General features: G+C 62.9%; 56 protein-coding genes, 1 tRNA gene, 1 pseudogene and 1 riboswitch (1 of these 59 cut by a window edge). Of the genes and pseudogenes, 29 read left to right on the top strand and 29 right to left on the bottom strand.

What is annotated here, in order from left to right:
- Both hpt and NKI99_RS27165 read right to left on the bottom strand, forming a co-directional pair.
- Positions 1 to 502 carry the 5' portion of a hypoxanthine phosphoribosyltransferase gene (hpt, locus tag NKI99_RS27170; RefSeq protein ID WP_352441732.1) on the bottom strand. It extends 41 nt beyond the left edge of the window, so only the first 502 of its 543 coding nucleotides appear in the window; it begins with the start codon at positions 500 to 502; its stop codon lies off the left edge, out of view.
- Positions 503 to 525: 23 nt separating this feature from the next.
- A complete protein-coding gene (locus NKI99_RS27165) occupies positions 526 to 1,170 on the bottom strand; it encodes a hypothetical protein (RefSeq protein ID WP_352612750.1) in 645 nt (214 codons plus the stop codon).
- Positions 1,171 to 1,362: 192 nt separating this feature from the next.
- On the opposite strand from NKI99_RS27165, the gene ftsE reads away from it, so the two are divergent.
- The 3 genes from ftsE to NKI99_RS27150 all read left to right on the top strand — a co-directional run bounded on the left by ftsE (position 1,363) and on the right by NKI99_RS27150 (position 3,869).
- Positions 1,363 to 2,022 carry a cell division ATP-binding protein FtsE gene (gene ftsE, locus NKI99_RS27160; protein WP_010911739.1) on the top strand — a complete coding sequence of 220 codons (660 nt, stop codon included), beginning with the start codon at positions 1,363 to 1,365 and terminating at the stop codon, positions 2,020 to 2,022.
- Entirely contained in the window at positions 2,015 to 3,010 is a 996-nt protein-coding gene (locus NKI99_RS27155) for a cell division protein FtsX (RefSeq protein ID WP_027038121.1), read from the top strand. Before ftsE ends, NKI99_RS27155 begins: the two co-directional genes overlap by 8 nt.
- A 133-nt stretch (positions 3,011 to 3,143) precedes the next feature.
- On the top strand, positions 3,144 to 3,869 hold the full coding sequence (locus NKI99_RS27150) for a YdcF family protein (RefSeq protein WP_128304658.1): 726 nt from the start codon (positions 3,144 to 3,146) through the stop codon (positions 3,867 to 3,869).
- Here NKI99_RS27150 and NKI99_RS27145 read toward each other — a convergent pair whose 3' ends face one another.
- Together NKI99_RS27145 and NKI99_RS27140 are read right to left on the bottom strand one after the other, a co-directional pair.
- Positions 3,870 to 4,502, bottom strand: a complete 633-nt coding sequence (locus NKI99_RS27145; RefSeq protein ID WP_352612748.1) for a pyridoxamine 5'-phosphate oxidase family protein — start codon at positions 4,500 to 4,502, stop codon at positions 3,870 to 3,872.
- Positions 4,503 to 4,526: 24 nt separating this feature from the next.
- Complete coding sequence (locus NKI99_RS27140) at positions 4,527 to 4,994, bottom strand: nuclear transport factor 2 family protein (RefSeq protein WP_352612747.1); 468 nt, start codon at positions 4,992 to 4,994, stop codon at positions 4,527 to 4,529.
- Positions 4,995 to 5,112: 118 nt separating this feature from the next.
- Between NKI99_RS27140 and NKI99_RS27135 the strand changes: the two genes are divergently transcribed.
- The gene (locus NKI99_RS27135; protein ID WP_352612746.1) at positions 5,113 to 6,015 is read left to right on the top strand and encodes a LysR family transcriptional regulator; all 903 of its coding nucleotides are present in this window, start codon (positions 5,113 to 5,115) and stop codon (positions 6,013 to 6,015) included.
- Positions 6,016 to 6,138: 123 nt separating this feature from the next.
- Positions 6,139 to 6,939 carry a lysophospholipid acyltransferase family protein gene (locus NKI99_RS27130; RefSeq protein ID WP_352612745.1) on the top strand — a complete coding sequence of 267 codons (801 nt, stop codon included), beginning with the start codon at positions 6,139 to 6,141 and terminating at the stop codon, positions 6,937 to 6,939.
- A 25-nt stretch (positions 6,940 to 6,964) separates the two neighbouring features.
- Here the strand turns inward: NKI99_RS27130 and NKI99_RS27125 are convergent, their stop codons facing one another.
- From NKI99_RS27125 to NKI99_RS27115, 3 genes are all read right to left on the bottom strand, one after another.
- On the bottom strand, positions 6,965 to 7,591 hold the full coding sequence (locus NKI99_RS27125; protein WP_352612743.1) for a LysE family translocator: 627 nt from the start codon (positions 7,589 to 7,591) through the stop codon (positions 6,965 to 6,967).
- Positions 7,592 to 7,681: 90 nt separating this feature from the next.
- Positions 7,682 to 8,629 carry an aldo/keto reductase gene (locus tag NKI99_RS27120; RefSeq protein WP_023811096.1) on the bottom strand — a complete coding sequence of 316 codons (948 nt, stop codon included), beginning with the start codon at positions 8,627 to 8,629 and terminating at the stop codon, positions 7,682 to 7,684.
- Between the two features lie 121 nt (positions 8,630 to 8,750).
- Complete coding sequence (locus NKI99_RS27115) at positions 8,751 to 9,272, bottom strand: gamma-glutamylcyclotransferase (protein ID WP_352612741.1); 522 nt, start codon at positions 9,270 to 9,272, stop codon at positions 8,751 to 8,753.
- 141 nt (positions 9,273 to 9,413) lie between these two features.
- On the opposite strand from NKI99_RS27115, the gene NKI99_RS27110 reads away from it, so the two are divergent.
- Both NKI99_RS27110 and NKI99_RS27105 read left to right on the top strand, forming a co-directional pair.
- Positions 9,414 to 10,412 (top strand): DUF2125 domain-containing protein, encoded by a 999-nt coding sequence (locus NKI99_RS27110; protein WP_352441739.1) that lies wholly within the window; start codon positions 9,414 to 9,416, stop codon positions 10,410 to 10,412.
- A 7-nt stretch (positions 10,413 to 10,419) separates the two neighbouring features.
- Positions 10,420 to 11,343 carry a sugar kinase gene (locus NKI99_RS27105; RefSeq protein WP_023811093.1) on the top strand — a complete coding sequence of 308 codons (924 nt, stop codon included), beginning with the start codon at positions 10,420 to 10,422 and terminating at the stop codon, positions 11,341 to 11,343.
- Positions 11,344 to 11,350: 7 nt separating this feature from the next.
- Here the strand turns inward: NKI99_RS27105 and NKI99_RS27100 are convergent, their stop codons facing one another.
- Together NKI99_RS27100 and hisC are read right to left on the bottom strand one after the other, a co-directional pair.
- Complete coding sequence (locus NKI99_RS27100; protein ID WP_352612739.1) at positions 11,351 to 12,286, bottom strand: prephenate/arogenate dehydrogenase family protein; 936 nt, start codon at positions 12,284 to 12,286, stop codon at positions 11,351 to 11,353.
- A 6-nt stretch (positions 12,287 to 12,292) separates the two neighbouring features.
- Complete coding sequence (hisC, locus tag NKI99_RS27095) at positions 12,293 to 13,402, bottom strand: histidinol-phosphate transaminase (RefSeq protein ID WP_023811091.1); 1,110 nt, start codon at positions 13,400 to 13,402, stop codon at positions 12,293 to 12,295.
- 136 nt (positions 13,403 to 13,538) lie between these two features.
- A riboswitch (SAM riboswitch) is annotated at positions 13,539 to 13,616 on the top strand.
- A gap of 114 nt (positions 13,617 to 13,730) precedes the next feature.
- On the opposite strand from hisC, the gene metX reads away from it, so the two are divergent.
- The 4 genes and pseudogenes from metX (at position 13,731) to NKI99_RS27075 (ending at position 17,545) form a co-directional block, all read left to right on the top strand.
- Positions 13,731 to 14,900 (top strand): homoserine O-acetyltransferase MetX, encoded by a 1,170-nt coding sequence (gene metX, locus NKI99_RS27090; RefSeq protein ID WP_352612737.1) that lies wholly within the window; start codon positions 13,731 to 13,733, stop codon positions 14,898 to 14,900.
- Between the two features lie 58 nt (positions 14,901 to 14,958).
- Positions 14,959 to 15,573, top strand: coding sequence for a methionine biosynthesis protein MetW (metW, locus tag NKI99_RS27085; RefSeq protein WP_352612735.1), 615 nt, complete (start codon positions 14,959 to 14,961; stop codon positions 15,571 to 15,573).
- A gap of 11 nt (positions 15,574 to 15,584) precedes the next feature.
- Positions 15,585 to 16,374, top strand: a pseudogene (locus NKI99_RS27080) (Stf0 family sulfotransferase).
- 163 nt (positions 16,375 to 16,537) lie between these two features.
- Positions 16,538 to 17,545, top strand: coding sequence for a glycosyltransferase family 2 protein (locus NKI99_RS27075; protein ID WP_245273210.1), 1,008 nt, complete (start codon positions 16,538 to 16,540; stop codon positions 17,543 to 17,545).
- Positions 17,546 to 17,575: 30 nt separating this feature from the next.
- Here NKI99_RS27075 and NKI99_RS27070 read toward each other — a convergent pair whose 3' ends face one another.
- Positions 17,576 to 17,926 carry a DUF1330 domain-containing protein gene (locus NKI99_RS27070; RefSeq protein WP_023811086.1) on the bottom strand — a complete coding sequence of 117 codons (351 nt, stop codon included), beginning with the start codon at positions 17,924 to 17,926 and terminating at the stop codon, positions 17,576 to 17,578.
- 368 nt (positions 17,927 to 18,294) lie between these two features.
- Between NKI99_RS27070 and NKI99_RS27065 the strand changes: the two genes are divergently transcribed.
- Positions 18,295 to 19,227, top strand: coding sequence for a glycosyltransferase family 2 protein (locus NKI99_RS27065; protein WP_352612733.1), 933 nt, complete (start codon positions 18,295 to 18,297; stop codon positions 19,225 to 19,227).
- A gap of 70 nt (positions 19,228 to 19,297) precedes the next feature.
- Here the strand turns inward: NKI99_RS27065 and NKI99_RS27060 are convergent, their stop codons facing one another.
- The 3 genes from NKI99_RS27060 to NKI99_RS27050 all read right to left on the bottom strand — a co-directional run bounded on the left by NKI99_RS27060 (position 19,298) and on the right by NKI99_RS27050 (position 22,929).
- Complete coding sequence (locus tag NKI99_RS27060) at positions 19,298 to 20,101, bottom strand: DUF1194 domain-containing protein (protein WP_352441745.1); 804 nt, start codon at positions 20,099 to 20,101, stop codon at positions 19,298 to 19,300.
- Between the two features lie 86 nt (positions 20,102 to 20,187).
- Complete coding sequence (locus NKI99_RS27055; RefSeq protein WP_352612731.1) at positions 20,188 to 22,014, bottom strand: ABC transporter ATP-binding protein/permease; 1,827 nt, start codon at positions 22,012 to 22,014, stop codon at positions 20,188 to 20,190.
- Positions 22,015 to 22,146: 132 nt separating this feature from the next.
- On the bottom strand, positions 22,147 to 22,929 hold the full coding sequence (locus NKI99_RS27050; RefSeq protein WP_352441747.1) for a class I SAM-dependent methyltransferase: 783 nt from the start codon (positions 22,927 to 22,929) through the stop codon (positions 22,147 to 22,149).
- A gap of 195 nt (positions 22,930 to 23,124) precedes the next feature.
- Between NKI99_RS27050 and gloB the strand changes: the two genes are divergently transcribed.
- Positions 23,125 to 23,892: a hydroxyacylglutathione hydrolase gene (gloB, locus tag NKI99_RS27045; protein ID WP_128304700.1), complete on the top strand. Its 768-nt coding sequence runs from the start codon at positions 23,125 to 23,127 to the stop codon at positions 23,890 to 23,892.
- A 19-nt stretch (positions 23,893 to 23,911) separates the two neighbouring features.
- On the top strand, positions 23,912 to 24,352 hold the full coding sequence (locus NKI99_RS27040) for a cupin domain-containing protein (protein ID WP_128304672.1): 441 nt from the start codon (positions 23,912 to 23,914) through the stop codon (positions 24,350 to 24,352).
- Between the two features lie 13 nt (positions 24,353 to 24,365).
- On the opposite strand, the gene NKI99_RS27035 is transcribed toward NKI99_RS27040, so the two are convergent.
- From NKI99_RS27035 to NKI99_RS27025, 3 genes are read right to left on the bottom strand one after another with little or no spacing between them, the layout of a single operon-like run.
- A complete protein-coding gene (locus NKI99_RS27035) occupies positions 24,366 to 25,040 on the bottom strand; it encodes a lysoplasmalogenase family protein (protein WP_128304673.1) in 675 nt (224 codons plus the stop codon).
- Positions 25,037 to 26,035, bottom strand: a complete 999-nt coding sequence (gene yddG / locus NKI99_RS27030) for an aromatic amino acid exporter YddG (RefSeq protein WP_352612730.1) — start codon at positions 26,033 to 26,035, stop codon at positions 25,037 to 25,039. The genes NKI99_RS27035 and yddG overlap by 4 nt, the downstream gene beginning before the upstream one ends.
- 34 nt (positions 26,036 to 26,069) lie before the next feature.
- The gene (locus tag NKI99_RS27025) at positions 26,070 to 26,858 is read right to left on the bottom strand and encodes a DUF3108 domain-containing protein (RefSeq protein WP_023811078.1); all 789 of its coding nucleotides are present in this window, start codon (positions 26,856 to 26,858) and stop codon (positions 26,070 to 26,072) included.
- 272 nt (positions 26,859 to 27,130) lie between these two features.
- Between NKI99_RS27025 and rpmB the strand changes: the two genes are divergently transcribed.
- The 3 genes from rpmB (at position 27,131) to NKI99_RS27010 (ending at position 29,022) form a co-directional block, all read left to right on the top strand.
- Positions 27,131 to 27,427 carry a 50S ribosomal protein L28 gene (rpmB, locus tag NKI99_RS27020; RefSeq protein WP_013529373.1) on the top strand — a complete coding sequence of 99 codons (297 nt, stop codon included), beginning with the start codon at positions 27,131 to 27,133 and terminating at the stop codon, positions 27,425 to 27,427.
- A gap of 183 nt (positions 27,428 to 27,610) precedes the next feature.
- On the top strand, positions 27,611 to 28,291 hold the full coding sequence (locus NKI99_RS27015) for a queuosine precursor transporter (RefSeq protein ID WP_352441749.1): 681 nt from the start codon (positions 27,611 to 27,613) through the stop codon (positions 28,289 to 28,291).
- A gap of 59 nt (positions 28,292 to 28,350) precedes the next feature.
- Complete coding sequence (locus NKI99_RS27010; RefSeq protein ID WP_352441750.1) at positions 28,351 to 29,022, top strand: spermidine synthase family protein; 672 nt, start codon at positions 28,351 to 28,353, stop codon at positions 29,020 to 29,022.
- A gap of 11 nt (positions 29,023 to 29,033) precedes the next feature.
- On the opposite strand, the gene NKI99_RS27005 is transcribed toward NKI99_RS27010, so the two are convergent.
- The 4 genes from NKI99_RS27005 to NKI99_RS26990 all read right to left on the bottom strand — a co-directional run bounded on the left by NKI99_RS27005 (position 29,034) and on the right by NKI99_RS26990 (position 33,711).
- Positions 29,034 to 30,062: an esterase-like activity of phytase family protein gene (locus tag NKI99_RS27005; protein WP_352554445.1), complete on the bottom strand. Its 1,029-nt coding sequence runs from the start codon at positions 30,060 to 30,062 to the stop codon at positions 29,034 to 29,036.
- Entirely contained in the window at positions 30,059 to 31,960 is a 1,902-nt protein-coding gene (gene cobT / locus NKI99_RS27000; RefSeq protein WP_352441752.1) for a cobaltochelatase subunit CobT, read from the bottom strand. The genes NKI99_RS27005 and cobT overlap by 4 nt, the downstream gene beginning before the upstream one ends.
- An 11-nt stretch (positions 31,961 to 31,971) precedes the next feature.
- Complete coding sequence (gene cobS / locus NKI99_RS26995) at positions 31,972 to 32,958, bottom strand: cobaltochelatase subunit CobS (RefSeq protein WP_023811073.1); 987 nt, start codon at positions 32,956 to 32,958, stop codon at positions 31,972 to 31,974.
- Between the two features lie 123 nt (positions 32,959 to 33,081).
- Complete coding sequence (locus tag NKI99_RS26990) at positions 33,082 to 33,711, bottom strand: J domain-containing protein (protein ID WP_032909134.1); 630 nt, start codon at positions 33,709 to 33,711, stop codon at positions 33,082 to 33,084.
- Positions 33,712 to 33,892: 181 nt separating this feature from the next.
- Between NKI99_RS26990 and NKI99_RS26985 the strand changes: the two genes are divergently transcribed.
- Positions 33,893 to 34,195: a BolA family protein gene (locus NKI99_RS26985; protein WP_128304678.1), complete on the top strand. Its 303-nt coding sequence runs from the start codon at positions 33,893 to 33,895 to the stop codon at positions 34,193 to 34,195.
- 30 nt (positions 34,196 to 34,225) lie between these two features.
- Here the strand turns inward: NKI99_RS26985 and NKI99_RS26980 are convergent, their stop codons facing one another.
- Both NKI99_RS26980 and NKI99_RS26975 read right to left on the bottom strand, forming a co-directional pair.
- Entirely contained in the window at positions 34,226 to 35,779 is a 1,554-nt protein-coding gene (locus tag NKI99_RS26980; protein ID WP_352612727.1) for an acetolactate synthase large subunit, read from the bottom strand.
- A 100-nt stretch (positions 35,780 to 35,879) separates the two neighbouring features.
- On the bottom strand, positions 35,880 to 36,686 hold the full coding sequence (locus tag NKI99_RS26975; RefSeq protein ID WP_128304680.1) for an alpha/beta hydrolase: 807 nt from the start codon (positions 36,684 to 36,686) through the stop codon (positions 35,880 to 35,882).
- Between the two features lie 241 nt (positions 36,687 to 36,927).
- On the opposite strand from NKI99_RS26975, the gene NKI99_RS26970 reads away from it, so the two are divergent.
- From NKI99_RS26970 to NKI99_RS26960, 3 genes are read left to right on the top strand one after another with little or no spacing between them, the layout of a single operon-like run.
- Positions 36,928 to 38,877 (top strand): PrkA family serine protein kinase, encoded by a 1,950-nt coding sequence (locus NKI99_RS26970; RefSeq protein ID WP_013529362.1) that lies wholly within the window; start codon positions 36,928 to 36,930, stop codon positions 38,875 to 38,877.
- A gap of 17 nt (positions 38,878 to 38,894) precedes the next feature.
- Positions 38,895 to 40,205 carry a YeaH/YhbH family protein gene (locus NKI99_RS26965; protein ID WP_352441756.1) on the top strand — a complete coding sequence of 437 codons (1,311 nt, stop codon included), beginning with the start codon at positions 38,895 to 38,897 and terminating at the stop codon, positions 40,203 to 40,205.
- A gap of 9 nt (positions 40,206 to 40,214) precedes the next feature.
- Positions 40,215 to 41,756, top strand: a complete 1,542-nt coding sequence (locus NKI99_RS26960) for a SpoVR family protein (RefSeq protein ID WP_352612725.1) — start codon at positions 40,215 to 40,217, stop codon at positions 41,754 to 41,756.
- Positions 41,757 to 41,780: 24 nt separating this feature from the next.
- Here NKI99_RS26960 and NKI99_RS26955 read toward each other — a convergent pair whose 3' ends face one another.
- Genes NKI99_RS26955 through NKI99_RS26945 form a run of 3 tightly spaced genes read right to left on the bottom strand, consistent with a single transcriptional unit; the run spans position 41,781 to position 44,412 of the window.
- Complete coding sequence (locus tag NKI99_RS26955) at positions 41,781 to 42,674, bottom strand: HlyC/CorC family transporter (protein ID WP_352441757.1); 894 nt, start codon at positions 42,672 to 42,674, stop codon at positions 41,781 to 41,783.
- Positions 42,671 to 43,804 (bottom strand): 3-dehydroquinate synthase, encoded by a 1,134-nt coding sequence (aroB, locus tag NKI99_RS26950; RefSeq protein ID WP_352612724.1) that lies wholly within the window; start codon positions 43,802 to 43,804, stop codon positions 42,671 to 42,673. The genes NKI99_RS26955 and aroB overlap by 4 nt, the downstream gene beginning before the upstream one ends.
- Positions 43,801 to 44,412: a shikimate kinase gene (locus tag NKI99_RS26945; protein ID WP_352612723.1), complete on the bottom strand. Its 612-nt coding sequence runs from the start codon at positions 44,410 to 44,412 to the stop codon at positions 43,801 to 43,803. Before NKI99_RS26945 ends, aroB begins: the two co-directional genes overlap by 4 nt.
- A gap of 210 nt (positions 44,413 to 44,622) precedes the next feature.
- Between NKI99_RS26945 and NKI99_RS26940 the strand changes: the two genes are divergently transcribed.
- The 5 genes from NKI99_RS26940 to NKI99_RS26920 all read left to right on the top strand — a co-directional run bounded on the left by NKI99_RS26940 (position 44,623) and on the right by NKI99_RS26920 (position 48,525).
- The gene (locus NKI99_RS26940) at positions 44,623 to 44,775 is read left to right on the top strand and encodes a hypothetical protein (RefSeq protein ID WP_013529356.1); all 153 of its coding nucleotides are present in this window, start codon (positions 44,623 to 44,625) and stop codon (positions 44,773 to 44,775) included.
- 16 nt (positions 44,776 to 44,791) lie between these two features.
- Positions 44,792 to 45,709 (top strand): site-specific tyrosine recombinase XerD, encoded by a 918-nt coding sequence (locus NKI99_RS26935; RefSeq protein ID WP_352612721.1) that lies wholly within the window; start codon positions 44,792 to 44,794, stop codon positions 45,707 to 45,709.
- 99 nt (positions 45,710 to 45,808) lie between these two features.
- Complete coding sequence (locus NKI99_RS26930) at positions 45,809 to 46,759, top strand: acetyl-CoA carboxylase carboxyltransferase subunit alpha (protein WP_023811063.1); 951 nt, start codon at positions 45,809 to 45,811, stop codon at positions 46,757 to 46,759.
- 216 nt (positions 46,760 to 46,975) lie between these two features.
- Complete coding sequence (locus NKI99_RS26925) at positions 46,976 to 48,274, top strand: L,D-transpeptidase family protein (protein ID WP_127295953.1); 1,299 nt, start codon at positions 46,976 to 46,978, stop codon at positions 48,272 to 48,274.
- A gap of 8 nt (positions 48,275 to 48,282) precedes the next feature.
- Positions 48,283 to 48,525, top strand: coding sequence for a sulfurtransferase TusA family protein (locus NKI99_RS26920; RefSeq protein WP_023811061.1), 243 nt, complete (start codon positions 48,283 to 48,285; stop codon positions 48,523 to 48,525).
- Positions 48,526 to 48,528: 3 nt separating this feature from the next.
- On the opposite strand, the gene NKI99_RS26915 is transcribed toward NKI99_RS26920, so the two are convergent.
- Both NKI99_RS26915 and NKI99_RS26910 read right to left on the bottom strand, forming a co-directional pair.
- Positions 48,529 to 49,647, bottom strand: coding sequence for a CobW family GTP-binding protein (locus NKI99_RS26915; protein ID WP_352612719.1), 1,119 nt, complete (start codon positions 49,645 to 49,647; stop codon positions 48,529 to 48,531).
- A gap of 3 nt (positions 49,648 to 49,650) precedes the next feature.
- A complete protein-coding gene (locus NKI99_RS26910; RefSeq protein ID WP_352612717.1) occupies positions 49,651 to 50,814 on the bottom strand; it encodes a D-alanyl-D-alanine carboxypeptidase family protein in 1,164 nt (387 codons plus the stop codon).
- Between the two features lie 211 nt (positions 50,815 to 51,025).
- On the opposite strand from NKI99_RS26910, the gene NKI99_RS26905 reads away from it, so the two are divergent.
- The 3 genes from NKI99_RS26905 (at position 51,026) to NKI99_RS26895 (ending at position 53,018) form a co-directional block, all read left to right on the top strand.
- Positions 51,026 to 52,189 carry a M20 aminoacylase family protein gene (locus tag NKI99_RS26905; protein WP_352441763.1) on the top strand — a complete coding sequence of 388 codons (1,164 nt, stop codon included), beginning with the start codon at positions 51,026 to 51,028 and terminating at the stop codon, positions 52,187 to 52,189.
- An 83-nt stretch (positions 52,190 to 52,272) separates the two neighbouring features.
- Positions 52,273 to 52,349, top strand: a tRNA-Arg gene (locus NKI99_RS26900).
- 108 nt (positions 52,350 to 52,457) lie between these two features.
- Positions 52,458 to 53,018 (top strand): cytochrome b, encoded by a 561-nt coding sequence (locus NKI99_RS26895; RefSeq protein WP_352612715.1) that lies wholly within the window; start codon positions 52,458 to 52,460, stop codon positions 53,016 to 53,018.
- A 172-nt stretch (positions 53,019 to 53,190) separates the two neighbouring features.
- Here the strand turns inward: NKI99_RS26895 and NKI99_RS26890 are convergent, their stop codons facing one another.
- Entirely contained in the window at positions 53,191 to 53,544 is a 354-nt protein-coding gene (locus NKI99_RS26890) for a cupin domain-containing protein (protein ID WP_024503728.1), read from the bottom strand.
- Positions 53,545 to 53,883: 339 nt separating this feature from the next.
- Complete coding sequence (locus NKI99_RS26885; RefSeq protein ID WP_023811055.1) at positions 53,884 to 54,777, bottom strand: sugar phosphate isomerase/epimerase family protein; 894 nt, start codon at positions 54,775 to 54,777, stop codon at positions 53,884 to 53,886.
- Positions 54,778 to 54,943: the final 166 nt, after the last annotated feature.

Genomic DNA, 54,943 nt, shown 5'->3' with positions numbered 1-54,943 from the left:
GAAAAGCATGCGCGACATCCATGCCGTAGCCGACAACGAAATAGTCGGGGCAGTCGAAGCCGACATAGTCGGCATTGAGCTCGGTCTGGCGGCGCATGCGCTTGTCGAGCAGCACGGCGATCGAACAGCTCTTGGCGCCCCGCGACAACATCAGCTCGCGGGTAAAGCTCAGCGTCTTCCCCGATTCGAGAATGTCGTCGATCAGCAGCACGTCGCGGCCGGCGACCTCATTGTCGATTTCGCGCAGCACCCTCACCTCGCCGCTGCTGGTGCCGGCGCCATAGCTGGAGATGAAGATGAATTCGACCTCCGGCGACAGGCCGACATCATGCATGGCGCGGATGAGATCTGCGGCGAAGATGAACGAGCCCTTCAGGACCGAGATCACCAGCAGATCGTGATAGTCGTGGCCGGCAATCTCCTTGGCGAGTTCCAGATTGCGCCGCGCGATCGCCGATGCTGAAAACAGAACCTCGATGTCCTTGCCGCGTACGATGGGCATTGATGGTCTTCCCCGGTGATCGCCTATTCGGCGAAAGTGACCGACACGGTCTTCACACCGTTTCTAGGCACGTCGAGCCGGCTGGCAAAGCCGAATCTTTCGCCAGAGGCCAGCGAGCGGCCGGATGTCCCCAACGTATAGCGGGTGGTCTGCCCGTCATTGCCAGTCACCCGGATTTCAAGCGGCGGCAACTGCGTCGGTTTCGCACCGTCATTGACGGCCTCGCCATCGACGAACAGTGCGGCGTTCGGCCCGGTAGCGTCGACGCGTGACGTGACGCCCGAAATGCTGAGCGCCGACGCCTGCGCGCTGGACAGGAACGGCGCCTGGCGCACCAGCGCGTGCCCGCCGGAGACCCAGAACGCGGCCAAGGCAGCGCCGATACCAGCGACCCAGAAGATCGGTCCGCCGCGCGAGGCCGGTAGCCGCTCCGGTGAGGCTTCGGGCTTGCGCAGCATGTCCATGCCTTCGATGGGCGGCGTGACGATCGCGCGCGGCAGCGGCGAAACGCTTTCCACCGCAGGCGCAAGGCGCGGCATCACCACGTAGTCGGCATCGACGATGTCGGCGGCCGAACCACGCATGAACCTGTCCGCTGCGGCAATTGCCGCCGGATCGGTCATGATTTCGCCGGAAACCGGGCGCGCGGTTCGATCGTCAGCCATCATGGCCCCAGCATTGCAGCACGTGTTCGCTTTTCGTTTCTTTTGCGTAAACACAAATGGTTAACGCTTCCCCACCGGAGCCCTCGTGACGAGCCGAAACAGCCCAGAAATTAACCGCCGGTTAACCATGCCGGCCGATGGTCTTTATCTAGAACAGGCCGGCTCGCCGCCGTGCCGAAATTCAGGTCGTCGAAATTGATTCGTTTCGAAAATGTCGGCCTCCGCTATGGCATGGGTCCGGAAATCCTCCGCGACATCTCCCTGCACATACCGGAGCGCTCCTTCCAGTTCCTGAGCGGGCCTTCGGGCGCCGGCAAGACGACCTTGCTGCGCCTGCTGTTCATGTCGCTGAAGCCGACGCGCGGGCTGATCACCATCTTTGGCAAGGACCGTTCGCGCATCTCGCGCACCGAATTGCCGCATCTGCGCCGCCGCATCGGCGTGGTGTTCCAGGATTTTCGCCTGCTCGACCACATGACCACCTACGAGAACGTCGCGCTGCCGCTGCGCGTGCGCGGGCGCGAGGAGGCGAGCTACCGCACCGATGTCACCGAGTTGTTGAAGTGGGTCGGGCTGGGCGAGCGCATGCACGTGCTGCCGCCGGTTCTGTCCGGCGGCGAGAAGCAGCGCGCGGCGATCGCGCGGGCGCTGATCGAGCAGCCGGAAATCCTGCTCGCCGACGAACCGACCGGCAATGTCGATCCGCCGCTGGCGCGACGCCTGCTGCGGCTGTTCATCGAGCTCAACCGGCTCGGCACCGCGGTGGTGATCGCCACCCACGACCTTGGCCTGATGGAACAGGTCGACGCGCGCCGCATGATCCTGGCCGGCGGAAGGCTGGACATCTATGACTGAACTGTCCGCCGAACATTTTGTGGAACGGGAGCAGGACGCCGAGGCGACCGAGGCAAAGCCCCGCGCCCAGCGCAGGATGGCGCCGATCGTGCCGGCGCAGAACATCGCTGGCCGGGCACTGGTCCTGGTCATCGCCATCATGACCTTCCTGTCCTGCCTGACTTTCGGCGCGGTGACGCTGGTGCGCGACACAGCGTCCGTCTGGGAGAACCAGATTTCGCGCGAGGCGACCATCCAGATCAAGCCGGTCGACGGGCTCGACATGGAAGCAGCCCTTACCCAGGCCTCCCAGATCGCCGGTGAATTCCCTGGCGTCAAGACGACCCGGATCATCGACCGCGAGGCGACCGCGAGGCTCCTTGAGCCCTGGCTGGGCTCGGGGCTCAACATCGACGAATTACCCGTGCCGCGCCTGATTATCGTCACCATCGACGAGAACAGCCCGCCCGATTTCGCCGCCATGCGCGCCGCGATCACGCCGAAACTGCCGAGCGCATCGCTCGACGATCACCGCACCTGGGTCGACCGGCTGGTGGCGATGGCCCGCACGACGGTGACCATCGGCATTGCCGTGCTGGCGCTGATGCTGTCGGCGACCGTGCTGACCGTGGTGTTCGCGACGCGCGGAGCCATGGCCGGAAACGGTCACATCATCGAGGTGCTGCATTTCGTCGGCGCCGAGGCACGCTTCATCGCGCGCGAATTCCGCCGGCATTTCCTGGTCACCGGCATGAAGGGAGCAGCGGCTGGCGGTGCCGCCGCAGTGCTCGTGTTCATCGTCTTTTCCTGGTGGTCGTCGCGCAATATGGCGACGCCGCAGGCCGACCAGGCGACCGCCCTGTTCGGCAATTTCGCCATCGGTTCGGCAGGCTATCTCGGTGTCGTGTTGATGGTGCTGGTGATCGGCGGACTGACGGCTGCCACGTCCCACGCCACCGTGGTTGCCTATCTCAGCGACATCGATGTCCGCCAACCGGATGCAGGCTAATTCATGTCGCCCAAAAGTGGGAACCGGTTTTGGGACAACGCCATGGATAAAACAGGGTGATCACGGATGGAGAATTCACGTAACGCAAAGTGCGTCTTTTACCTACCCAAAGCCGCATTTCAGGATTAACCATATGGCGATGGACGCGCGGGATTCGACCGGTACGGCTGGGCAGATGCCAGTGGTGGTTGCCCGTTCGCATGACCGCCGCGCTGTGAGCCGTCTAAGAGCCGCGTTGCGCCTCTCGGCTCTGTCTCTGCTCATCCTCGCTACGTTGTTTGCCGGCGGTTTCGGCTGGTTCGCCAACAAGGTAAGCCATCTGACGACGCCCGCCAATCCGGCCAGGGCGGACGCGATCATTGTCTTGACCGGCGGCCAGTCCCGCCTCGATGCGGCGATGGATCTGCTGGCGTCCGGCAAGGGCGAACGGCTGCTGATCAGCGGCGTGCACCCTTCGGCCAGCCGTCGCCAGCTGCAGGCAGCGACCGGCGGCGACAAGAAGCTGTTTTCCTGTTGCGTCGACATCGACCGCGCCGCGCTCGATACGATCGGCAATGCGGAGGAAAGCGCCAAATGGGTCGAGAGCCACGCCTATGGCACGGTGATCCTCGTCACCAACAATTATCACATGCCCCGCAGCCTGCTGGAAATGGGCAGGCTGCTGCATGGCGCCAAGCTCGAGCCCTATCCGGTGGTCAATTCCAACCTCGACAATGGCGGCTGGCTGACCAAGCCGCGGGCATTGCGCGTGCTGTTCACCGAATACAACAAATATCTGCTGGCGCTGGCGCGCGGCATCGTGCCGGTCAAGCCGACGCCTAACGGCATCGCACTGGCCGAAACCGCGGCCGGCGGCTGATTATTCCCCTGCGGCCGCGCCCGAATTTCCCCTGAGCCGTGCGATCTCCTGCTCAAGGCGTTCGATACGCTTGTCCCGCTCTTCGAGTGCCGCCGCCACGTCGGCCGCCTCGAACCGTTGCGGGATATGCTGCGGGCAATTGGCATCCCAGGCCGAGACCGTGAACAGGATGACCTGCTCGGGGCGCGCCTTGTAGTCTTGCGGCATCAGTTTCGCCATCAACTCGGCGTCACTCTCGACGACCCGCGCCGTGCCCCAGATCTTGATGCGCTGGCGGTGCATATAGTCGATCAGGAACAGGAACGCCCTTGGATTGTCGGCCAGATTGCCCTGCGTGATGAACTGCCGGTTGCCGGCAAAATCCGCGAAGCCGATCGTGTGTTCATCCAGCACCTTGAGGAAGCCGGCGGGTCCGCCGCGATGCTGGATGTAGGGCTGGCCATCGCCATTGGCCGTCGACAGGAAAACGCTGGTCTGCATCTCGATGAAGGCGGCAAGGTCAGGGGTGATGACAGCTTGCCAGCCGCCACGCTCCTCGACGCGGGCATAGGACTGACGCGAGCCCTTGCGTGCCTGGATCGCCTTGACGGTCGGCGTGAAGGCGACGTCGCTGGTGAAAGCATGCGCGTTCATCGAAAGCCTCCTTGCGGCAAGATGCTAAAGTCCGAGCTCCGACAGTGTCGGGTGGTCGTCCGGCCGCCGGCCGAGCGGCCAGTGATACTTGCGATCGGCCTCGCCGATCGGCAGGTCGTTGATGCTGGCGATGCGCAGACGCATCAGCCCGTGTTCGTCGAATTCCCAGTTCTCGTTGCCGTAGCTGCGGAACCATGAACCGCTGTCGTCGCGCCATTCATAGGCGAAACGCACGGCGATGCGGTTGCCGTGGAAGGCCCAGACCTCCTTGATCAGCCGGTAGTCGAGCTCGCGGCTCCATTTGCGCGTCAGGAAGGCCTGGATGGCGTCGCCTTGCAGGAATTCGGCGCGGTTGCGCCAGCGGCTGTCCGTCGTATAGGCAAGCGCGACCCGTGCCGGATCGCGGGAGTTCCAGGCATCCTCGGCCATGCGCGCCTTCTGTGCTGATGTCTCGGCGGTAAATGGCGGCAACGGCGGGCGGGCTTCGGACATGGCAACTCCTTTGCGAGGCCATGCTGCAGGCAGGCCGACAGACCCAATATAAAGCCTTCCATCATTCAAATGCAGATGCCATATTCGTAACCCATCCTTCCATTTTTCGGAAGAAGCTATGGATCGTCTCGAAGCCATGTCGCTCTTTGTCGCCGCGGTGGAGGCCGGCAGCCTTTCCGCGGCCAGCCGCCGTTTCGGCATTCCGCTGGCGACGGTCAGCCGCAAGATTTCCGATCTCGAGCGCCATCTGAACACACGCCTCCTGAACCGCTCGACGCGCCACCTGACGCCGACCGATGCCGGCCAGGCCTATCTTGCCGCCTGCCGCCGCATCCTCGACGACGTCGGCGAGGCCGAACGCACGGCAGCCGGCGAATACAGTGCTCCGACCGGCGAACTGGCCATCACCGCGCCGGTCGTCTTTGGCCGCCTGCACGTGCTGCCGGTCGTCACCGGCTTTCTCGCCGCCTATCCAGACGTGGACATCCGCCTGACATTGGCAGACCGCATAACCCAGCTGGTCGAGGACCATTTCGATCTCGCCATCCGCATCGGCCAGTTGCCCGATTCGAGCCTGGTCGCCATCGGCGTCGGCGCGATCCGCCGCGTCGTCTGCGTCAGCCCGGCCTATCTGGCCGACCACGGCACGCCGACCACCCCGGAGGATCTGGAAACACACGATTGCATCACCTTCGAGGGACTTGCCTCCGCCGCCAGTTGGAGCTTCACCAAGGGCAAGGCCGAAATCCCGGTTCGGGTCCGCTCCCGGCTTCAGGTCAACACCGCCGAAGCGGCCATCGATGCGGCGATTGCCGGCGTCGGGCTGACACGCGTGCTTTCCTACCAGATCGAAGCCGCGCTGCGGTCCGGCACGCTGCGCGTCCTACTGCAGGAATTCGAGCCGGCGCCATGGCCGGTAAGCCTGGTGCATGCGGGCCACGGCCTGCTGCCGGTCAAGCTGCGCGCCTTCCTCGATTTTGCCGCTCCGCGCCTGAAAGAGCGGCTGGCGCGGCTGATGTAGCGGAACCAAGCCAGCCCCCATCGGCGGCCGTTCTTCGTCGCCAACCAAAGCGCCCTGCGGCCATTTCCTTTTTTCCCGCGCTTGGTGTAACCAACGCTCACCTCCTCACCGGGCTCCCCCCAAATGCTTTACATCAGATCGCTGACGTTCAATTTCGTCTTCTACGTCAACCTGATCGTCCAGATGATCCTCTGGACCCCCTACTATTTCCTGTCGCCCCGGCACCGCGCCTGGTTCGTGCCGAAATTCTGGTCGCGCACCTCGATGTGGCTCCATGACAAGATCGCCGGAACGAAGAACGAGATCACCGGCCAGGAAAACCTGCCCGAAGGCTCCTTCATCCTGGCGCCCAAGCACCAGTCGTTCTGGGATGCGATCGCCTTCTTCCCCTTCCTCCAAGACCCGCTCTATATCCTCAAGCGGGAACTGACCTGGATCCCGTTCTTCGGCTGGTACATCATGAAGATGCGCATGATCCCGGTTCATCGCGGCAGCCGCTCGAAAGCGCTGAAGGCAGTGGTCGCCGCGACCAAGGAGGAGATGGCGCGCAACCCCCGCCAGCTCATCATCTATCCCGAAGGTACCAGACGCGCGCCGGGCGATGAACCGGCCTACAAATACGGCATCGTCGAAATCTATGCGCAGCTTGGCGTTCCGGTGGTGCCGGTTGCCCATGTCGCCGGCCTGTACTGGCCGCGCCGGAAATTCCTGCGCTACCCCGGCACCATCAAGGCACGCTTCCTGCCGCCGATCCCGCCCGGCTTGAGCAAGGACGAATTCATGGCCCGGCTGATCGGCGAGACCGAGGCTGCCTGCGACCAATTCCTGATTGATGTGGCGCGCGGTCCGAGCCCGCCTGCCTTGCCTCCGACAGCGGTGAAAAGGCTGCAAGAGCTGGACGCGGCTGAAAGAACCAAAGCCTGAATCGGAAGTCTCCGGCCGACAGTTCTCAGCCGAACATCGCCAGCGCGGTGGTCAACGCCAGCGTCGCGGCAAAGACCAGATTGATGATCCGCGAGGCTGCCGGTCGGCGCAGGAAGCGCGCGAACCCAGCCCCCGCGACAAGCCACAGAGCGTGGATGGCAACGATCATCAGGGCGAGAGCCGTCAGCTTCAGCCATGGACCAAGCTCAGTGGCGCCCTGTTTGGACGAAGCACCGGCGAACACGGCGGCGATCGCCACATAGGCCTTTGGATTGGCGACCGCGAGAAGGAATCCAGCCAGCCATGTTGGACACGAAGCCTCGGCGCCGCGTGCTGCCATGGGCGGCGCCGTGGCGATCTTGAAGGCGAGATAGGGGATGTAGGCCGCGGAAGCGAAAGCCAGCAACGGCGCCAGCCTCGGCATCGCGGTGAGCACCGCCACGACCCCGGTCGCGACAACCAGAAGCACGGCGATCGTGCCCAGTATGATTCCCCAGGCATAACCCAGCGAGCGGCGCAAACCGAAGGCAGCGCCAACGGCGGTAACGCTTATCGTCGCCGGTCCCGGGCTGCCCATGATCACCAGGGCGGCAAGCATCAGCGCGAGAAGTTGTCCCCAAAAATCCGGCTGCGAAAGAAGCGGCTCAGCCATTTTATCCTCTGTCCTGCCTTGCGCGAAGAGACGGTATGGCAGGACCAGAGGGGCGTCTTGGACGTTCGTGCGAGGCGTCGCGACTGAGCTTCAGCCGCTCGCCTTGTCGAGTTCGGTCATGTCGGCGGCGGTCAGTTTCAGCGACGCCGCCCTGATCAGGCTGTCCATCTGTTCAGGCTTGGTGGCGCTGGCGATCGGCGCGGTGACGCCCGGCCGAGCGATAACCCAGGCAAGCGCCACTTCCGCCTGCTTGGCCGAATGCCTTGATGAAACCGCGTCGAGTGCCGCAAGGATGCGCATGCCGCGCGCATTGAGATAGTCCTTCACCCCGCCGCCACGCGGGCTTTGACCGAGATCGGCCTCGCTGCGGTATTTGCCGCTGAGGAAACCCTTGGCCAGGCTGAAATAGGTGATGACGCCGATGTCCTCGGCCACGCATAGATCGCGCAACGGCCCGTCGAAGGACGAGCGATCGTAAAGATTGTATTCCGGCTGCAGCACCTCGTAGCGCGGCAGGCTGCGCAAGCTCGCCACATCGAGTGCGGCACGCAACTGGCCGGCGTCGAGATTCGAACAGCCGGCATAGCGGATTTTGCCCTTGGCGAGCAGCTTCTCGTAGGCGCCAAGCGTTTCTTCATAGGGCGTTGCAGGGTCCGGCCAATGCGACAGATAGAGATCGATAAACTCGGTCTGCAGCCGCTTCAGCGATGCATCGACGGCCTTTTCGATGTATGCGGCGGACAGGTCCTTGTGCCCCTGCCCCATATCCGAACCGACCTTGGTGATCACCACGACTTTGTCGCGATTGCCACGGTCTTTCATCCATTTGCCGATGATGTTTTCCGATTCACCGCCTTTGTGGCCGGGAACCCAGCGCGAATAGGCATCCGCCGTATCGATGGCGTTGAGGCCGGCGCCGACGAAGCGGTCGAGCAGGTCGAACGAGGTTTTCTCGTCGGCGGTCCAGCCGAAGACGTTGCCGCCCAGAACCAGCGGCGCGATGGACAGGTCGGTGCGACCGAGACGACGTTTCTGCAAGGCGGATCTCCGGGATGATTGGGGCGGGCAAATGGCGCCCGCGGGCTGAGGGTCGGAGCCTAACCTAGGTCTTGCCTGAACGAGGTCAAAGGCCTGGCCGCCTTTTTCCGCAGAGCCAGCTTCACAAAGGCGCGACCTGCCTGGCGACATCCTCCAGCCAGTGGTCGCTTATGCCCAACGCCTCGAGATGCTCAAGCGTGCTCAGCACATAGTCCTCGTTGTTGCCGGACTGGCCGACCGCGCCGCGCACCACGGCCGCCGCATCCGCCGCGTCGAGCGCTCCGGCATATTGGTCGTGGTGGCGGTCGACAATGTAGACCACCGCGTCGACCGTACCGCCCCCGTCGAGGCGAATCTTGAGCATGCGCTCCAGATAGACATTGGTGACCAGTTCGCGCTCGCGAAGATAGGCCATGACCTCGTCGCGCAAGTCGCCGGGGACGCGGAATGCGAGGCCGACGCAGGACCCGCCGCGGTCGAGGCCGAGCACCAGCCCCGGCCGCTCGCGCGTTCCGCGATGCACGAAGGAATAGACGCAGAGCGAGCGCCGGTAGCCATGCAGGCGGGCACGCTGTGTTTCGACATGCGCGAATCCCGGCCGCCAGATCAGCGAGCCATAGCCAAACACCCAAAAATCGCCCATATCGCCGCGCCTGATTGCAAAAGATGCCAACACCGAACCGGACCGGTGTTTTTTCCGCCCGTCCCGTCTAACTATTCGTCTGTCTACCTGGCGGAATCGCCTACCCGTCCGCAACACCCATGCGTTAACGAGAGCCAAAGCATGACGTCAAGTGACGAACGCCAGCCGAACAAACGTCGCCGTGTGGTCTGGCTTGCAGCATTCATCGTCGTGCTGTTCGCCCTCTACAGCGGCGGCTGGTTCTATCTGGCTGACCGCGTCAGGAGCGAAGCCGACAAGGCGGTTGCCACGCTCAACAAGAATGGCGTCGAGGCCGGCTGCGGCAATCTCCAGGTCAGCGGCTATCCCTTGAGCTTTACCGTCTCCTGCGACAACCTCGCCTATGAGGACGATGCCAAGAACATTGCGGCTTCAGCCGGCAGTTTCAACGCAGCCGCCCAGATCATCCAGCCTCTGTCGCCGGTTGCCAATCTGCGCGGCCCGCTCAGGACCTCCGTTCCGGACATGGTGCCGCTGTGGATAGACTGGGACAATCTGCAGGCCAATTTCAAATTGTGGTGGCCGCTGCCGCAGCGGATTTCGCTGGAGGCAGAGGGCCTTTCCGGCCAGACCGACCCGGCCGACGACACCGATCCGGTGCAACTGTTCAGCGCCGGCAAGGCATCGGGTCAGTTGCAGCCCAACGGTGAGGATATCGACTATCTCGGCAGTTTCGGCGATCTCGAGATCGACCCCGACGCAATTGGCGGGCGCGTGCTTCCGGCGCTCGATGCCAGTGGCGACGTCACGCTGAAGAACGGTGTCGCGTTGATCGGCACGCAGGTGAAGAGCCTTCGTGGCCAGGCGATCGAAATCCGCAACCTCGACCTGTCGTCGGGGACGGCGCGCATCACCGTTTCGGGACCGCTCTCGGTCGATGCCGAGGGCCTGATCAACGCCGATCTGATGATCAGGCTGAAGGACCCGAAGGCGGTGGCGGCCATTCTCGGCGCCGCCATACCCGAGCAGAAAAGCCAGATCGAGCAGGGCTTTGCTGCCCTGGCGGTGCTCGGCAACGAACCGTCGATGCCGCTGAAGGTGGTCAGGGGCAAGGCCTCGCTCGGCTTCATTCCGCTGGGCAAGATCAAGCCGGTGGAATAGCGCTGCGATGGCAAGACCCGTGAAGCTGCTGAGCGTTGGCGCTTTGACGCTGGACACCATCCTGCGCGTCGAGACGCTGCCCGTGCATCAAGGCAAGTTCATTGCCTCCGACGGCGTCCAGATCGCCTCGGGCATGGCCACGAGTGCTGCCTGCGCCGCGCATCGCCTGGGGGCCGAGGTATCGCTGTGGGCGAGCGCGGGTGACGATGCCGTCGCCGACCAGCTCATCGCCGGCATCGAGGCCGAAGGCGTCGATTGCACCTTTGTGCGCCGCGTCAGAGGCGCCCGCTCGGCGCTGGCCTCGATCCTGGTCGACGCGTATGGCGAGCGCATCATCGTGCCGTTCTATGACGGGCTTGCCCAGGCCGATCCCGAAGCCTTGCCGGTCGCCGACCTCACGGCATTCGACGCCGTACTGGTCGATGTCCGCTGGCCAGGTGCGGCAGCCCTTGCCCTGAGAGCGGCGCGCGCCCTCGGCCGGCCGGCAATCCTCGATGCCGATACCGCACCGTTGCAGATCCTGGAACAGCTGTTGCCGCTCGCCACGCACATCGTCGCTTCGGAAACGGCGGCGCGCATTGTCTGCGGCCAGGCGCTCGATCCGGAAACGGCTTGCGCCGATCTCGCCAGCCGCACCGACGCTTTTGTCGCAGTGACAGGCGGCGCGGCGGGCAGTTGGTGGCACGACCGTCGCGCAGGCTGCGTGCGCCATGTCGCGGCACCGAAGATCAAGGCGATCGACACATTGGCCGCCGGCGATGTCTTTCACGGCGCCTTCGCCGTCGGGCTGGCGGAAGCCATGCCGGTCGAGCAGGCTTTGCGCTTTGCCAGTGCGGCCGCCGCGCTCAAATGCCTGCGCTTCGGCGGCAGGCTTGGTGCGCCGAACCGGGCCGAGACGCTGGCCATGGTTGCGCAGACCTGGCCAGCCTGAAACTGACTTAGCCCTTCGCGGGATGCTCGACGGCCTGGCGACCGAAATCGGGCACGTCGATGTCCTGGCCGGCCTCGATGATCGAGCGGCGCACAGCGCGGGTGCGGGTGAACAGGTCGAAGAGTTTTTCGCCGTCCCCCCAGCGGATCGCGCGTTGCAGGGACGCCAGATCTTCCGAGAACCGCGCCAGCATTTCGAGGATGGCGTCCTTGTTGTGCAGGCACACATCCCGCCACATGGTCGGATCGGAAGCGGCAAGACGCGTGAAGTCGCGGAAGCCGGAAGCCGAATATTTGATCACTTCGGACTTGGTCACCGACTGCAGATCATCGGCGGTGCCGACGATGTTGTAGGCGATGATGTGCGGCAGGTGCGAGACGATGGCCAGCGTCATGTCGTGATGCTGCGGGTCCATGGTATCGATGTTGGCGCCGCAGCGGCGCCAGAACTCCGACAGCCGCTCCAGCGCGTCCGCGTCGGTATCGGGCAGCGGCGTGAAGATGCACCAGCGATTGTCGAACAGGTCGGCGAAGCCGGCGTCGGGGCCGGATTTTTCCGTGCCCGCCAGCGGGTGGCCGGGAATGAAATGGACGCCTTCAGGGACATAAGGCTGCATCTGCGCGATGACAGACGCCTTGGTCGAGCCGACATCGGTGAGGATCGCGCCCTTCTTCAGCGCCGGCGCGATTTCCTCGGCCACCGCGCCGGATGAGCCGACCGGCACCGAAATGACGACTAGGTCGGCATCGCGGACCGCCTCTTTCGCATCGGTGGTATAGCTATCGCCGAGCCCGAGTTCCTCGGCTCGCACCAGCGTCGCCGCACTGCGCGTTGATATGGCCACGTGACGGGCCAGCCCCTCGCGGCGGATGACGCGGGCCAGCGACGAGCCGATCAGGCCGATGCCGACCAGCGCGATCTTTTCAAACATCGGTGATGTCATGGCGTTCTAGCTTTTCAGAAATGTCGTGAGAGCGGCGACAACGCCGCGATTGGCTTCTTCGGTGCCGACGGTCATGCGCAACGCGTTGGGAAAGCCATAGCCCGAAACGCGCCGCAATATATAGCCGCGCGCCGTCAGATAGTCGTCCGCCGCCGCCGCCGAATGCTTCTGATCGTCAGGAAAATGAACGAGGACGAAATTGCCGACGCTCGGCGTTACCCGCAGCCCGAGCTTTGTGAATTCCTCGCTCAGCCAGGCCAGCCAGGTCTCGTTGTGCGCCACGCTGCGCTCGACATGGGCGCGGTCGCGGATGGCTGCGATACCGGCCTCGATCGCCGTCGCATTGACGTTGAAGGGACCCCGCACGCGGTTGATGGCGTCGACGATATGCATCGGCGCATACATCCAGCCGATCCGCGCTCCGCCGAGGCCGATCTTGGAGAAGGTACGGGTCATCACCACGTTCTGGGCAGCACCGACCAGCTCGATGCCGGCCTCATAGTCGTTGCGGCGGACATATTCGGCATAGGCCGCGTCTAGCACCAGAAGCACGTGCCTGGGCAGGCCGGCATGCAGGCGGCGCACCTCCTGGAAAGGCACATAGGTGCCGGTCGGATTGTTGGGATTGGCCAGGAACACGATCTTGGTGCGCGGCGTGACGGCTGCGAGGATGGCGTCGATATCGGCGCGCTCGTCTCTTTCCTTGATCGTCACCGGAACGGCACCTGCCGACTGGATGTAGATCTTGTAGACCATGAAGGCGTGTTCGGTGATGACAGCCTCGTCGCCGGGCGCCAGATAAGTCTGCGCCAGCAGGCCGAGGATCTCGTCGGAGCCGTTGGAGCAAATGATGTTCTGCGGGTTGAGACCATGCACCTCGGCGATCGCTTCGCGCAGCCGCCTGGCGGTGCCATCTGGGTAGACGTCGAGCTTTCCGGCAATCTCGCGCGCGGCTTCGATCGCTTTCGGCGAGGGCCCTAGCGGATTCTCGTTCGAGGACAGCTTGTGAACCTTGGCGACGCCCGCGGGCGCCGTGCTCTTGCCCGGCACATAGGCGTCTATGTCCATGATGCCCGCGCGCGGGGTTGGACGTGCCTGGTCCGGTGTCTGGCTCATGTCGCAAAATCCGTCGAGAACGCTTCCTGAGGGAAGCCGCAGCGGAAATACAAGCCGTGGCCTGCAATGTCGAGAGGCGACAGCCACCGCCCAAGGCTGGCCGTTGACGCCGGCGCGCCACAGCCCTAGAAGGGGAGCGGACTTCCGTGGTGATTTGGCCGGTCGGCTTGCAGCCACGTTAAACAACTTGCTAAAGGGCCGTTTGCATCCTGTAACCGGCTTTGCAACCGCAATGCCGGTTTTTTGTTGTCCGCGCCGGCCGGACACCCGGATCGGCATCGACTTTCGACAAGCGCGATGCGTGGGCTCAAAGTGTGAGATGGATGTCATGGCCGTTCTGCGTGCCCGCAAAACCAACAACGAGGTCGACCAACCGTCGAGCCCGGTTTTGCGTTTTGGATCCGACAAGCCGCTCAAGCTGGACGCCGGCACGCTGCTGTCACCGTTCCAGATCGCCTACCAGACCTACGGCACGCTGAACGATGCCCGCTCCAACGCCATCCTCGTCTGCCATGCACTGACCGGAGACCAGCACGTCGCCAGCACCAATCCGGTGACCGGCAAGCCTGGCTGGTGGGAAGTGCTGATCGGCCCCGGCAAGATCATCGACACCAATCGCTTCTTCGTCATCTGCTCCAACGTCATCGGCGGTTGCCTTGGGTCCACCGGTCCGGCCTCGACCAATCCCGCCACCGGCAAGCCCTATGGGCTTGACCTGCCCATTATCACCATTCGCGACATGGTGCGGGCGCAGCAGATGCTGATCGACCATTTCGGCATCGAAAGGCTGTTCTGTGTGCTCGGCGGCTCTATGGGCGGCATGCAGGTGCTGGAATGGGCATCGAGCTATCCGGAGCGCGTCTTCTCGGCGCTGCCGATCGCCACCGGCGCGCGCCATTCCTCGCAGAACATCGCCTTTCATGAGGTTGGCCGGCAGGCTGTCATGGCCGATCCGGACTGGCATGGCGGCAAATATTTCGAGCACGGCAAACGCCCGGAAAAGGGCTTGGCGGTGGCGCGCATGGCCGCCCACATCACCTATCTGTCGGAAGCCGCGCTGCACCGCAAATTCGGCCGCAATTTGCAGGACCGCACCGCGCTGACCTTCGGCTTCGATGCCGACTTCCAGATCGAGAGCTATCTGCGCCACCAGGGCATGACCTTCGTCGATCGCTTCGACGCCAATTCCTACCTCTACATGACGCGGTCGATGGACTATTTCGACCTTGCCGCCGACCATGGCGGCCGGTTGGCCGATGCCTTCGCCGGAACGAAAACCCGCTTCTGCCTGGTGTCTTTCACCTCGGACTGGCTGTTTCCGACCGAGGAGAGCCGCTCGATCGTGCATGCGCTCAACGCCGCCGGCGCATCGGTATCCTTCGTCGAGATCGAAACCGACCGCGGCCACGACGCATTCCTGCTCGACGAGCCGGAACTGTTTGCCGCCATAAACGGGTTCATCGGCTCGGCGGCCCGGGCGAGAGGGCTCAGCGCATGACCCCGAAAAATTGCAGGCTTTTCGGATCGGGATCGTGCGCCAGGCAGGGGGCGAAGCCATGAGCGTCAACCGCGACCAGCGCGTCGACCTCGAGGTCGTCGCCAACCTCATCCCGCCACAGTCGCACGTGCTCGATGTCGGCTCGGGCGACGGCTCGCTGCTCGAATTGCTGCAGGACACCAAGCAGGTCGACGGCCGTGGGCTCGAGCTGTCGCAGCGCGGCGTCAACGAATGCGTGGCGCGCGGCCTCTCGGTCATCCAGGGCGATGCCGACAAGGACCTCGAATTCTATCCCGACAAGGGCTTTGACTTCGTCGTCCTGTCACAGACGCTGCAGGCCACCCGCAACCCGAAGCTGGTGCTCGACGAACTGCTCAGGATCGGCAACCGCGCCATCGTCTCCTTCCCCAATTTCGGCCATTGGCGGGTGCGCCTGTCGCTGTTCGTCAACGGCCGCATGCCGGTGACCAAGGACCTGCCCTATTCCTGGTACGACACGCCCAACATCCACTTCTGCACCATCCGCGATTTCGTCAATCTGTGCGACGAACTCGGCGCGACAGTCGAGAAGGCAACCGCCCTCGACGCTGCCGGGCAGAAGATCGGCCTGTCGATGCCGTGGTGGTTCTGGAACTTCTTCGGCCAGCAGGCAGTGTTCTTGCTGAAACGGTAATATTGATCGCCATGTATCTCTTTCGTAGGCGCCCTCTGCCAGTTGAAATCCCACCGGACATGCGGGCTGGGTTGAAAGCCGGAATTCTCATCTGCACCTCACCGCGCAGCGGCAGCAACCACCTAGCCGGATTGATGGCAGCCACCGGGCTTGGCAACCCACTCGAGTGGTTCGGGGGCCGCCGTGTTCTAGAAATGCCGAACTATCCCCGCGACCCCCGTGCCCAGGTTTTGCGTGCACTGAAGGACGGGCGGTCTCCCTCCGGGATTTACGCGGTCAAACTGTTTGCCAGCCAGTTTTCACAGGTTGCCAAAACCGTGGATCTCCCCGCAAGCCTTCCAAAGCTGCGCTATATGCGGTTGACGCGTGGGGACCTCGTTGGTCAAGCAGTTTCGTGGACCCGCTCGTCAGAGTGGTCGGTTCCGCTCTACCGAGGCCGATCAGAAGAGACCATGCTACGACGGCAAAGCAATCGCGGACTCGCTTGAAAAAATCATCCTGGAAAATCTGGCCTGGGATGTCTGGTTTGCAAAAAACGGATTGTCCTTCCTATCACTGACATACGAAGAACTCCTTGAACATCCACGGACCTGCCTTGAAAGGGCTGCATCTCTGGTCGACGCCAAGCTTGTCTTGAAACCCGGGTCTGATCTCGATTCGGGCCTCGATATTCAACGAGACACCATCAATGAGGAGTGGAGAGAGCGGTTCTTGGCGGAATATTCTGACACGTCGAACTTCCATGCCAACAATTGCCGTCGCGGTTTTCTTAAAAAGAGGAGCTCAAGGTTCTCGATCTGATCGAACGGCATTGTACGAGAACACGAAGCATCCAGGGGCGCCAGAGATGCGATGTTATTGATCAAAGCGCATCGCCGTCCATGGCGATCACGAGCACAAATTCTTATTGCACGCTGGTTTGACAGCCCGCCGAGAGCGTTATAGCCACATCGGCACTAATAACTTGATCGGTTCAGATATGGCTCAAGAGCGTCCAACGTATTCACTCGTCGTCGAAATGGAGAATGCAAAATCGATCGACTGGGACGAGATCGGCGTTGGGATGAAGGCCTTGGCTCGGGAAATCACATCGGTTTCAGCAACCGGTTTAGTGCGACCAAGGATCGTTATTTCTCACGGGGGAGCAGAGTCGGACGAGGATGCGTTGCGTCGTGAGATTTCGAATGAGGCCCCGCAGCTCGGTCAGGTTGCCGAACTCGTCTTCACGGCTTTCCCTGGCGGCCGATATTACGACCTGAAGAACAACGGCATGCTGGCATCGGACGGAGATATCGTCATCTTTATGGATTCCGACGTGGTCGCGGAACCAGGATGGCTACCAGGACTGCTTGAGCCCTTTGAAAACTCTGAAGTTATCTGCGCAAACGGATATACATACCTCTCATACGACGATTTCTTTTCAAGAACGTTTGCGTTGATCTGGTTTTTCCCGATGGCCCGTGGAGACGGGCGATTTGCCTCGAAGCGAGCGATCAACGCTAACAATGTAGCGTTTCGACGCGAGTGGATCGTCAGCCATCCTTTTCCAAAACATAACGGCTTCAAGGTTTCCTGCACTTTGCTGATGCGCGAACTGCTGCGGGAGGGCCACAAAATTCATAATGTCGACGCACGCGTTTATCACTATTCGCCGCGGGGCTGGCGGTTCTTTTACTGGCGCGCCCTGGTTACAGGTCGCGACGCCGACCGGAAGTTCGTTGCGCTCAATTCGCCGAGCCGCGCGCGACGGATAGTCAAGTCTTTCAGCCGGTGGCTCACCATGTCATGGCGCACGACACGACGGATCGTAGGCCATGCCCGGGAAACGGGGATGCCGCTTTGGCAGGTTCCCTTTTCTCTGATTGTCGGTCAGGCATTTTATGGTTTGGCGTTTTGGGGCCAGTTCAGTTTTGCGACTGGCATGGTTCGTGACAAAATTGAAACTGTGCCCGACTATGTTGGGCACAGCTAGACGCTTTACCGCCATTCCTTGAACCGCGGTTCAGCGTCCAATTGATCCTTGACCCGTCGATTGTTCCAGAACATCCGTGGCCTTGTGCGGATGTTCGACGCCGTCGACGAACACGACATCGGCCTCCGAATTGTCCGTGCGCAGCGCCAGTATCGCCCGGTAGGCGGGCGAATTGTACCAGCCACGCACATGCTGCCTGTCGGGAAATTCTATGATGATCAGATGGCCAGGCCAGTCGTTCTCGATCACCTCCACATCGCCGCCATGAACCAGAAAACGGCCGCCGAAAGGTTCCAGCGTGGCATCGATCTTGTGCAGATATTCGACGATCTGCGGACCCATTGCGGCTTGGCGCATATGGGCGACGGCGTAAGCGGCCATGACTGGACTCCCTTGTCATCAAAGCCGAGTTGCCGGCCTCGCATGGGCAATCTGACCAAACGCCGAGCGCTAAGCGATTACGTCTGAGGTAATGAGATGTATGCTACCTGTCATGATGGGTGGCTTCCATGGTGATTCGCAATGCTATGTGCGGCGGTGCTGTTGCAATTGGAACGCTAGCAGCGGGGATTCGTTGTCTCGCGCGGATTGAGTACCGGCACGGTGGGTGACAGGGGCAGTCGTTTTTTGTAGCGTCGCGCCGACTGTGATGCGGTGTAGAGGAAGGGAAGTCCAATCCATTCGACCGTTCTGAAAATCGAAAAGTCCTGGACAGACGCGCAACCCTGCGCAGGAAACAGCTGACAGACATGGCCGGGATCCAACCGACACCTCTCATCACGGTCATTACGCCGACCCACAACCGACGCGAAACGGTGTTGCGCGCCGTGGACAGCGTACTCTCCCAGAGCATGTCGAGGCTTGAGCACATTGTCGTCGACGATGGTTCGACTGATGGAACCGAAGCGGCGCTGGCCCGTATCCAGGACCCGCGGCTGATCTATGTCGGGGCGAAATGGCGAGGCGCCAACGCTGCCAGGAATGCCGGCATCGAGCGCGCGCGGGCACCGTTGGTGACGTTCCTCGATTCCGACGACATCTACATGCCGCACCGGCTTGAACGAACCCTGACCTGGTTCGATGAGAATCCTGCACTGCAAGTGCTGATCAGTTCGTTCGTGTCCCTGAAAGGCAATCGCATCACAAACTGCGTCAACCCCGAGGCGTTCGTGAGCCCCGCAATGCTGGAGCGGACGCTGGTTGGGCAGACCATCTTCATTGCCGGCTCCGCGATCACCGCTCGCCGCGAAGCCTTGCTGGCCATCGGCGGCTACGACAGCGACATCACCCGCATGCAGGATCGCGAATTGCTGCTGCGCCTTGCCCGGCGCTTCGGTGCGCAGTTGTCCAGGGATCTGGACTGGACGAAATACAATTCGGAGAACTCGATTTCCGGCCGCCGTGACGGCTATGTCGAGGCCTATGCGAACCTGATGGGCAAACATCCGCATATTGCCCATGCCTACCCGCACATTCCGCCTTACATGATCTCGCGGCAGCTCATCGCCGACATCCTGCGAGGCAGGATACCGGAGGCATTTCAGGGCTACATGGCCAACCGTTCATCCAAAACGCTTGGCTATTCGCTGCCGGAATTGATGCAAGGCTATGTCCATGGCCGGCGCTGGCGCCGCGATCTCTCCAACGAGTTTCGCAATCAATTTGGTGCCCGGCCCGCTTAAACCGATAGGGATTCCGGGAAATTGTGGAATGGTTTTTCCTCCGGATCGCGTTAACCCCTCTGTCGAGAGCTCAACGGTCAAGTTCGGGAAAATACGGATCCGATAGAAACCGCCTGTCCCGTTCGCCTTGCAGGCAGTCTATCGGCGTCGCCGCGTCGACGGGGACACTTCTCACCTCGTCCTGAATGCCGCTCACTTCCAGGAGCAGCTTCCGCCGGATGGCTGTCGAAAACTCGGCGGCGGCATAGATAGGCAGCACGAAGGAACCGGGTCCGCCGATCACGCACTGCGCATAATACTGGTCGAGATGGCTGAAGGTGGGCGACGGGCTGATCAGGATCGGCAGGCCGTTGACGATGATGCCTTTGGCAGTCGCCGCATCACGCGTCGCGGTGACCGGCGGCCCGATATTGTTCGGTCCGTCGCCCGAAATGTCGATGACGCTGCGTTCGCCCTGGAAAGACGTGCGGTCGAAAAGCTCGGTGCCGAAGGCCAGCGCGCCGGAAATCGAAGTGCCGCGAAAGCTGCGGAACGGACGAGCCGCGACCTTGTCGGCAAAGCTGTTCGCGCTCTCGGCACTATCGATAATCTGCCAGCCGATGACCGCGTCGTCGCGCACCGTGCCGGCCCATTCGAAATAGGTCAGCGCTATGCGGCCCTTGGCGCCGGCGCGGACAGCCTTGATGAAGTCGGGATGCCGCAGCGCCTCGACATAACCGGCCCGCTGCAGGGCGAACTCCTTCTCGTCCATCGACAGCGAGATGTCGACCGCCAGCACCAGCTCGACGTCGACGGCGAGCGCATCCGGCGGCGAGGCGGCCGGGGCAGCCTGGGCGCAGGCAAGACAGGCAAGCAGGCGCAGAGCATCAAGCATGGCCGTCGCCAAGATTGTTTCTCCCGAGGAGCTTCCCTCGCGATCGCGGCAAAATAAAGCTCTGCTTCCCTCGCCCGGAAATCAGCTCATTTCTTGCGACGAGCGGCGGCTGGCGGCGGTTCGATCGCGCCGGCTCTGACGCGGGCGGGCTTCAGGGCTGGCGCACCGGAATCCTTGATGATCGTCAACGCGCGCGGGAAGAAGTGGTTGTTGTGCTGGCCGCGCCCGATGTTGAGGATCGCTGTCCCCGGCAAACGCTTATCGAGCATCGACAGCACGCGTCTTAGCGATGGGCCGTCGAACGCATCCAGCGCCTCATCGATGATCACCCATTTCGGCTGCCGCAAGGCGAGCCTGGCGAAGGCCAGCGAGCGTTGTTCGTCATCGCCCAACTCATGGTCCCAACGCCCGGCGCGGTCGAGCGACGAGGATAGCCGTCCCAGACCGACCTCGGCCAGCACCGCCGAAATGTCGGCATCGTTCGCCGGCGCGGGCCCGTTCGGGTGATCGAGGACCTCGCGCAACGTGCCGACCGGAAAATAAGGCACGCGCGGCACGAATATGGGGGTTTCTCCCGCCGGCAGGCCGATCCGGCCGCTTCCCCATGGCCACAGGCCGGCAATGGCACGAAAGAACAGCGTCTTGCCCGCACCGGGGTCGCCGGTGATCATCACGCGCTCGCCGGGGCGGATTTCGACATGCGGGTCGGCGAGTCTGGTGCAACCCTCCGGCGAGGTCACTTCGAGCTTCTCGAAAGTCAGGCTGCCATTGACGTTTTGGCCGAAGGCGATGCGCTTTTCCGTGTCGTGCAGCGCATCGGTTTCATCGAGCGCGATGCGGAAATCGGCCACGCGCATCAGCGTGGCGCGCCAATCGGCGATACTGCCGATGTTGTTGATGAACCAGCGCAAGGAGGAGTGGACCTGGTTGAAGGCGCCGACCGCCATCATCAGCCCGCCAAAGCTGATATCACCTGAGAAATAGACCGGCGAAGCGACCAGTATGGGCGCCACGACGGTGATCCAGCCATAGGTGTCGGTCACCCAGGACAGGTTGATCTGGGCGGCGTAGATGCGCCGCATGGCGCCCAGCACCGTGCCGAGATCGAGTTCGAGCCGCCGCCTGGCGTCGGCCTCGCCATGATACAACGCAATGGCATCGACATTCTCGTTGACGCGCACCATCGAGGAGCGCAGCTCGGCTTCGCGTGTATAGCGGTCGCTGTTCAGGCGGATGAGCGGGCGCCCGACCAGCCAGCTCAGCCAGGAGGCGATGCCGGCGTAAAGGATGGCGGCCCAGACCATGTAGCCCGGTATGGCCAGCGAGGTCCCGCCGATGTGGAACACGAAGCCCGAGGACAGCTCCCACAGCACCCCGACGAAGGACACCAGCAGGATGCACGACTGCAGCAGGCCGACGCCGAGATCGGTTGACAGGTCGGACAGATGCGCGGCGTCCTGCTGCATGCGCTGGTCGGGATTGACGCCGATGGCGCCGGCATTGGCCAACCGGAAGGCGCGCGCCGGCCGCATCCACTGATCGATCAGATCCAGCGTCAGCGCCTCGCGCAGTTTGAGCCTGATCATCTGGTTGAGCCAGGTCTGGCCGATATTGAGCACCAGCAGCCCGCCGGCGATCATCGCGAAGACGAGGAGCTGGTGCAGGAAGGCCGCCATGTCGCGGCGCGCAAGCGCATCGTAGAAAGGCTGGTTCCAGCGGTTGAGCAGAACCTGGCCGATCGACGTTGCGATGATCACGGCCATGATGCCGACCGATGTCCACTGCAACCATTTGCGAACCGGCGATCCCGCCAGCGCCCGCCGGATCGTCATCAGCTGATCGCGCAGGCTGCTGGCTTCGACCGCCACGGCAACCGGCTGAACGGCGGCGGCATTGTCCGGTTGATCAGCCATGGCCGAGGTCCTTGCGTCAGTGCTGAAACCGGATGGAGAAACTTGACAGGCGTTCGTATGGGCTGCCGGATAAACTGTCGGCCCGCTTGCGACAGATAGGCAGGGAAACGACGTCAGGCACGCTTGCCGTGATCACGAAGCCGTCACCCGCGCAGCCGAGGGCTCGGCACCGGCTTTGTGACGGCCAAGCCGGGTGGCGCCATGCGGCGACAGCACCGGCACGAAGACGCGGCGCGAGGCGCGCTGGACGACGGGCACGCCTTGATAGAGCCGTTTCTGCGCCTCGACGACGATGACGCCGGAAAAGATCGGCCACAGCCGCCGGCCGGCGCGCTCCAGCACATTGTGGAAGCGCATCATGAAACGGCGCCTCGACGGCGGAAAGAACAGCGCATCGGACCAGGCGGCGGGCGTAAAATTCGCCTCGCGCAGCAATTCGGTTAGCTGGCCGCGCGAAAAGGGCCGGCCATTGCCGAATGGGGTGTGCTCGAAGCGCGCCCAGACACCGCGCCGGTTGGGCACGACGATGACGACCCGGCCAGCCGGCGACAGCACGCGCCAGATCTCGTTCAGCGTCTCACGTGGGTTCTCGACATGTTCGAGCGAATGGACGAGCAGCATGCGGTCGATGCAGGAATCGACCAGCGGCAGTTCCTCGTCGAAGACCAGTGCCGTCGCCGTCGGCCCTGTCGCCGGCCACACCACCGCGCCCTGCGTCGCCGGCATGAAGGCGAAGACCCGCTCGGCGTCGGTGCCGAACCGCTCCAACCACGGCAAGGTGTAGCCCAGACCAACCAGCCGCTCGTTGGGCACGACCGCCCATATCGACGACAACGCCATGGTGATCGAACGCTCGGCGAAACGGCCGAGTGTTGTCGAATAGAAGGAGCGAAGATCGACGATGTCGGAATGCATGGCAGGGATGTAGCCGCGATATCGGCGGGTTTCAACAACAGGCCGCGACGACCTGGCATTCCGGGAATGTCACTAGACATTGCGGGATGTTGTTCAACGTCCCGGAATGTTGCTCACATCCAGGATGTCTTCAACATCCAGGATGACATCCACGCGCCGGCGCCCTATGTCTGCGGCCATAAACGGAGAGATGCGATGCCGGTCGAAATCGAACAGTTCATGTGCCGCAGCGACAATTTCGGCGTGCTGGTGCATGATCCCAAAAGCGGCCAGACCGCGATCATCGACGCGCCCGAGGAAGCGCCTATCCTGGCCGCGATAAAGCGCACCGGCTGGACGCCGACGATGATCCTGACCACGCATCATCACATGGATCACGTCGAGGCCAATCTTGCGTTGAAGGAGCGCTTCAAGCTGCGCATCGTCGGCCCGGAAGCGGAAAAGGCCAATATCCCCGGCATCGACGAAACCGTCGAAGACGGCTCGGTCCTCCATCTTGGCGATGAAAAGATCGAAGTCATCGCCACGCCCGGCCACACCGCCGGCCACGTTTCCTACTATTTGCCGGCTTCGGGTGTGGCGTTCACCGCCGACACGCTGTTTGCGCTGGGTTGCGGACGGCTGTTCGAATGCAAGCCGCCGGTGATGTACGATTCGCTGAAGAAGCTGGCCGCGCTTCCGGCCGAAACGATTATTTATTGCGGTCATGAATACACGCTCGCCAACGCCCGTTTCGCGCTGACCGTCGACCCGACGAATTCGGCATTGAAGGAACGCGCCGCCAAGATCGAAAAGCTGCGCGCCGACAATAAGCCGACGCTGCCGACGACGATCGGCGAGGAGCTGTCGACCAATCCCTTCCTGCGCTGGCACGATCCGGCGATCCGCAAGCATCTGGGGCTGGAGAAAGCTTCGGACGCCGAGGTCTTTGCCGAAATCCGCAAGCGCAAGGACAATTTCTAGGCCCGGTGGTATCGTCGCCATGACCAGCTCCGCAGAAATTATCGCGACGCTCGGGCTGAAGCCGCATCCGGAAGGCGGCTGGTATGCCGAGACCTTTCGCGATGGCACCGGCGGCGCGCGCGGCCATTCGACTGCCATCTATTTCCTGCTTGAGGAGCATCAGGTTTCGGCCTGGCACCGGGTCAAGGATGCCGCCGAGGTCTGGCATTTCCATGCCGGCGCCCCGCTGGCGCTGTCGATGTGGGAAGAAGGCAGCCCGAAGGTTGATCAGGTCATAGAACAAGTCCTCGGTATCGATCTCGCAGCCGGTGAGCGGCCGCAGATCGTCGTGCCCGCAGGCTGGTGGCAATCGGCGCGCAGCCTGGGCGAATGGACGCTGGTCGGCTGCACCGTCGCGCCGGGCTTCGAGTTTGCGGCCTTTGAACTGGCGGCACCCGGCTGGCAGCCTGGACAATCCTAACTTGGCAAGAACCCTAATTTAGCAGGAAGCCTAGCGTGGTCGCGAGCTGGGCGGCGTAGTACAGCGCCCAGACGGCGAAGCGCATCCAGGCGCGGTGGGGCGAGATGGCGGCGACCAGGAATTTCTCCGTGGCGAGCAGCCCGTCCGATGCCATGAACAGCACGGCGCCACCGATCACCCACATATTGCTTGTTGTCAGCGCCGAGATGCCCATTGCCAGGATCGCGGCGATATAGACGGTGATCGGGATACGCAGGCTGGGACCGACACGACGCCACAGCGCCGCCAGCACGATGACCACGAACACCGCCATGGCGAGCGCGATCGCTCCGCGCCACGGCTCGGCGCCAAGCACTCCCAACCCGCCACCGCTGCGCAGGAACAGCGCGACATAGACGATGTGAGCGACAAGAAAACTGGCCAGCCCGCCGAGAAAGGCCTTTTCGCCGTCGCGTGACAGGAAGGCGTCGCCAACGGCGCTGAGTGCGAGCGCGGCGACCAGCAGCAGCGGGCCGCCTTGCAGCCCCGCCAGCACGGCAAGCATCGCTACGGCAAGCGTCTTTGCGGCCGAGCGGGCCAGCGTCGGCGGCATGCCAAGCGTGAAGGCGTAGATGACCGCCGCCGCCAGCGAAAAAATCAGTGTCGCATTGGCATTGGCGTCGATGCCGCCCGCAAACGGCATCGTCATGCCTTGGCTCCGCCTTCGGATGCCCGGGCTCCGTCTTCGGATGCCCGGGCTCCGTCTTCGGATGCCCGGGCTCCGTCTTCGGATGCCCCGGCTCCGCTTTCGGATGCCTCGGCTCCGCTCTCGACCGCAGCCGGCTTGCGCAGGAACAGGGATTTTGCGGCGAGCACCGCGCCGCCGGTGATGAGCACGCAGGCGGCGAGGATGCGCAGCGACGGCTCGGCGACGCCGGCCGCGATCAGCACCAGCGTCGACAACAGCGGCGCCGCATAGCTTGCAGCACCCAGCACCTGGATGTTGCCGCGCTTGACGCCGATGTCCCAGGCATAGAAGGCGGCACCCACCGGCATCAGGCCAAGGCCGAGCACGGCCAGCCACTGGCCGACACCGTCAGGCAGAATCGTCTGTTCCAGCGCCAGGTGGCAGGCGAGCGACAGCACCGCGGTCGCCGCGCAGAACCAGGTGACGATGCTGGTCGGCACCGACGGGAAACGCCGCGACAACAACGAGTAGGCCGACCACAGGACGGCGCAGACGGCAGCCATGGCATAGCCGAAGGAATAGCGGGCGTCGAAGGCCAGCCCACCGCCCTTGGTGACGATCAGCACGGTGCCGGCAAGGCCGAGCAGCGCACCGACGACATGGTTCCAGGCCAGTTTTTCGCCCGGCATCAGCGCCGAGCCGAGCACGATCAGCAGCGGCCACAGATAGGCGATCAGGCTCGCCTCCACCGCCGGCGCATTGCGCAGCGCGGTGAAATAGAAAAAGTGATAGCCGAACAGGCCGGCAATGCCGATCAGCCACACCTGCGGCGGTATCTTCTGGCTCTTGTCGGGTGCCGGCATGAACAGCCGCGCGACCAGCCCGACGCCGGTGCCGATCGAGAAGGTGATCGCCGACAGCAAGAACGGCGGCACCTGGCCCGACGCATCGGTGAGCAGTGCGAGCAACGCCCACATGGCGACCGCCGAAAAGCCGATCAGTGTTGCGCGCCCCATTCTGTCTCCAGTGGCGCGCCAATTCCGCGCCTGGCTATTGTACGGCTTCGAAACGCCCGGCGCTGATGGTCAAGGTGCCGATCTGCGTGCCAACCGTGGCACGGATCGGCGCATATACGCCGGTTTGGCCGAGCGGTGCAAACGTCACCATCATGCGGCTTTTGTTCTTGAGATAGTTGAGCGCCTTGCGGCCCTTGCGATAACCCGCCACCGGCTCGAAGCCCATCTGGCAGGTGACGGTGTCGCCCTTGTAGCCCGGGACCGAGATCGTGCCTTTCGACGCGTAGGTCAACGTCAGGTCGGCACGCATCTCGCCGTCATAGAACTTCACCGTGCGGCCGCAGACCTGGTCGAGACTGTCGGCATGAATGACGGTGGCGGCCATGGGATCGAGCACCGATGCCAGGTCGCCGGCACCGAGCGGTACCCAGTTCTTGGGGTCGCGTTTGCCTGGTGCCGGTACGACCTTCGTCGAAGTGACCCTGCCATTGGCAAAGCGGATATCGACCACCGATGCCTTCTTGCCGGAGGTGTAGTCGGCGCGGAATGCCTGCGGCACCATCTTTTTGCCCGCAATCGTGCCTTTGGACGAGATCGTGCCGCGCGTGTCGTCGAACAGCTTGGCGAGACCGGCCGCGGTGACACTGCCTTGGATCGCGTAGGCGCCGTTCTCATAGCGGCTGGAAAACGTTGATTTCGCTATCGAAAGACCAAGAAACGACACCGTGTACTCGCCCTTGAACGACTGCGGCGAGGCAGCAGACGCGGCGGACGGCAAAGCTATGGCAAGCATGGCAACAAGGGCATGTGGCGAACGAAGCATGGCGGGATCGGGTCCTTGATTTTGGGCCGGAGGCGGGCAACTCCGGTCTGGCATGTCCCTATGGAACCGCTTATAGGATGAATTCCGGCCTTAATATGAAAATGCCGGGCGCGCCGTGGGCAATGCAGGGGCTGGGCAAGCCGGAGCTTGACGCCTCGGCGAAATGCAACTATGGAACGCCAACTTTTTCCATAAGGCCGCCTGACCAGAACCGCGCGCCACCCGGCGTGGGCTTGAGTGTTTGGCAGACCCGAGAACTGAAGGTTAGAACAATGTCCCGCACCTGCGAACTCACTGCCAAGGCAGTCATGTCCGGCAACAATGTGAGCCACGCCAACAACAAGACCAAGCGTCGCTTCCTGCCGAACCTCGTCAATGTGACGCTGATTTCGGAAGCGCTGAACCAGAACGTGCGCCTGCGCATTTCGGCCAACGCGCTGCGTTCGGTCGAACATCGCGGCGGCCTCGACGCCTTCCTGGCCAAGGCAGACGTCAAGGAATTGTCGCAGCGCGCCCGTTTGCTGAAAAAGCAGATCGCCAAGAAGACCGCCGAGCAGGCTGCCGCTTAAAACAGTTCAAAGGCGGGGGACGACCGCCCTGGCCGACCTCTTGTTGGCCTCTGGCCAACATCTTGTTGGCCTGAGCATCGGATCGAAGCCGCAAGGTTTTGGCAATCCGGTGCCCACATACGAAGGCAAGCATCGCCCGCATGGGCATGGTGCTTGGCTGGTTCCATTACCCAGGATAAAAAAATGACTTCCTTCTCGCGGTATTTGCCATTCGTGGCCGCCATGGCGCTTGTCGTCGTGGCATCGAACATTCTCGTGCAATTCCCGATGCAGGGTCAGATCGGCGGCCTCTCGCTGGCCGATCTTCTGACCTGGGGGGCCTTCACCTATCCCTTCTCGTTCCTGGTCACCGACCTCGCCAACCGCCGCTACGGACCCACTGCGGCGCGCCGGATCGTCTTTGTCGGCTTCATGACGGCGGTGATCTGCTCGATCCTTGTCCCGCCCTTCCTGTTCCGCCACGGCCTGATCGAACTCGAGACCGCCGCCGACCGGCTGGTGCGTATCGCGGCCGCGTCCGGAGCGGCGTTCCTCAGCGCGCAACTGCTCGATGTCACCGTCTTCAACCGGCTGCGCCGGCAGAGCTGGTGGCGCGCGCCGATCATCGGCACGCTGGTCGGGTCGGTGTTCGACACCGCCGTGTTTTTCACCGTCGCGTTCTCGGCCGCCTTCGCCTTCGCTGGTCCCAACGACGGCTTTGCGTTGGAAAACGCACCCTTGATGGGCATCTTCCATGTCGACGCGATGCGTTGGATCTCCTGGGCGCTGGGCGACCTCAGCGTGAAGCTGATCATCGCCGTGGTGGCGTTGATCCCCTACCGTCTGCTCGCGGCCCGTTGGAGCCAGCCGGCGGTAGCGGCTTAAACCATGATCCCGAAAAGTGGGACCCGGTTTTCGGAAAAGATCATGGTCGGACAAAGATCATGATCCCGTGGGTCCAGCTCGATTCGGCCAAGATCCCGGATGGCGCACAAGAACTTCGCCTCAAGCGGCGCGGCACCGAATTCTCGATCATGCTGGGCACCAACGAACTGATGAACAGCCGCCTCAGCGGTTCCGAGGAAGCGCTGGCAAAACTGTCCTGCGAGCGGATTGCCGGCCAGAGCCGGCCCACAATCCTGATCGGTGGGCTTGGCATGGGTTTTACCTTGCGCGCCGCACTCACAGAATTGGCCAATGATGCCGGAATAGTCGTCGCCGAACTGGTGCCCGCCGTCGTCGCCTGGGCACGTGGCCCGATGGCCGAAATCTTTGACGGCTGTCTCGACGATCCTCGCGTCACCATCCAGGAAACCGATGTCGGGCAGTTGATCCGGTCGCGGCCCGCGGCCTGGGACGCCATTCTGCTCGATGTCGACAACGGCCCGGAAGGCATCGTCCACAAATCCAACGACGCACTTTACAGCGTGCACGGCCTCGCAGCCGCACGCAGCGCCCTGAAACCCGGCGGCGTGCTGGCAGTGTGGTCGCAAGGCCCCGACATCGGCTTCACGCGGCGGCTGAAGCAGGCAGGCTTCGGGGTCGAAGAGGTCAGTACGCGCGCCAACGGCAAGCGTGGCGCCCGCCATGTCATCTGGATCGCCACCAGGACGTAAAGCCGGCGGGCTCAATCCTGGTGGAGAATGAATTCCAGATAGAGGTTGCGCTGCAGGATCGAGTGGTTGTCGTCGGAGATCAGCGACACCATCAGCGCGCCGTCGCCGCGGGTCCAGACGTCGAGCCCTTCCATATTGTCGATCTGGTAGCCCATGTCGGCCTCCAGCAGCACCGGCCCGTCGGCGACCGCGCCCTTCTCGACGCTTTCGCCATAGATGCGCCGCAGCCGCATCTTGACGCCGCTGGCCATCGAGAAACTGCGCTCCAGAAGCAATAGGTCGCCATCCGGCAGGAAGGCCCCGTCGGTAATGTCGAAATCGCCATTGCGCTTGACGGTAAAGACGCCCTTGTGCGGTCCTTCGATGATGGCGGCATAGATGTTGCCGGCCTTGTCCAGGCTCTTCTCGGAGACCACGACAAGGCCGCCCTCATGCTGGCCGTTGGCATTGGCGTGGGTGACGGTCTCGAAGCCGCGATTCTGGCGCAGCTCGCGGGCCGGAACGGCGAAATCCAGCGGCTTGAAGGGTGCCTTCATGTCGTTGGGGTCGATCTTGAACTGGGCGACGCGGTGGCTGCGCTCGAAGCCGACGGTTGCGATGCCGTTCTTGACCGCGAGACCTTCCGCATCGACCTCCCATTTCCTGTCGATCGGCCGGCCGGTCTGGTCGACCATCTGCTGCATGCGGAAATTCTGGATGCCGGAGGGTCGCTTTTCCGCGTCGCGGACCACCGTGCCGAAGAACCAGAAGCCGGTGTCGGCAACGCCGATGAAGTCACCGCCGGCTTTCAGGAAGCGGAAGGCCGACAGCGCGCCGAAATCGCGTGTCGGCGAGGTCATCTCCAGCCCGCCGACGAATTCGAACGGGCCGAACTGCTTGCCGGCACGGCCAATGTGGAATTCGGTGATCGGGCGGGCCGAGATTTCGGCCGGTTCGACAGAACTAGAGTCGGCCGAACCGGCTGCCGCCGAAGCCACGCCGGAAAGCAGGGCGATGGCGGCGAAAAGCGTCTGCCGAAACCCGCCGCGCCTGGAGATCATCCGGCGCGCCGCATACCACCGCCGCGTCGCGTATCCTTCGCGCTTTCCTCGGCAAACAGCGAAGCCAGCTGCTCGGTCATGGCGCCGGCCAGTTCCTCCGCATCGACAATGGTGACGGCACGGCGGTAGTAGCGCGTGACGTCGTGGCCGATGCCGATGGCCAGCAGTTCCACCGGCGAACGCGTTTCGATCAGCTCGATGACGGCGCGCAGATGGCGCTCGAGATAATTGCCCGGATTGACCGACAGCGTCGAATCGTCGACCGGCGCCCCGTCCGAGATCATCATCAGGATCTTGCGCTGCTCGGGCCGGGCGATCAGCCGGTTGTGCGCCCACAGCAGCGCCTCGCCGTCGATATTTTCCTTGAGCAGGCCTTCGCGCATCATCAGGCCGAGATTGCGCCGTGCCCGCCGCCACGGATGGTCGGCGGACTTGTAGATGATGTGGCGCAGATCGTTGAGCCGGCCAGGATTCGGCGGCTTGCCGTCCTTCAGCCATTTCTCGCGCGCCTGCCCGCCCTTCCAGGCCCGCGTGGTGAAACCGAGGATCTCGACCGAGACGCCGCAACGCTCCAGCGTGCGGGCCAAGATGTCGGCGCAGGTTGCCGCGACCGTGATCGGCCGGCCGCGCATCGAGCCGGAATTGTCGAGCACCAGCGTCACCACCGTGTCGCGGAATTTGGTGTCGCGCTCCTGCTTGAACGACAGCGGCTGCATCGGGTCGATGACGACCCGCACCAGCCTTGCCGGGTCGAGGTAACCCTCTTCAAGGTCGAAATCCCAGGAGCGGTTCTGTTGTGCCATCAGGCGACGTTGCAGCCGGTTGGCCAACCGCCCGACGACGCCGGACAGATTGGCCAGCTGCTTGTCGAGGAAGGCGCGCAGCCGGTCGAGCTCTTCTTCTTCGCACAGCTCCTCGGCCCCGACCGTCTCGTCGAAAGCCGTGGTGAAGACCTTGTAGTCGATTTCCTTCGGCAGATTGGTGAAGGGATTGTCGTTGCGGCGCGCCTCGCCGGGCGTTTCGGCATCGGCGTCGTCATCGTCGGACAGGTCGTCCGCGGTGGCGTCGGAGGCTTCGGTCTCGGCCGACTGTTCGTCATCGGCCGAAGCTTCGGCGTCCTCGGACTGCGACTGCTCGGAGCCGGAATCCTCTTCGCCGCCCTCCTCGCTCTGCTCCTCGCCTTGCGGCTGGTTGTCGTCATTGTCCTCGGAATCTTCCGTCTCTTGGTCGTCGCCGAGCTCCTCGGCCATTTCCATGGAGGCGAGCATCTCGCGCACGACCCGGGCGAACGCCTGCTGGTCGCCGAGCTTGGCCGACAACCCGTCGAGATCGGCCTTGGCCTTTTCCTCGACCCAAGGGCGCCAGAGTTCGACCAGCCGCTCGCCGCTTTTCGGGATCGGACGGCCGGTGAGCTTCTCGCGCACCATCAGGGCGAGTGCTTCCTCGATCGGCGCGTCGGCCTTGTCCTTGACGTCGACGAGATTGGCCTTGGCGTATTTGTCCTCCAGCATCGAGCCGATATTGTCGGCGACGCCTTGCATGGCGCGTGAGCCTATCGCCTCGACGCGAGCCTGTTCGACCGCGTCATAGATGGCGCGGGCCGCCTTGCCTTCCGGCGCCAGCTTGGTGTGGATGCGCACATCGTGGCAGGCGCGCTTCAGCGCCATGGAATCGCCGAGGCCGCGGGTGATCGCGATATCGGTCTTCGACGCCTTCTTCGGCAATTCTGGCAGACGCGCACGGCTGCCGGCGAGCGCCGGCCGGTCCTTGGCGAAGCCGACCTCCAGCTCCTTGTCGCCGGCGATGGCGCGCATGCAGACGGTGACGGCGCGCTTGAAGCTGTCGGCTTCAGAACCCGTCTTCGACTTGTTGCGCGTGTTGTCGCCCGGACCCGCCATCGAGACTCTGCTTAGCCCAGCACCACGTTGGCGGCGCTCTCGGGCAGATCCTCGCCAAAGGCGCGCTGGTAGAACTCGGCCACCACCGAGCGTTCCAGTTCATCGCACTTGTTGAGGAAGGTCAGCCGGAACGCCATGCCGATATTGCCGAATATCTCGGCATTCTCGGCCCAGGTGATCACGGTGCGCGGGCTCATCACGGTCGACAGATCGCCGTTGATGAAGGCCGAACGCGTCATGTCGGCGACGCGCACCATCTTGTTGACGATGTCCTTGCCCTTGCTGTCGCGATAGTGCTTGGCCTTGGCCAGCACGATGGCGACTTCATTGTCGTGCGGCAAATAGTTCAGCGTGGTGACGATCGACCAGCGGTCCATCTGCGCCTGGTTGATCTGCTGGGTGCCGTGATAGAGGCCAGTGGTGTCGCCGAGGCCGACCGTGTTGGCGGTCGAGAACAACCGGAAGGCCGGATGCGGGCGGATGACCCGGCTCTGGTCGAGCAGCGTCAGCCGGCCCGACGATTCCAGCACGCGCTGGATGACGAACATCACATCCGGACGGCCGGCATCGTACTCGTCGAAGCACAGAGCGACATTGTGCTGGTAGGCCCAGGGCAGGATGCCGTCGCGGAATTCGGTGATCTGCAGGCCATCCTTGACGACGATCGCGTCCTTGCCGACGAGATCGATACGGCTGACATGACTGTCGAGGTTGACGCGCACACAAGGCCAGTTAAGCCGGGCGGCAACCTGTTCGATATGGGTCGACTTGCCGGTGCCGTGATAGCCCGACACCATGACGCGGCGGTTGTAGGCAAAGCCCGCAAGGATCGCCATCGTCGTGTTCTTGTCGAAGAGATAGTCCGGGTCGATGTCGGGCACATGCTCCGATGTCACCGAATAGGCAGGTACCACCATCTTGGACTCGAAGCCGAATTTCTCCTTCACCGACACCGTCGTGTCGGGCAGGTTGGCGATGTCACGATCGACCTTGTTCATATCTCTCAACGTCTCCACGGGCGAAACGTCTGATTTCGCCGGCAATCGATTTTGTCCGGGGGCGGTCTTAGAGCCTTTTCCAACCTTATGAAAGTTGGAAAACGACACGAACCGTATGGCCGCTCAGCACAGGCCCGCCTGTTTGAGCACGCGATAGGCCTGCAGCACATCGCGGAACCGGTCTTCCGAACCTCTGTCGCCACCATTCGCATCCGGATGGTGCTGTTTCACCAGTTCCTTATAGCGCGCCTTGATCTCCTTGCCAGTCGCCTTTGTATCAAGGCCAAGCGTTTCCAGCGCCTTGGCCTCAAGCGGCTTGGCCTTGCGCTCGCGCGCCTCGCGCGGATCCTTCGGTCCCTTGAACAGGTCGAACGGGTCGCGCATGCGGTTATAGTAGCCGGCCCGGCCGGAACGCATCTGGGCCATATCGGGCGACGACCGCGTCGAGGCCCCGTTGGCGCCCATCTTCCAGGTCGGCCGGTGCCCGGTCATGGCTTCCTTCTGGAAGCGCGCGACCTCGGTGTCCGGCACGCCGGAAAAGTAGTTGAAGCCCTTGTTGTACTCGCGCACATGATCGAAGCAGAAATGGAAATACTCGCCCTCCTTCATGCGCCCGACCGGCGCACGATGGGTGCCCGCTTCCTTGCAGCCGTCCCACTGGCAGATCGGCGAGTGCGACTTCAGCTCCGCGTCCTTGTCGGGGCGGACGCGAATCTTCTCGAAATATTTGGGGTACGGCTTCATCTTACCCATTTATGGGGCGTTCGCAGATGCGAAACAAGAATTGACATTTTCGCGATCATCGCCCTAACCGCTGAATCGCGGCATAAAGCAGGCGAATGGCGGATTTTGTTGCACGGCGGCGGCCCCTCGCGAAACCGATTTTCGGTTTCCAGGCCGAGACGCCAGCGATATTTGGTGAAGGGAGATGGCGATGTCCATAGAGGCGACCATGGAAGACAAGCTCAATAAGGCATTTTCGCCGGACAGGCTGGTTATCATCAACGAGAGCCATCTCCATGCCGGTCACCACCATCACGGCTCCGACCACCACGGCACTTACGACGGCACCGGCGAGACGCATTTTCGCGTCCGCGTCGTCGCTTCCGCCTTTGCCGGCATGAGCCGCATCGACCGTCACCGCGCCGTCAATGAATTGCTTGCCGATGAATTGAAGGCCGGCGTGCACGCGCTGGCGATCGAACCGGCGGCTCCCGGCGAAAAGACCCGCTGGTAGCTCGGTTCCGCCTATCGTTTTTCGCCGCGCTCAGAGCACCGCTTCGATGAGGAACGGCCCGCGCCGTGACAGCGCGCTGTCCAGCAGCGCCTCGAAGCGCTCGCACGTATCGGCGCGGGCCGCCTCCACGCCCATGCCTTTGGCCAGCGACACCCAGTCGAGCGAGGGATAGTCGAGGTCGAGCATGCGCCTGGCGTTCTCGCCGATGGCGCCGACGCCGACATTCTTCATCTCGCCATGCAGGATCGCATAGGTTCGGTTGGAAAACACGATCGTCACCACGTCGAGCTTTTCCCGCGCCTGCGTCCACAATCCCTGCACCGTGTACATCCCGCTGCCATCGGCCTCTAGATTGATCACCTTGCGGTCCGGACAGGCGATTGCCGCCCCGGTCGCCATCGGGATGCCGCCGCCGATCGATCCGCCCGTGCCCATCATGTAGTCGTGCGGCGCTGCAAAGGCCGACAGCGCGAAGAAACGCCTGGCCGAGGTGACCGCTTCATCGCAAATGATCGCATCGGCCGGCAGTTTGCGCGCCACCGACAGCGCGATCGCATCTTCCGTCAGCTTGCCGCTCGGCGTTGCCTCGTCGGGAAAAGCGGCCGCGACGACCTGTCGTTTCGGCGGCTTGATGCCAAGTTCGTCGCGAAGCGCCTCCAGCGCCGCATGCAGATCTTCGCCATGGGCGGCCAGTGTCAGCACCTCGCAGCCTTCCCGAACGAGCCGTCCCGGTTTTCCCGGATAGGCGAAGAAGGCAACCGGCTCCTTCGCGCCGACCAGGATCAGAACATCGACATCCCTGAGCACAGCCATCGCCGCGTCGACCGGATAGGGGATGCGGGCCGGCGCGACACGCCCGCGCCCGCGTTGCATCCGTGCGATCAGAACCTCGCCGAACAGCCGGACGTCGCTGCCCGTCGAGATTTGCCCGGCGATGGCGAGCGCATCGGCGCGTGCGGCCTTTCCGCGAACGATCATGCCTGCCCGGCCCGGAGCGGCACGGATCGCCGCGGCGACCTTGCGCACGGCGTCCCTATCGACGGCCGGCGCTGGCACCAGCTTCACCTTGCCGACCGAAACCGCGTCGACTTCGCCCCAGGCGGCATCCGCCGGCAGGATCATCGTCGCGACGCCGGGTGGTGTCAGCGAGGCGCGAAAGGCTGCTTCAGCTGCCGGCGCGATATCGGCCGGGCCCTTGACGCGGCCGACCCAGTTGGACATCGGCGCCGCAAGGCTTTCGATATCGCTGGTGAGCGGGGCATCGAGCGGCAGATGGTAAGAGGCGTGGTCGCCGACGATGTTGATCATCGGGCTGAAGGCACGCCGGGCATTGTGCATGTTGGCGAGTCCGTTGGCCAGGCCGGGACCGGTATGCAGCAGCGTCGCGGCCGGCCGATCGGTCATCCGCGCATAGCCATCGGCGGCCCCGGTCACCACGCCTTCGAACAGCCCGAGCACGCAACGCATTTTCGGCTTGCGGTCAAGTGCTGCAACGAAGTGCATTTCGGAGGTGCCGGGATTGGCGAAGCAGACCGTCACATCGTTGGCCAGAAGCACGTCACACAGGACATCGGCACCGTTCATGCAATTCCCTCCCGCTCACGATCGAAGAGCACTTGCACCCTGGCGCGCCCGCACAGCAATATCCCGCCGCCACTTTTGATCTGATCCAGTGCCGTAAAGATCAGCCAACCGTCGATTTCAGGAATGCCAGAGCGGCCGCGGTCAGCGCGTCGCCATCCTCGCCGAAATCCCGATTGATCGACATATGCGTGTAGGCGCTGCCGTCGAACAGCGTGACCTTGGTGCCCGTCGCGCGCAGGCGCTCGGCAAAGGCCTTGGAGTCCTCGCCGCGGCCAGGGGCGCGCGAATAGGCAATGAAAGTCGGCGGGTGCCTGCGGCCGTCGACATGGCTGGCCGGCGACAGTGCCGCCCATTGCGCGGGATCGGAAAAGACGCGGGCATAGGCCCGCACCATGCCGCCCTTCTTGGCAAGTGCTGCAAGATCATAGGCCCTGGTATCGTCGAGAATGAGCGCAGCTATGCCGGGCAACCCGCCGCGCATGCCGGTCAGCGCAATCAGATGGCAGCCGGCCGAATGGCCCATGCCGACGATGCGGTTGGGATCGCCGCCATGCCGGGCGATGTTGGCTCTGATGTAGGCGTAGGCCTTTTCGACGTCACCGGCCTGGGTGGCGACATCGGCCTGCGGCAACATGCGGTAATCGATGGAGACGAAGCAGAAGCCGTTGGCGAGCAGGAAGGCCGGTTTGGCGTCGACCTGACTGCGTTTGCCAAACTGCCAGGTGCCGCCATGAACGAAAAACACGACCGGCAGGCCCATTGCACCATCGGGCGCATAGATGTCGAGCTTGGCCGGCCCGTAGTCTAAGGTTTTTGGCGTGGGTCGGCGTGTTTCCGACGCGGCCGATGCTTCCAACGGCAGCATCGCCGCCACCGAGGCCATGATCAGGCTTCGTCGATCGATCATCACTGTCTCCTGACGAGGCAAGACTGCACGCGGCGGCCCCAGCCGTCCAGTCAGGGATTCGCCACACACCCGCTACCCGCGCTGAATACCGCTCCGCACCGAGCGCCTTGATCCCGGAGTGGCCTCAAAACCTCATGATCGTAGCCACCTCTTCACATGAAGGGAACAAACGGTACCCCCCGACAGTTGAATGCGAGGTGAGCCGAATGGAAGCCACAGCGGCTCCGAGGGCAAAAGCATCATGCGAGAGAACCAGTCTGACGTCTTCGATCTGTTTTCGGAAATTTACACCAACGCGGCACAGGAAGAGATCAGCATCCAGCAATATCTCCTTGCCTGCCGCGAGGACAAGTCGATGTATGCCTCAGCGCCTGAACGGATGGTCGAGGCGATCGGCGAGCCGAACCTGGTCGACACCAGCAAGGATGAGCGGCTCGGCCGCATATTCTCCAATCGAACCCTGAAAGTGTACCCCTCCTTTGCCGATTTCTATGGCATGGAGGACACAATCGAGCGCATCGCCGGCTATTTTCGCTATGCGTCGCAGGGGCTCGAGGAACGCAAGCAAATCCTCTATTTGCTCGGCCCGGTCGGCGGCGGCAAATCGTCCCTTGCCGAGCGGCTGAAGAAGTTGATGGAGCAGCGCCCGATCTACACGCTGAAGGTCGGCAACCAGGTCAGCCCGGTTTTCGAATCGCCGCTGGGCCTTTTCCATCCCGATCGCATGGGCGACCTGCTGGAGGATAAATACGGCATTGCCCGACGCCGGTTGAATGGGCTCATTTCGCCATGGGCGGCCAAGCGCCTCGATGAACTCTCCGGCGACATTTCCAAGTTCAGCGTCGTCAAGCTGATGCCTTCGCGACTGCGCCAGATCGGCATCGCCAAGACCGAGCCCGGCGACGAGAACAATCAGGACGTTTCGGCCCTGGTTGGCAAGGTAGATATCCGGCAATTGGAAAATTTCAGCCAATCCGATCCGGACGCCTATTCCTATAGTGGCGGACTGAACCGGACCACCCAGGGCCTGCTTGAATTCGTCGAAATGTTCAAGGCGCCTATCAAGGTCCTGCATCCGCTGCTGACCGCCACCCAGGAAGGCAGCTACAACGGCACCGAAAATTTCGGCGCCTTTCCCTATCAGGGGATCATCGTGGCTCATTCCAACGAGTCGGAATGGCTGCAGTTCAAGAACAACAAGAACAATGAGGCTTTTCTCGATCGCATCCTCGTGGTCAAGGTGCCGTATTGCCTGCGGATAACCGAAGAGCGGCAGATCTACGAGAAACTGCTGCGGGAGAGCGAATTGGCCGCCAGTCCCTGCGCTCCAGAGGTGCTGGACATCCTCAGCCGGTTTACCGTCTCGACCCGGTTGGCCGAGCACGACAATTCGCCGCTCTACACCAAGATGCGCGCCTATGATGGCGAGAACCTCAAGGAAGTCGACCCCAAGGCCAAGTCGGTTCAGGAATATCGGGACGCCGCGGGCGTCGACGAGGGCATGGCCGGCGTCAGCACGCGCTTTGCCTTCAAGATCCTGTCGCAGACCTTCAACTATGACACCGAAGAGGTGGCCGCCGACCCCGTGCATCTCATGTACATCCTGGAGGAGGCAATCAAGCGCGAACAGTTTCCGAAGGAGACGGAAGCCGCCTATCTGGAGTTCATCAAGTCCGAGCTGGCCGCGCGGTATGCCGAATTCATCGGCCATGAGATCCAGAAAGCCTATCTGGAATCGTACAGCGAGTACGGCCAGAATCTTTTCGACCGCTACATCGCCTATGCCGACGCCTGGATCGAAGACCAGGACTACAAGGATCCCGACACCGGCCAGATCCTCAACCGCGAGGTTTTGGACAACGAGCTTTCGCAGGTCGAAAAACCGGCCGGCATCGCCAATCCCAAGGACTTCCGCAACGAGGTGGTGAAATTCACGCTGCGCGCCCGTGCAAGAAACCATGGCCGCAACCCGGCGTGGACAAGTTACGAAAAGCTGCGGGAAGTCATCGAGAAACGCATGTTCGGCCAGGTCGAGGACCTCCTGCCGGTGATCAGTTTCGGCTCCAAGCAGGACAGCGTCACGGAAAAGCGGCACAATGAATTCGTGCAGCGGATGGTCGAGCGCGGCTACACCGAGCGGCAGGTTCGTCGCCTTGTGGACTGGTACATGCGGGTGAACAGGGCGGGTTAGAGAACCCGGATGGTTCCATGCCGATCTTCATCGACCGCCGCCTGAACCCGAAAGACAAGAGTCTCGGCAATCGCCAGCGCTTCCTCCGACGCGCGCGCGAGGAATTGAAGCGGAGCATACGCGACCAGATCCGCACCGGCAGGATTGCCGACGCGGATTCCGAGCACGCCGTGCGCATGCCCGAAAGAGGCACAAGCGAGCCGAGCTTCAACAACGCCGGCGACACCGGCAGGCGCCAGCACATCTTGCCGGGCAACAGGCATTTCTCCGCCGGAGACCTGATCCCCAAGCCCGGCGGAGGCGGCGGGGGAGCATCGTCCCCGGGAAACAAGGCATCAGAGGACGACTTTCGTTTCGTACTGTCGCGCGAGGAAGTGCTCGATCTGTTCTTCGAGGATCTCGAGCTCCCGGACATGGTCAAGCTCAACCTCAAGGAGATCCTTGCCTTCAAGCCGCGCAGAGCCGGCTTCGCCGCCACCGGTTCGCCGACCAACATCAATGTCGGCCGCACGATGCGCAACAGCCACGGCCGCCGCATTGCGCTGAGGCGCCCCAAGCAGGTCGAACTGGATGTCCTCCTCGAGGAAATCGCCTCGCTCGAGTCGGCGCCATCCAGCGTCGACGCGCGCCAGCGTATCGCGGCATTGCGCGAAGAGCTTGACCGGCTGGAACGACGCCGCCGCCGGATTGCCTATGTCGATCCGGTCGACATCCGCTTCAACCGCTTCGATTCCCGGCCGGTGCCGAACGCCAATGCCGTCATGTTCTGTCTGATGGACGTGTCCGGGTCCATGGGCGAGCGCGAGAAGGATCTGGCCAAGCGTTTCTTCGTGCTGCTGCACCTGTTCTTGAAACGACGCTACGACCGCATCGAGATTGTCTTCATCCGCCACACGCACCTGGCTCAGGAGGTCGACGAGGAGACATTTTTCTACAACACCCAAAGCGGCGGCACCGTCGTTTCCACCGCGCTGGAGGAAATGCACCGTATTATCGCCAGCCGTTACCCGGCCCACGACTGGAACATCTATGCCGCCCAGGCCTCGGACGGCGACAATTTCGCCGGCGATTCAGAGCGATGCATTTCGCTGCTCAACGGCGAACTCATGCGGCTGTGCCAATATTTTGCCTATGTCGAGATCATCGACGAGCGTGAAGCCCATATTTTCGGCTCGACCGAAAACGGGACGTCGCTGTGGCGTGCCTATAACGCCATCGACCAGAAGTGGCCGAACTTCCAGATGAGCCGCATCGCCACACCCGCCGATATCTACCCGGTCTTTCGCCAGCTCTTCGGCAGGCAGCCGGCCTCCCTCAAGAGAGCGTGAGGGTTCCCGATGGCCAGACAAGCGAGCAAATCCAGTCTGCTTTTCTCAGGGTCAGACTGGGATTTCAAAACATTGTCGCGGGCCTATGACGCGATCGAGGCACTTGCGGTCGAAGAGCTTCATCTGGACACCTATCCCGTTCAGATGGAGATCATCTCGTCGCAACAAATGCTCGACGCCTATTCGTCCATCGGCATGCCATTGATGTACCGTCACTGGTCTTTCGGCAAACATTTCCTCCACCAGGATCTGCTCTATCGCAAAGGCGGGCGAGGGCTTGCCTATGAACTGGTCATCAATTCCAATCCCTGCATCGTCTATCTGATGGAGGAAAACACCATGGCCCTGCAGGCCTTGGTGACGGCCCATGCAGCGCTCGGGCACAATCATTTCTTCAAGAACAATCAGCTGTTCAAACAGTGGACGGATGCGGGTGCGATCCTCGGCTACCTGGACTTCGCCAAGGGCTACATAGTCCGTTGCGAGGAGCGGCATGGCCTCGCCGCCGTCGAGGCTGTTCTCGATTCCGCCCACGCGCTGATGGATCAGGGCGTGTTTCGCTATCACCGGCCGCCGAGGCTGTCGTCGGAACGGCAACGCGAAGGAATTCGCGAGCGTCTCGAATACGAGGAGCGCTCCTACAACGACTTGTGGCGTACGCTGCCGCCTTCGCAGCAGGAGACCAACGACAAGAGCAAGGACCCGGAGCGGAAGAAATCGCTCAACCTGCCTGAGGAAAACCTGCTCTATTTCCTGGAAAAGAACAGCCCGGTCCTGGAGCCATGGCAGCGTGAGATCATCAGGATCGTCCGCGTCATCGCGCAATATTTTTACCCGCAACGGCAAACACAGGTGATGAACGAGGGCTGTGCCACTTTCGTGCACTATACGCTGATGAACATGCTGTTCGACCGCGGCCAGATCAGCGAAGGCGCCATGCTCGAAATCCTGCGCAATCATTCCAACGTGATCTTCCAGCCGGCCTTCGACGATCCGCGCTTTTCAGGCATCAACCCCTATGCTCTCGGCCTCGACATGATGCAGGACATTCAGCGCATCTCGACCAAACCCACGGCCGAGGACCGCGATTGGTTTCCCGACATCGCCGGCCAGGGCAACTGGCGCGAGGTCCTGCTTGACGCATGGGCCGATCATCGCGACGAATCCTTCATCCGCCAGTACCTCAGTCCGGCCTTGATCCGGAAATGGCGGTTTTTTGTGCTCGGCGACGCTGCCGACCAACCTCATTGTCAGGTCACCTCGATCCACGACGAGCGCGGCTACCGCAAGATACGCGACGCGCTCGCCAACAGTTACGATCTCGGCGCGAACCGGCCGGACATTCAGGTGGTGGATGTCGATCTGCTCGGCGACCGCCATTTGCGGCTGCAGCACAAGGTCAATGACGGCATCCTTCTCGAGGATGCCAGCCGCGACGCCACGCTTCGTCACATTCGCAGGCTTTGGGGCTATGAAGTCAGCTTGGCGGCCATAGATGCCGAGACCGGCGCGACGATCCACGAACGCTCGACCAGCCAGATCGCCGGATGACGTGCCCCGGCCTCCCTGCGCGTATCAGGTGTCGCCGGCTGGCCTGATCCTCAGCCTTGCGATCCGGTTCTTGTCGCGTTTCATGACGACGAAGCGCTTGCCGTGGAACGTAAAAGCCTGCTTCTCCTCGGGGATCGATTGCGTCTCGTGGATGACGAGGCCGGCAATGGTGGTGGCCTCCTCATCCGGCAGGTTCCAGTCGAGAGCCCGGTTGAGATCACGGATGGGCACCGTACCGTCGACGACGACGGAGCCGTCGGCCTCCTGCTTGACGCCCTGTATGTCGACATCATGCTCGTCGGCGATCTCGCCGACGATCTCCTCGATAATGTCCTCCAGCGTCACCAGCCCTTCGACCTCGCCATATTCGTCGACCACGACGGCGAAATGCGCCTTGCGGCGAAGGAAGGCGTTGAGCTGTTCCTGCAAGGTCGTGGTGTCGGGCACGAACCATGGTTTCGAGGCGATCTTCATCACGTCGATCCTGGAGAAGTCGTTGCCGACTTCGTTCAAGGCGCGCAGCAGATCCTTTGCATGCAGTACGCCGACGATGTTGTCGAGCGAGCCTTTCCACAGCGGCATGCGGGTGTGCGGGCTTTGCAAAATCTCGCGCACCACCGCTTCCGGCGCATTGTCCGCATTGACCGAGCGCATGTTGGTGCGGTGGACCATGACGTCGGAGACTTCCAGCTCGGCGAGATCGAACAGCCCGCCGACGCGGTCGCGATCCTCGCGCACCACCTGGCCGTCGCGGCGGAAATCGTCGACCGCACCGCGCAATTCGTCCTGGCTGGAACGCTGCGGCTCGATGCGCGAAAGCTCGTATCCGAACATGGCAAGCAGGCGCGTGCGCACGGCAACGAGCAGCACGATGAGGATGGCGAGGACGGCGACGACGATCCAGCCTGGCTCGTTCATCTCCGGTCGCTTTCCTTTGGGTGGTTCTCCCTGAGGAACGTCAGCACTTCCGATGCCGGAACATCTTTGGCAATGAAAGCCTGGCCGATGCCGCGCGTCAGGATGAAGGTCAGCGCGCCGCGTGACACCTTCTTGTCCTGGGTGATGAAGGCAAGCAGAGTCTCGGCGTCAGGCAATTCGCCCGGGATGTCGGCTATCCGCCAAGGCAGGCCGACGGCGCGCAGATGCGACTCGACGCGCGCGGCATCGTCGGGGCTGGCCAGATTGAGCCGTGACGAGAACCGGTAGGCCAGCGCCATGCCGATTGCGACGCCTTCGCCATGGACGAGGCGGCTTCCGTCATATTGGGTGGCGGCTTCCAGCGCGTGGCCGAATGTGTGGCCGAGATTGAGCAACGCGCGGTCGCCGGTCTCGAATTCGTCGCGCGCAACCACGTCCGCCTTGGCGCGGCAGGCTTCGGCAATCGCCTGCGTCCTCTCCGGCCCGCCGGCGAACACCTTTGCCCAGTTCTCTTCCAGCCAGGCGAAAAATTCCGGCCGGTTGATGAGCCCGTATTTGGCGAGTTCGGCATAGCCGGCGCGGAATTCGCGGATCGGCAGCGTGTCGAGCACCCCGGTGTCGGCCAACACCAATTTCGGCTGATGGAAGACGCCGACAAGGTTCTTGCCGCGTGGGCTGTTGATGCCGGTCTTGCCGCCGACCGAGGAATCGACCTGAGCCAGCAGCGAGGTCGGGATCTGCACGAAATTCATCCCGCGCCGCACAATGCCGGCGGCAAAGCCGGCAAGGTCGCCAATAACGCCGCCGCCGAAGGCGATGACGATGTCGCCGCGCTCCAGTTTCGCAGCCAGCACACCGTCGACCACCTCTTCGAGATGAGCAAAACTCTTGGTCTTCTCGCCGGGCGGCAACGTGATCACGGCGGTCTGGATGCCGCCCGTTTCGAGGCTGGCCTGAAGGGCAGCGAGATGCGCTGCCGCGACATTGGCGTCGGTGACGACCGCGGCGCGCGTGCCCGGCAGCCGGCGCGCAATCTCCGCGCCCGCGCGGGCCAACAACCCCGAGCCGATCAGAATGTCATAGGTCCGATCGCCAAGGCCTACTTCGACGACAACGGGTGCGATGCTCACGATTCCACCTCGCCCGCCGCCGTCGTCTCATCGATGCCGAAATGCCGGCACAGCGCGTCCACCACCTCGGTCGCGATGACTTCCTTGCGGTCGTCGCGGGTCGGCACGGTGACGTCCGATGTCGCGTAGATCGGATAGCGCTCGCCCATCAGTCGCTCCAGCACGGCGCGCGGGTCGGCGCTTTTCAGGAGCGGCCGGTTCTGCTTCTTGGAGACGCGGTCCATCAGAAGATCGAGCTCGGCCTTCAGCCATACCGACACGCCCTGCGCTGCAATCGCCTCGCGCGTCTGCGCATTCATGAAGGCGCCGCCGCCGGTCGACAGCACCTGCGGGCCGTTTTCCAGCACGCGCAGGATGACGCGCTGCTCCAGCGCCCGGAATTCGGTCTCGCCATAGCGCTCGAACAGCTCCGGAACGGTCATGCGCGAGACGCTTTCGATCTCCTGGTCGCTGTCGATGAAGGGCAGCGCCAGCATCGTCGCCACCTTACGGCCGATCGCCGTCTTGCCGGCGCCCATCAGTCCGACGAAGACGACGGAACGGCTGCCCAGCCGGCCAAGCAACGCGGCGTGGGTCTCGTCTGGAGGATTTGCTGGCAGCGCGTTCATTGGATTGTTCGAAGGCCCTCTTTGCCGGCGTATCGACATGAAAAGCCCGTTTGCGTCAAGCGTGGCAAGTGCCTTGAACCCGATATGGACCGGCAGGGTCTGCATGAGAAGTTGCTAACAGGCCCCAGCTTCTTCCTTGAATTGGCCGGATTGGCGTCCCATAAGGGGACAGGGTTTGGAAACGCAGAACAAGAAGACGGGCGAAAATTGATGCCGACACTGTTTCGCTTTGTCGTGGTAACAGCGATTCTGGCTGGCATTGCCTATGGTACGATGTTCGCCCTGGTGATGTTCGTCGAGCCAAAGAAGGGGGAAATGAGCGTGCGCATCCCTCCGGAAAAGCTGAACCCCAAGAAAAGCTGAACCCGAAGAAAATTGAATGAACAGCGCCGCCCGCATCGAAGCCTTTCTGGAAATGATGAGCGCCGAGCGGGGCGCGGCCGAAAACACGCTTTCCTCCTACCGCCGCGACCTCGAGGACGCTTCTGGCGCGATCGATGGCGGGCTGGCCGGTGCCGCCGCCGCCGATATCCGCGCCTATCTCGACGACATTGCCGCCCGCGGCTTTGCAGCCACCTCGCAGGCGCGCAAACTGTCGGCGATCCGTCAGTTCTTCAAATTCCTCTACGCCGAAGGCCTGCGCGGCGATGACCCGACCGGCACGCTGGACAGTCCGAAAAAGGGCCGCCCGCTGCCCAAGACAATGAGCGAGGCCGACACCGGCCGGCTGATTGACCGTGCGGCGCTTGAGGCCGGCGATGTCTCGTCGGGCGATGGGGACAGTCTGGCGTCACTGCGCCTGCATGCGCTGGTCGAGGTGCTTTACGCCACCGGCCTGCGCGTTTCCGAGCTGGTCGGCCTGCCGGTGACGGTGGCGCAGCGCGACGACCGTTTCTTCATGGTGCGCGGCAAGGGCGACAAGGAGCGCATGGTGCCGCTGTCCGCCAAGGCGCGCACGGCGATGAAGACCTGGCTTGCCGCCCGGGCCAAGGTGCCCGCCTTCGCCGACAGTCCGTTCCTGTTTCCGGCCGCCTCCGACAGCGGCTATCTCTCGCGCCAGGTCTTCGCGCGTGACCTGAAAGGGCTGGCGGCAAGGGCCGGCATTGCCTCGCCGAAGATCTCGCCGCACGTGCTGCGCCATGCTTTCGCCAGCCATCTCCTGCAGAACGGCGCCGATCTGCGGGCCGTGCAGCAATTGCTTGGCCATGCCGACATATCGACGACACAGATTTACACCCATGTGCTGGAAGAGCGGCTGGTGCGGCTGGTCAACGATCATCATCCGCTTGCCGACTAGGCCTCATATCGCTATGTGAGGACGACATTCCACCGCCCGGAGCCTTGGATTCAAGGGTTCCGTCAGCCACTGCCTTCCGACATATCGGTCCGCTCACGCATGTATAATTACCTCGATTTCGAAAAGCCGGTGCAGGACCTCGAGGGCAAGATCCTCGAGCTGAAGAAGCTTGCCGAAAATGGCGAGGCGGTCGATGTCGGCGACGAGATCAGCCGTCTCGAGAAGCGCTCCCGCGACGCGCTGCGCGATGCCTACAAGGCGCTGACGCCGTGGCAGAAGGTGCAGGTGGCTCGCCATCCCGACAGGCCGCATTGCGTCGACTATATCAAGGGCCTGTTCACCGATTTCACGCCGCTGGCCGGCGACCGCAATTTCGGTGAGGACCAGGCGATCGTCGGCGGTTTCGCCCGTTTTCGCGGCGAGCCCATTGCCATCATCGGCCAGGAAAAAGGTTCCGACACAGCCAGCCGCCTGAAGCACAATTTCGGCTCGGTTCGCCCGGAGGGCTACCGCAAGGCGGTGCGGCTGATGGAACTGGCCGACCGCTTCAAGATCCCGCTGCTGACGCTGGTCGACACGGCTGGCGCCTATCCCGGTGTCAACGCTGAAGAGCGCGGCCAGGCGGAGGCTATCGCCCGTTCAACCTCGACCTGCCTCGGCCTGAAAGTACCGTCGATCTCGGTGGTCATCGGCGAAGGTGGTTCGGGCGGAGCCATTGCCATCGCCACCGCCAACCGCGTCTACATGCTCGAACACGCCATCTATTCGGTGATTTCGCCGGAAGGCGCCGCCTCTATCCTGTGGCGCGACACGACGCGATCGAAGGATGCGGCAACCAACATGAAGATCACCGCGCAGGACCTTCTGGAGCTGAAGATCATCGACGCCATTATCCCCGAGCCGCTCGGCGGCGCGCATCGCGGCGCCGAAACCGTGATCGGTGCGACCGGAGACCTCATCGCCAGGACGATGAAGGACTTTGCCGGCGCCAACACCGATTTCCGCGAGCAGCGCCGCGAAAAATACCTGGCCATGGGCCGCAGTCTCTGACCGCAGGCAGCCTTGGCGGCCACAATGTGGCGGCTACGAGCATTTTTGCCACAAAAATGCCGCTGCATTCGGCTCAATGAGACTGCCGCAGGGGGATGCGTCGGCACTTGCGGTAAGGAATTTATTAGGGTTAACGGGCTTAGGGTCCGTCGATGCGCAGTGCAGCGGCCAGGCAGGAAACGTCCTGGCGCCAGAGAAAAGACGATATCCGCAGCCATGTTTATCAAGCTTGCCCGCACCGGAATCCTGATCGCCGCCCTCGGCGTTGCCGGCTGTAACAATTCGTCGATGAAGGATTTCGCGCCGGAGGCCAACAAGCCGCTGCCCGACAAGATCCTCGCCGACATGAGAGCCAAGGGCATGGTCCGCACCTCGTCGGTGATGGCCCGCATCTTCAAGGAAGAAGGCAAGCTCGAGATCTGGAAGGCCAAGACCAACGGCCGCTACGACATGGTCGCCAGCTACGACATCTGCAAATGGTCGGGCAAGCTCGGGCCGAAATACACAGAAGGCGACCGCCAGGCGCCGGAAGGCTTCTACACGGTGCGCCCGGCGCAGATGAATCCGCGCTCGAACTACCATCTGTCCTTCAACATCGGCTATCCCAACGCCTATGACCGCGCCAACGGCCGTACCGGCTCCAATTTGATGGTGCACGGTGCCTGCTCGTCGTCGGGCTGCTATTCGATGACCGATGCACAGATCGAGCAGATCTATGCCTTTGGCCGCGATGCCTTCCAGGGCGGCCAGACCGAGTTCCAGATCCAGGCGTTTCCGTTCCGCATGACCGCCGCCAACATGGCGCGCTACCGCAACGACCCCAATTACGACTTCTGGAAGATGCTGAAGGTCGGCTACGACAATTTCGAGATCACCAAGGTGCCGCCGAAGGTCGATGTCTGCGAGAAGCGTTATGTCTTCAACCAGGTTGCCGCCGACGGTCAGACATTCGACCCGACCGGCGCTTGCCCGGCGACGACGCAGCCTGATTCGCTGAAGAGCGCCTACAATTCCTACATGAGCACCTACGACGCGGCATTCAGCGGCGCGGTCAAGGCCAGCGTGCCGGCGCCCAAGCCGACCATCGCCGGTATCAAGGAAGCCAGCATCGTCTCCGACTGGTCCAAGCGCCGCGCACGCGGCGAACGCGTGCCGATCGATCCGCCGTCGCTCAACAATGACGGCTCGGTCACCGAGACGGCACGCATGGGCCGCATCGATTCGCCCGCTGGCCGCAAGATGGCGGCCCTCGACGCCGAAAAGGCGGCCAAGCAGAAGGCCGAGGAGCAGAGGCTCGCTGCCATAGAGGCGGCCAAGCAAGCCAAGGAAGCCGCCAAGGCTCAGGCTCTGGCCGAAAAGGAGGCCGAAAAGGCCGCCAAGGAAGCCCCTGTCGCCACCGCGACCATCGCGGCCCCTTCGGAAGCGGCACCGATGGCTGAGACGCAAGCGGCGAGTGCCGACGAGAGCCGCGTGACGAAGCTGAAGAACAAGCTGCTCGGCATGTTCGGCGGTTGATTTCGCCCGTGGATGATCGCGCCGCTATTTATGACCTCAAGGGGCTGAACTGCCCCTTGCCCGTGCTCAAGGCCAAGAAGCGCTTGGCCGGGATGCAACCGGGCAGCCGGCTGTGGCTCGAAACCACCGACCCGCTCGCCGTCATAGATATTCCGGCATTCTGCTCCGAGAGTGGCCACCAGTTGATTGAAACGGCGGCGGTCTCCGGCGGCCATCGCTTTCTGATCGAGCGCGGCGAACAGCAATCGTAGAGTTCAACGCCCGGCAATCGCCAGCGGGTTGTTTTCCAGCGCGGCGCGGTCGGGCGTGTCGATCGACGGCCGGTTGGTGAAGGCGGTGAACAGCCTGCGGATATAATCTTCGGGCATATCGAGCGTGATCAGCACCAGCCGCGTGCCGCGCTGGCCATCGGGCCAGGACGGCAGTTGCACCGGCGGATGCAGGATTTTCTGTACGCCATGGATCACCAGCGGCCGCGACGGGTCTTCCCTGAGTTCGATGACGCCCTTCATGCGCAGCAGATGCTCGCCATGCGTCGAACGCAGCAGGTCGAGGAACATCTCGATCGCCGAAAACGGCACCGGGCCGTCATGCACCAACGAATAGGAACGCACGCGCGAATCGTGGCGATGCCCATGGTCACGGCCATGCTCGTGATCATGTCCATCATCATGATTGTGATGATGGTGATCATGCGCTGCTTCCTCGCCCAGCCAGCGCCGCACATCGGCGGATTTGGTTGCAGGGTTGTAGAGGCCGCAGTCAAACAGCGCCGCCACGCCTGTCTCCGTGTCGCCGGCATCGAGCAGTTCGGCGCCCGGATTGATCTGCCGCAGGCGCGCCCGAAGCATTTCCAACTCATTGGGATCAGCGACCAGATCGGCTTTGCTGAGCACGATGCGATCGGCGACGGCAGCCTGCTTCACCGCCTCGACATGGGCGTCGAGCGTGGCGTTGCCGTTGACGGCATCGACCAAAGTGATGACGCCGTCGAGCCGGAAGGCCTGGATCAGTGCCGGATGCGCCATGATCGACTGCAGCACCGGCGCCGGGTCGGCAAGGCCGGTGGTCTCGACGATGACGCGGGCAAGACGGGCGATGCGGCCGGTCTGCAGCCGGTCGACTAGGTCGGCCAGCGTATCGACCAGTTCACCGCGCACCGTGCAGCACAGGCAGCCGTCCGACAGCTGGATGATGCCGTCGGAAGACTGCTCGACCAGCAGATGGTCGATCGCCACCTCGCCGAACTCGTTGATGATCACCGCCGTATCGGCCAGCGCCGGATCCTTGAGCAGCCGGTTGAGCAACGTCGTCTTGCCGGCGCCGAGGAAACCGGTCAGCACCGAGACGGGGATCGGGAAGCCGCTCGCCATTGGCTAGTTCGCAACCTTGGCCGGCCGGTCGCCCTGTGCGGCGGAGCCGGCAATCTTCGGGCCGGTGCCGGCCGGTGCCGGCCTGTCGGGCCGCCAGCTCGGGATCGGCACGTCGGCGTATTCCTGGCCGCCCTGGTCGAGGATGGCCTTCGGCGCCGGACCGGTGGCGCCGCCAAGGCCGACGGCAACCAGTGTCGGCACATGGTCGAGTTTTTCCTGATAGGGTGATTTCGGCACGTTCTTGGCGACGACCGGCGGCGCCTCGGACTGTTCCGCAGGCGCCTTCTTCTTGCAGACCTCGTCCTGCATGTCGTTGGGCGAGACGGTGTCGCCATAGGGCGCCAGCGTGGTGACGGTGGCCGAGCCGGCGGCAGGCGCGTCAAAACCTTGATCGAGCAGTTTTGCCGCGGTCTCGGCACGTGTGACCGCCGATTTCTCGCCAAGCACCACCGCCACCAGCGTGCGCCCGTTGCGGGTCGCCGAACCGATCATGTTGAAGCCGGAGGGGCAAACAAAGCCTGTCTTCATGCCGTCGGCGCCAGGATAACGGCCGATCAACAGATTGTAGTTCGGGATCACCTTCTTGCCGACGGCAAGGCCTTCGATCGAGAACCACGGCACATATTGCGGAAATTCGCGGCGGATCGCCATCACCAGCACGGCGAGGTCGCGCGCCGTCGTGTACTGATCCGGCGAATAGAGCCCATTCGGATTGACGAAATGCGTGCCGTTCATGCCGAGCCGGGTCGCCTCGGCGTTCATCCGCTCGGCAAAGGCCGCCTGCGAACCGCCGACATTTTCGCCCACCGCCATGGCGATGTCGTTGGCCGATTTGACCAGCATCATCTTCAGCGCGTTGTCGAGCCGCATCACCGAGCCCGGCTTGAAGCCCATCTTGCTTGGCGGCTCGGCGGCGGAGTGCTTGGTCACCTTGATCGGCGAATCAAGCTGAACCTCGCCGGCGGCGATCGCCCGAAAGGTGACATAAGCGGTCATCAGCTTGCTCAGCGACGCCGGATACCAGCGCTTGAACGCGTCCTGATGCTGCAGGATCTTGCCGCTGCCGAGATCGAACACGACCACCGGATTGGCCAGCGCCGGCCCGGCCAGGACCGACAGCGCGATTGTGCCAGCCGAGAATAGTTTGAGGAAATGCCTGTACCGCATGATCAAATCCGAAATCGCCTCTTGCCGTAGTCGCCCCTGGCTCCGTAAGATTTCGTTACGCGATCGCCAGCATATGGTCCGGCCCTCAAAAACCGGACCCATTGTTGCGGTGCTATTTACTCTATGTGACGCCAAGATGGCAAAGTGCCTGGCGATCACAATTGCAAGGCAGCGGCCAACACCGCTGTCCCAACAGCGAGATGGAACCATCATGCCAATCCTGAACCGTGCCGCCGAAATGCAGGACGAAGTTGCCGGCTGGCGCCAGCATCTGCATCAGACGCCAGAACTGAACTTCGACGTCTTCAAGACCGCCGCCTTCGTCACCGAGAAGCTGAAGGCCTTCGGTTGCGACGATGTGGTCACCGGCCTCGGCAAGACTGGCGTGGTCGGCATCATCCGCGGCCGCCAGGGCGAAGGCCCCACAATCGGCCTGCGCGCCGACATGGACGCGCTGCCGCTCAACGAGATATCAGGCAAGCCCTACGCCTCGACCATCCCCGGTAAGATGCACGCCTGCGGCCATGACGGCCACACCGCGATGCTGCTGGGCGCGGCCAAATACCTCGCCGAGACGCGCAACTTCACCGGTTCGGTGGCGGTGATCTTCCAGCCGGCCGAAGAGGGCGGCGGCGGCGGCAACGAGATGGTCAAGGACGGCATGATGGAGCGTTTCGACATCTCCAGGGTGTTCGGCATGCACAACATGCCGGGCCTGCCTGTCGGGCAGTTCGCCATTCGCCCGGGTCCGATCATGGCGGCGACCGCCGAGTTTACCATTACCGTTAGGGGAAAGGGCGGCCACGCGGCGATGCCGCACGGCACGATCGACCCGATCGTCATCACCAGCCAGCTGGTCGGCGCCTTGCAGACGATCGCCTCGCGCAGCACCGACCCGGTCGAGGCCGTGGTGGTGTCGGTGACCAAGTTCCACGCCGGTGACGCCTACAACATCATCCCCGAAACCGCTGAAATCGCCGGCACCGTGCGCACCTTGCGCAAGGAGATCGCCAAGAAGTCCGAAGAGCGCATCCGCAGCATCTGCGACGGGCTGGCGACCGCGTTCGGGGCAAAGATCGAGGTCGACTACCAGGCAAATTACCCCGTGACCTTCAACCACGCGGAAGAGACGGTGTTTGCCGGTGATGTCGCGATGAGTGTCGCCGGCGACGCCCATGTCCACCGCGGCATCCAGCCCGTGATGGGCGGCGAGGATTTCTCCTACATGCTCGAAGCCCGCCCCGGCGCCTTCATCTTCATCGGCAATGGCGACACCGCCGGTCTCCACAACCCGGCCTACGACTTCAACGACGAGGTCATCCCGCACGGCATGAGCTACTGGGTGAAACTGGCGGAAACCGCGCTGGCCGCCTGACGGCGGCAGCGCAAAGTCGGCCGAATTGCCTTCGGCCGGCCTCTTGGCGAAACGATCCGAAGCGGCTATGTGTCTGGCCGCGTGGTCCCGTAGCTCAGTAGGATAGAGCGGCAGATTCCTAATCTGTAGGTCACAGGTTCGATTCCTGTCGGGATCACCACGCTTTTCAAAGACTTGGTGAGCCGCCATACTTCTTCGCGAAATTGGCCCGCTGGAGCGGATGAAACCATCACGCCCTCTTGCATTTGACAACAGTCGAGCTTCGGATGTGAAGGAGAACCCTCGCCTGCGCTGGCATTTCGGCATTCGTCTGTTGCATTGGCTGACCGTGATCGCGCTCGCGGCGCAAATCGCCATTGCCTTCGGGCCGATGGACGGGCCGGGTATGGCGACGATGAACTGGCTTCCGCTTCACATGTCGATCGGCGTGACGATCCTTGCCATCATCGTCCTCAGACTTTGCTGGCGCATCTTTACCCGCGCCCCTGTCAGGCAAGCCTCACGGCCCATGCGGTTTGCGACGGCTTTCTTCCATATGTTTCTCTACGTTGCGATTCTCGCCGTCCTGATAACGGGATGGCTGGGCTACCGGCCAATGCCTTTCATGCCTCCCGCGCGGCTTTTCGGAAACTTGCCTGTGCCGTTGGCGCCGTCCGTCAGCGCGCTTTCGGCAAGGGGATTCGCACTCATCCATGCAAAGCTGGTCTGGGTATTGCTTGGACTTGCCGGTGTTCACATCCTGGCTGCCCTGGTGCATTTCGTGCTGCTGCGCGATGGCGTCATGCGAAGCATTTTCTTCAGCCGGTCGAACACCGCATCGCGGGAATAGAAAATGCCGCTTGCGCATGAGGACGGCTGCTCATGCCGCCTAGCCTACGCGACAAGAGCGACGAACACGCCAAGGTTCAGGCGTGCCGCGCCTGCTCCGGGATGCGGCAGTGATACGGTCCTGCCGTGACAGCAACCGCACCGTTTTCCGCACGCGGGGTCGCCGATCCGCCTCAGCCAACCCTGACGACAAAATGCTTCGTCACCGGCTCGATGATCTTCCAGGTTCCCTTGAAATCGGCTTCCACCACGAAGGCATCGCCGGGGCCGACCTCGACCGGCGTGCCGCCGTCCGGCGTAATGATGATGCGGCCGGCGATCATGTGCACGAACTCATAGTCGGTATAGGTGGCGTGATAGGTGCCGGGCGTCGCGCGCCAGGTGCCCGACAACACCTTGCCGTCCTCGGTCGTGTGCTGGACGGCGGTTTGCATGGTCGGCCTGCCCTCGACGACGATCCAGCCAGCCAGATCGCCGGCGTCCGCGTGTTCGACGGTGCCGAATTTGAGGATTGTCTCGCGTGTCATGTGCTGGGCTCCGTTTGGTGGATTGCGTGGCGTTGTTTGCCTAGCCGGTCAGATAACCGATGCACCTGCCGCGGGCAATGCCGGCGCCAACGGCCGGCACCTTGGCTGACGGTGCATCGAACCAAAAACCCGCCTGTGCGGCGGGTCACTGGCGCAAATCAGCACCATAGACAAATATGTACCATAGCTGAGGTCACCGGGTCAAGAAAAAATTCCTATCTCGGAAAAAACCGGCGGCACAAAAGCTGCCAAAACGGCTACCACGAGGCCTTTTGTTAATCTGAGTTCGAAACCCAGCCCTGCGGCGCACGCGGCGTCCTTCGGCTCTCGACGGGCGGGTCAGGGTTTGTGCCGCGCCGAGACGAGTTCCGCCTTGCGCCTTGCCGTCTCCATTCCCAGACCGATGAAAGCACGCGCGTGCTTGGCCAGCGCCATGTTGTCCGTCCAGAGATTGCGCCAGATCGCGGTCTTCTTCGACAGGTTCTCATCGACGATTTCCGAAGAGAAGGATTCGAAGCTGAGGTCGTCGCTGTAGCCGATGGCCGTCAGCGCATCGAAGATCGCGGCGAAATCGATATTGCCGGTGCCGAGGAAACCGCGATGGCTCTCGCCGATATGGACATAGCCGATCTTATCGGCGGCATGACGGATGGCCAGCCCGACATCGGCCTCCTCGATGTTCATGTGGAAGGTGTCGAGATGCAGGAAGATGTTGTCCGAGCCGGTGTCCTCGATGAAGGCCAGCCCTTGCGCGGCGGTGTTGAGCAGATTGCTTTCGAAGCGGTTGACGATCTCGAGGTTGAGCGTGACGCCGGCCGCCTTGGCTGTCTCGGCAACCTTGGCCAGCGTGCCGGCACTGCGCTGCCATTGATCGCGCGTCGGCGCCTCGACCTGCAATCCGTGGCTGGTGGAGAGAATGCCGGCGACCTTCCGGCCGCCGAGATCGCGCGTCAGCGCGATGGTGTCGTTGAGGATTTCGACGCCGCGCGCGGCAATCGCCTTGTCGGCGCTCGAAATGTCGCCATCAACAGGCAATCCGATGCTGATCGCCACGCCGAGGCCAAGATCGGCGATGCGCCTGGCAAGCCCGCCGATGTCGACATTGGCGGGGTCGAGATAGGAGAATTCGATGAGGTCGAAGCCGGCCTCCCTGGTGTTGGTCAGCGTGCGCTCGAGATCTGCCTGAGCCGAGCTCGCCGACCAGACGAAAGAATGGATTCCAATACGCGACATCATCGTCTCCGGTGCTGACAAGAGGTGCGGGCCGGGCGAGCCCGCCCCCCCCCCCCGGGGGGGGTTTTTAGGGGGGGGGGGGAGCCCCGGTGTTACGTAAGGGGAGAGGGCGGGGGGGGCGGGGGGGGGGCCGGGCCGGGAGGCCCCCCCCCCGGAGGGGAGGCCC

The organism is Mesorhizobium sp. M0239, from assembly GCF_040321815.1.
Lineage (GTDB): Bacteria > Pseudomonadota > Alphaproteobacteria > Rhizobiales > Rhizobiaceae > Mesorhizobium.
This window is presented reverse-complemented; position numbering and strand designations above follow the sequence as displayed.

Coding starts and splice junctions, on each gene's coding strand:
- NKI99_RS27040 (WP_128304672.1), top strand. CDS start 23,912: ATGACCAGCTCCGCAGAAATTATCGCGACGCTCGGGCTGAAGCCGCAT.
- NKI99_RS26975 (WP_128304680.1), bottom strand. CDS start 36,686: ATGATCGATCGACGAAGCCTGATCATGGCCTCGGTGGCGGCGATGCTG.
- NKI99_RS26940 (WP_013529356.1), top strand. CDS start 44,623: ATGCCGACACTGTTTCGCTTTGTCGTGGTAACAGCGATTCTGGCTGGC.
- NKI99_RS26890 (WP_024503728.1), bottom strand. CDS start 53,544: ATGACACGCGAGACAATCCTCAAATTCGGCACCGTCGAACACGCGGAC.
- NKI99_RS26960 (WP_352612725.1), top strand. CDS start 40,215: ATGGCCAGACAAGCGAGCAAATCCAGTCTGCTTTTCTCAGGGTCAGAC.
- NKI99_RS26945 (WP_352612723.1), bottom strand. CDS start 44,412: ATGAACGCGCTGCCAGCAAATCCTCCAGACGAGACCCACGCCGCGTTG.
- NKI99_RS27060 (WP_352441745.1), bottom strand. CDS start 20,101: ATGCTTGATGCTCTGCGCCTGCTTGCCTGTCTTGCCTGCGCCCAGGCT.
- NKI99_RS27125 (WP_352612743.1), bottom strand. CDS start 7,591: ATGGCTGAGCCGCTTCTTTCGCAGCCGGATTTTTGGGGACAACTTCTC.
- NKI99_RS26885 (WP_023811055.1), bottom strand. CDS start 54,777: ATGTCGCGTATTGGAATCCATTCTTTCGTCTGGTCGGCGAGCTCGGCT.
- hisC (WP_023811091.1), bottom strand. CDS start 13,402: ATGAGCCAGACACCGGACCAGGCACGTCCAACCCCGCGCGCGGGCATC.
- NKI99_RS26965 (WP_352441756.1), top strand. CDS start 38,895: ATGCCGATCTTCATCGACCGCCGCCTGAACCCGAAAGACAAGAGTCTC.
- NKI99_RS26915 (WP_352612719.1), bottom strand. CDS start 49,647: ATGGCGAGCGGCTTCCCGATCCCCGTCTCGGTGCTGACCGGTTTCCTC.
- NKI99_RS26930 (WP_023811063.1), top strand. CDS start 45,809: ATGTATAATTACCTCGATTTCGAAAAGCCGGTGCAGGACCTCGAGGGC.
- NKI99_RS26935 (WP_352612721.1), top strand. CDS start 44,792: ATGAACAGCGCCGCCCGCATCGAAGCCTTTCTGGAAATGATGAGCGCC.
- NKI99_RS27130 (WP_352612745.1), top strand. CDS start 6,139: ATGCTTTACATCAGATCGCTGACGTTCAATTTCGTCTTCTACGTCAAC.
- NKI99_RS27115 (WP_352612741.1), bottom strand. CDS start 9,272: ATGGGCGATTTTTGGGTGTTTGGCTATGGCTCGCTGATCTGGCGGCCG.
- yddG (WP_352612730.1), bottom strand. CDS start 26,035: ATGGGGCGCGCAACACTGATCGGCTTTTCGGCGGTCGCCATGTGGGCG.
- NKI99_RS27005 (WP_352554445.1), bottom strand. CDS start 30,062: ATGATCTCCAGGCGCGGCGGGTTTCGGCAGACGCTTTTCGCCGCCATC.
- NKI99_RS27155 (WP_027038121.1), top strand. CDS start 2,015: ATGACTGAACTGTCCGCCGAACATTTTGTGGAACGGGAGCAGGACGCC.
- NKI99_RS27070 (WP_023811086.1), bottom strand. CDS start 17,926: ATGGCCGCTTACGCCGTCGCCCATATGCGCCAAGCCGCAATGGGTCCG.
- NKI99_RS27035 (WP_128304673.1), bottom strand. CDS start 25,040: ATGACGATGCCGTTTGCGGGCGGCATCGACGCCAATGCCAATGCGACA.
- NKI99_RS27065 (WP_352612733.1), top strand. CDS start 18,295: ATGGCCGGGATCCAACCGACACCTCTCATCACGGTCATTACGCCGACC.
- NKI99_RS27025 (WP_023811078.1), bottom strand. CDS start 26,858: ATGCTTCGTTCGCCACATGCCCTTGTTGCCATGCTTGCCATAGCTTTG.
- NKI99_RS27050 (WP_352441747.1), bottom strand. CDS start 22,929: ATGCATTCCGACATCGTCGATCTTCGCTCCTTCTATTCGACAACACTC.
- NKI99_RS26990 (WP_032909134.1), bottom strand. CDS start 33,711: ATGGGTAAGATGAAGCCGTACCCCAAATATTTCGAGAAGATTCGCGTC.
- NKI99_RS27165 (WP_352612750.1), bottom strand. CDS start 1,170: ATGATGGCTGACGATCGAACCGCGCGCCCGGTTTCCGGCGAAATCATG.
- NKI99_RS26970 (WP_013529362.1), top strand. CDS start 36,928: ATGCGAGAGAACCAGTCTGACGTCTTCGATCTGTTTTCGGAAATTTAC.
- cobS (WP_023811073.1), bottom strand. CDS start 32,958: ATGAACAAGGTCGATCGTGACATCGCCAACCTGCCCGACACGACGGTG.
- NKI99_RS27150 (WP_128304658.1), top strand. CDS start 3,144: ATGGCGATGGACGCGCGGGATTCGACCGGTACGGCTGGGCAGATGCCA.
- NKI99_RS27010 (WP_352441750.1), top strand. CDS start 28,351: ATGATCCCGTGGGTCCAGCTCGATTCGGCCAAGATCCCGGATGGCGCA.
- metX (WP_352612737.1), top strand. CDS start 13,731: ATGGCCGTTCTGCGTGCCCGCAAAACCAACAACGAGGTCGACCAACCG.
- NKI99_RS26955 (WP_352441757.1), bottom strand. CDS start 42,674: ATGAACGAGCCAGGCTGGATCGTCGTCGCCGTCCTCGCCATCCTCATC.
- NKI99_RS27100 (WP_352612739.1), bottom strand. CDS start 12,286: ATGACATCACCGATGTTTGAAAAGATCGCGCTGGTCGGCATCGGCCTG.
- NKI99_RS27055 (WP_352612731.1), bottom strand. CDS start 22,014: ATGGCTGATCAACCGGACAATGCCGCCGCCGTTCAGCCGGTTGCCGTG.
- NKI99_RS26980 (WP_352612727.1), bottom strand. CDS start 35,779: ATGAACGGTGCCGATGTCCTGTGTGACGTGCTTCTGGCCAACGATGTG.
- NKI99_RS26910 (WP_352612717.1), bottom strand. CDS start 50,814: ATGCGGTACAGGCATTTCCTCAAACTATTCTCGGCTGGCACAATCGCG.
- NKI99_RS27105 (WP_023811093.1), top strand. CDS start 10,420: ATGGCAAGACCCGTGAAGCTGCTGAGCGTTGGCGCTTTGACGCTGGAC.
- cobT (WP_352441752.1), bottom strand. CDS start 31,960: ATGGCGGGTCCGGGCGACAACACGCGCAACAAGTCGAAGACGGGTTCT.
- NKI99_RS27145 (WP_352612748.1), bottom strand. CDS start 4,502: ATGAACGCGCATGCTTTCACCAGCGACGTCGCCTTCACGCCGACCGTC.
- NKI99_RS27135 (WP_352612746.1), top strand. CDS start 5,113: ATGGATCGTCTCGAAGCCATGTCGCTCTTTGTCGCCGCGGTGGAGGCC.
- NKI99_RS27110 (WP_352441739.1), top strand. CDS start 9,414: ATGACGTCAAGTGACGAACGCCAGCCGAACAAACGTCGCCGTGTGGTC.
- gloB (WP_128304700.1), top strand. CDS start 23,125: ATGCCGGTCGAAATCGAACAGTTCATGTGCCGCAGCGACAATTTCGGC.
- rpmB (WP_013529373.1), top strand. CDS start 27,131: ATGTCCCGCACCTGCGAACTCACTGCCAAGGCAGTCATGTCCGGCAAC.
- metW (WP_352612735.1), top strand. CDS start 14,959: ATGAGCGTCAACCGCGACCAGCGCGTCGACCTCGAGGTCGTCGCCAAC.
- NKI99_RS26925 (WP_127295953.1), top strand. CDS start 46,976: ATGTTTATCAAGCTTGCCCGCACCGGAATCCTGATCGCCGCCCTCGGC.
- NKI99_RS27015 (WP_352441749.1), top strand. CDS start 27,611: ATGACTTCCTTCTCGCGGTATTTGCCATTCGTGGCCGCCATGGCGCTT.
- NKI99_RS26905 (WP_352441763.1), top strand. CDS start 51,026: ATGCCAATCCTGAACCGTGCCGCCGAAATGCAGGACGAAGTTGCCGGC.
- NKI99_RS27140 (WP_352612747.1), bottom strand. CDS start 4,994: ATGTCCGAAGCCCGCCCGCCGTTGCCGCCATTTACCGCCGAGACATCA.
- NKI99_RS26985 (WP_128304678.1), top strand. CDS start 33,893: ATGTCCATAGAGGCGACCATGGAAGACAAGCTCAATAAGGCATTTTCG.